Annotated in this window: 63 protein-coding genes and 2 pseudogenes (1 of these 65 cut by a window edge); 9 read left to right on the top strand and 56 right to left on the bottom strand. The window is 37.1% G+C overall.

Annotated features, from left to right (window positions below):
• Positions 1-166: 166 nt before the first annotated feature.
• From AC3EBE_RS17845 to AC3EBE_RS17835, 3 genes are all read right to left on the bottom strand, one after another.
• The gene (locus tag AC3EBE_RS17845) at positions 167-667 is read right to left on the bottom strand and encodes a QcrA and Rieske domain-containing protein (protein WP_488596378.1); all 501 of its coding nucleotides are present in this window, start codon (positions 665-667) and stop codon (positions 167-169) included.
• Between the two features lie 164 nt (positions 668-831).
• The gene (locus AC3EBE_RS17840; RefSeq protein ID WP_488596377.1) at positions 832-1,092 is read right to left on the bottom strand and encodes a metal-sensing transcriptional repressor; all 261 of its coding nucleotides are present in this window, start codon (positions 1,090-1,092) and stop codon (positions 832-834) included.
• Between the two features lie 232 nt (positions 1,093-1,324).
• On the bottom strand, positions 1,325-1,576 hold the full coding sequence (locus AC3EBE_RS17835) for an SHOCT domain-containing protein (protein WP_488596376.1): 252 nt from the start codon (positions 1,574-1,576) through the stop codon (positions 1,325-1,327).
• A gap of 209 nt (positions 1,577-1,785) precedes the next feature.
• Between AC3EBE_RS17835 and AC3EBE_RS17830 the strand changes: the two are divergent.
• Positions 1,786-2,248: pseudogene (locus AC3EBE_RS17830) on the top strand (multicopper oxidase domain-containing protein); the annotation flags it as partial.
• 159 nt (positions 2,249-2,407) lie between these two features.
• Here the strand turns inward: AC3EBE_RS17830 and AC3EBE_RS17825 are convergent.
• The 5 genes from AC3EBE_RS17825 to AC3EBE_RS17805 form a co-directional block, all read right to left on the bottom strand.
• Positions 2,408-2,692, bottom strand: a complete 285-nt coding sequence (locus AC3EBE_RS17825; RefSeq protein ID WP_488596375.1) for an SHOCT domain-containing protein — start codon at positions 2,690-2,692, stop codon at positions 2,408-2,410.
• Between the two features lie 25 nt (positions 2,693-2,717).
• Positions 2,718-2,903 (bottom strand): SHOCT domain-containing protein, encoded by a 186-nt coding sequence (locus tag AC3EBE_RS17820; RefSeq protein WP_488596374.1) that lies wholly within the window; start codon positions 2,901-2,903, stop codon positions 2,718-2,720.
• A 54-nt stretch (positions 2,904-2,957) separates the two neighbouring features.
• Positions 2,958-3,392 carry a hypothetical protein gene (locus tag AC3EBE_RS17815; RefSeq protein WP_488596373.1) on the bottom strand — a complete coding sequence of 145 codons (435 nt, stop codon included), beginning with the start codon at positions 3,390-3,392 and terminating at the stop codon, positions 2,958-2,960.
• A 28-nt stretch (positions 3,393-3,420) separates the two neighbouring features.
• Positions 3,421-3,663: an SHOCT domain-containing protein gene (locus AC3EBE_RS17810; RefSeq protein ID WP_488596372.1), complete on the bottom strand. Its 243-nt coding sequence runs from the start codon at positions 3,661-3,663 to the stop codon at positions 3,421-3,423.
• Between the two features lie 75 nt (positions 3,664-3,738).
• Positions 3,739-3,966, bottom strand: coding sequence for an SHOCT domain-containing protein (locus AC3EBE_RS17805; RefSeq protein ID WP_488596371.1), 228 nt, complete (start codon positions 3,964-3,966; stop codon positions 3,739-3,741).
• A 249-nt stretch (positions 3,967-4,215) separates the two neighbouring features.
• Between AC3EBE_RS17805 and AC3EBE_RS17800 the strand changes: the two genes are divergently transcribed.
• Complete coding sequence (locus tag AC3EBE_RS17800) at positions 4,216-5,679, top strand: multicopper oxidase family protein (protein WP_488596370.1); 1,464 nt, start codon at positions 4,216-4,218, stop codon at positions 5,677-5,679.
• A gap of 589 nt (positions 5,680-6,268) precedes the next feature.
• On the opposite strand, the gene lgt is transcribed toward AC3EBE_RS17800, so the two are convergent.
• A complete protein-coding gene (gene lgt, locus AC3EBE_RS17795; RefSeq protein ID WP_488596369.1) occupies positions 6,269-7,090 on the bottom strand; it encodes a prolipoprotein diacylglyceryl transferase in 822 nt (273 codons plus the stop codon).
• Positions 7,091-7,483: 393 nt separating this feature from the next.
• Here lgt and AC3EBE_RS17790 point away from each other — a divergent pair, with 393 nt between their 5' ends.
• Positions 7,484-7,765: an AbrB/MazE/SpoVT family DNA-binding domain-containing protein gene (locus AC3EBE_RS17790; protein WP_214705861.1), complete on the top strand. Its 282-nt coding sequence runs from the start codon at positions 7,484-7,486 to the stop codon at positions 7,763-7,765.
• 255 nt (positions 7,766-8,020) lie between these two features.
• Here the strand turns inward: AC3EBE_RS17790 and AC3EBE_RS17785 are convergent, their stop codons facing one another.
• A complete protein-coding gene (locus tag AC3EBE_RS17785) occupies positions 8,021-8,650 on the bottom strand; it encodes a class I SAM-dependent methyltransferase (RefSeq protein ID WP_488596368.1) in 630 nt (209 codons plus the stop codon).
• 118 nt (positions 8,651-8,768) lie between these two features.
• Here AC3EBE_RS17785 and AC3EBE_RS17780 point away from each other — a divergent pair, with 118 nt between their 5' ends.
• A complete protein-coding gene (locus AC3EBE_RS17780; protein WP_488596367.1) occupies positions 8,769-9,134 on the top strand; it encodes a hypothetical protein in 366 nt (121 codons plus the stop codon).
• A 51-nt stretch (positions 9,135-9,185) separates the two neighbouring features.
• Here AC3EBE_RS17780 and AC3EBE_RS17775 read toward each other — a convergent pair whose 3' ends face one another.
• The 20 genes from AC3EBE_RS17775 to AC3EBE_RS17680 all read right to left on the bottom strand — a co-directional run bounded on the left by AC3EBE_RS17775 (position 9,186) and on the right by AC3EBE_RS17680 (position 25,677).
• A complete protein-coding gene (locus AC3EBE_RS17775; RefSeq protein ID WP_488596366.1) occupies positions 9,186-9,419 on the bottom strand; it encodes an SHOCT domain-containing protein in 234 nt (77 codons plus the stop codon).
• Positions 9,420-9,433: 14 nt separating this feature from the next.
• Positions 9,434-9,718 (bottom strand): SHOCT domain-containing protein, encoded by a 285-nt coding sequence (locus AC3EBE_RS17770; protein ID WP_488596365.1) that lies wholly within the window; start codon positions 9,716-9,718, stop codon positions 9,434-9,436.
• Positions 9,719-9,737: 19 nt separating this feature from the next.
• Complete coding sequence (locus tag AC3EBE_RS17765; protein WP_214705856.1) at positions 9,738-9,923, bottom strand: SHOCT domain-containing protein; 186 nt, start codon at positions 9,921-9,923, stop codon at positions 9,738-9,740.
• Between the two features lie 59 nt (positions 9,924-9,982).
• Complete coding sequence (locus AC3EBE_RS17760; protein ID WP_488596364.1) at positions 9,983-10,417, bottom strand: hypothetical protein; 435 nt, start codon at positions 10,415-10,417, stop codon at positions 9,983-9,985.
• 46 nt (positions 10,418-10,463) lie between these two features.
• Positions 10,464-10,712, bottom strand: coding sequence for an SHOCT domain-containing protein (locus tag AC3EBE_RS17755; protein WP_488596363.1), 249 nt, complete (start codon positions 10,710-10,712; stop codon positions 10,464-10,466).
• A gap of 75 nt (positions 10,713-10,787) precedes the next feature.
• Positions 10,788-11,012, bottom strand: coding sequence for an SHOCT domain-containing protein (locus AC3EBE_RS17750; RefSeq protein ID WP_214705853.1), 225 nt, complete (start codon positions 11,010-11,012; stop codon positions 10,788-10,790).
• Positions 11,013-11,580: 568 nt separating this feature from the next.
• Complete coding sequence (locus AC3EBE_RS17745) at positions 11,581-11,808, bottom strand: hypothetical protein (protein ID WP_488596362.1); 228 nt, start codon at positions 11,806-11,808, stop codon at positions 11,581-11,583.
• A gap of 153 nt (positions 11,809-11,961) precedes the next feature.
• Positions 11,962-12,966 carry an ABC transporter ATP-binding protein gene (locus AC3EBE_RS17740; RefSeq protein ID WP_488596361.1) on the bottom strand — a complete coding sequence of 335 codons (1,005 nt, stop codon included), beginning with the start codon at positions 12,964-12,966 and terminating at the stop codon, positions 11,962-11,964.
• A gap of 29 nt (positions 12,967-12,995) precedes the next feature.
• Complete coding sequence (locus AC3EBE_RS17735; RefSeq protein ID WP_488596400.1) at positions 12,996-13,913, bottom strand: ABC transporter permease; 918 nt, start codon at positions 13,911-13,913, stop codon at positions 12,996-12,998.
• 3 nt (positions 13,914-13,916) lie between these two features.
• Positions 13,917-14,846, bottom strand: a complete 930-nt coding sequence (locus AC3EBE_RS17730) for an ABC transporter permease (protein WP_214738076.1) — start codon at positions 14,844-14,846, stop codon at positions 13,917-13,919.
• A gap of 98 nt (positions 14,847-14,944) precedes the next feature.
• A complete protein-coding gene (locus tag AC3EBE_RS17725) occupies positions 14,945-16,600 on the bottom strand; it encodes a peptide ABC transporter substrate-binding protein (protein ID WP_488596360.1) in 1,656 nt (551 codons plus the stop codon).
• A 243-nt stretch (positions 16,601-16,843) separates the two neighbouring features.
• Positions 16,844-18,208 (bottom strand): MATE family efflux transporter, encoded by a 1,365-nt coding sequence (locus AC3EBE_RS17720; RefSeq protein ID WP_488596359.1) that lies wholly within the window; start codon positions 18,206-18,208, stop codon positions 16,844-16,846.
• Between the two features lie 29 nt (positions 18,209-18,237).
• Positions 18,238-18,576 (bottom strand): metal-sensitive transcriptional regulator, encoded by a 339-nt coding sequence (locus AC3EBE_RS17715; RefSeq protein ID WP_192472109.1) that lies wholly within the window; start codon positions 18,574-18,576, stop codon positions 18,238-18,240.
• Positions 18,577-18,588: 12 nt separating this feature from the next.
• A complete protein-coding gene (locus tag AC3EBE_RS17710) occupies positions 18,589-19,221 on the bottom strand; it encodes a nitrite reductase (RefSeq protein WP_488596358.1) in 633 nt (210 codons plus the stop codon).
• A 16-nt stretch (positions 19,222-19,237) separates the two neighbouring features.
• Positions 19,238-20,242, bottom strand: coding sequence for an ABC transporter ATP-binding protein (locus tag AC3EBE_RS17705; RefSeq protein WP_488596357.1), 1,005 nt, complete (start codon positions 20,240-20,242; stop codon positions 19,238-19,240).
• A complete protein-coding gene (locus tag AC3EBE_RS17700; RefSeq protein WP_488596356.1) occupies positions 20,235-21,203 on the bottom strand; it encodes an ABC transporter ATP-binding protein in 969 nt (322 codons plus the stop codon). The genes AC3EBE_RS17705 and AC3EBE_RS17700 overlap by 8 nt, the downstream gene beginning before the upstream one ends.
• 3 nt (positions 21,204-21,206) lie before the next feature.
• A complete protein-coding gene (locus tag AC3EBE_RS17695) occupies positions 21,207-22,064 on the bottom strand; it encodes an ABC transporter permease (RefSeq protein ID WP_214738066.1) in 858 nt (285 codons plus the stop codon).
• Positions 22,057-23,034: an ABC transporter permease gene (locus AC3EBE_RS17690; RefSeq protein WP_214705842.1), complete on the bottom strand. Its 978-nt coding sequence runs from the start codon at positions 23,032-23,034 to the stop codon at positions 22,057-22,059. The genes AC3EBE_RS17695 and AC3EBE_RS17690 overlap by 8 nt, the downstream gene beginning before the upstream one ends.
• A 69-nt stretch (positions 23,035-23,103) precedes the next feature.
• Positions 23,104-24,900 (bottom strand): ABC transporter substrate-binding protein, encoded by a 1,797-nt coding sequence (locus AC3EBE_RS17685; RefSeq protein ID WP_488596355.1) that lies wholly within the window; start codon positions 24,898-24,900, stop codon positions 23,104-23,106.
• A gap of 24 nt (positions 24,901-24,924) precedes the next feature.
• Positions 24,925-25,677, bottom strand: coding sequence for a PIG-L deacetylase family protein (locus tag AC3EBE_RS17680; RefSeq protein ID WP_488596354.1), 753 nt, complete (start codon positions 25,675-25,677; stop codon positions 24,925-24,927).
• Positions 25,678-25,879: 202 nt separating this feature from the next.
• Between AC3EBE_RS17680 and AC3EBE_RS17675 the strand changes: the two genes are divergently transcribed.
• On the top strand, positions 25,880-26,821 hold the full coding sequence (locus tag AC3EBE_RS17675; RefSeq protein WP_286182730.1) for a plastocyanin/azurin family copper-binding protein: 942 nt from the start codon (positions 25,880-25,882) through the stop codon (positions 26,819-26,821).
• 237 nt (positions 26,822-27,058) lie between these two features.
• On the opposite strand, the gene AC3EBE_RS17670 is transcribed toward AC3EBE_RS17675, so the two are convergent.
• From AC3EBE_RS17670 to AC3EBE_RS17610, 13 genes and pseudogenes are all read right to left on the bottom strand, one after another.
• The gene (locus AC3EBE_RS17670; protein ID WP_214904561.1) at positions 27,059-27,301 is read right to left on the bottom strand and encodes a hypothetical protein; all 243 of its coding nucleotides are present in this window, start codon (positions 27,299-27,301) and stop codon (positions 27,059-27,061) included.
• Positions 27,302-27,313: 12 nt separating this feature from the next.
• Positions 27,314-27,988 (bottom strand): response regulator transcription factor, encoded by a 675-nt coding sequence (locus AC3EBE_RS17665; protein WP_311070422.1) that lies wholly within the window; start codon positions 27,986-27,988, stop codon positions 27,314-27,316.
• Entirely contained in the window at positions 27,985-29,367 is a 1,383-nt protein-coding gene (locus tag AC3EBE_RS17660) for a sensor histidine kinase (protein WP_311070421.1), read from the bottom strand. The genes AC3EBE_RS17665 and AC3EBE_RS17660 overlap by 4 nt, the downstream gene beginning before the upstream one ends.
• A 463-nt stretch (positions 29,368-29,830) precedes the next feature.
• A complete protein-coding gene (locus AC3EBE_RS17655; protein ID WP_214904554.1) occupies positions 29,831-30,445 on the bottom strand; it encodes a YdhK family protein in 615 nt (204 codons plus the stop codon).
• A 249-nt stretch (positions 30,446-30,694) separates the two neighbouring features.
• Positions 30,695-33,124, bottom strand: a complete 2,430-nt coding sequence (locus AC3EBE_RS17650; protein ID WP_488596353.1) for a heavy metal translocating P-type ATPase — start codon at positions 33,122-33,124, stop codon at positions 30,695-30,697.
• Positions 33,125-33,251: 127 nt separating this feature from the next.
• Complete coding sequence (gene copZ / locus AC3EBE_RS17645) at positions 33,252-33,458, bottom strand: copper chaperone CopZ (protein WP_192472096.1); 207 nt, start codon at positions 33,456-33,458, stop codon at positions 33,252-33,254.
• A 14-nt stretch (positions 33,459-33,472) separates the two neighbouring features.
• Positions 33,473-33,814, bottom strand: a complete 342-nt coding sequence (locus tag AC3EBE_RS17640; RefSeq protein ID WP_488596352.1) for a metal-sensitive transcriptional regulator — start codon at positions 33,812-33,814, stop codon at positions 33,473-33,475.
• 425 nt (positions 33,815-34,239) lie between these two features.
• Positions 34,240-35,184, bottom strand: a complete 945-nt coding sequence (locus tag AC3EBE_RS17635) for a F510_1955 family glycosylhydrolase (RefSeq protein WP_488596351.1) — start codon at positions 35,182-35,184, stop codon at positions 34,240-34,242.
• 243 nt (positions 35,185-35,427) lie between these two features.
• A pseudogene (gene spoIIP / locus AC3EBE_RS17630) lies at positions 35,428-35,935 on the bottom strand (stage II sporulation protein P).
• A 55-nt stretch (positions 35,936-35,990) separates the two neighbouring features.
• Entirely contained in the window at positions 35,991-36,578 is a 588-nt protein-coding gene (locus tag AC3EBE_RS17625) for a hypothetical protein (protein WP_488596350.1), read from the bottom strand.
• A 169-nt stretch (positions 36,579-36,747) separates the two neighbouring features.
• On the bottom strand, positions 36,748-37,074 hold the full coding sequence (locus AC3EBE_RS17620; RefSeq protein ID WP_214738044.1) for a four-helix bundle copper-binding protein: 327 nt from the start codon (positions 37,072-37,074) through the stop codon (positions 36,748-36,750).
• A gap of 172 nt (positions 37,075-37,246) precedes the next feature.
• Positions 37,247-37,897 (bottom strand): ferric reductase-like transmembrane domain-containing protein, encoded by a 651-nt coding sequence (locus tag AC3EBE_RS17615; RefSeq protein ID WP_488596349.1) that lies wholly within the window; start codon positions 37,895-37,897, stop codon positions 37,247-37,249.
• A gap of 406 nt (positions 37,898-38,303) precedes the next feature.
• Positions 38,304-38,807 (bottom strand): QcrA and Rieske domain-containing protein, encoded by a 504-nt coding sequence (locus tag AC3EBE_RS17610; protein WP_488596348.1) that lies wholly within the window; start codon positions 38,805-38,807, stop codon positions 38,304-38,306.
• 209 nt (positions 38,808-39,016) lie between these two features.
• On the opposite strand from AC3EBE_RS17610, the gene AC3EBE_RS17605 reads away from it, so the two are divergent.
• Positions 39,017-40,633: a multicopper oxidase family protein gene (locus AC3EBE_RS17605; RefSeq protein WP_488596347.1), complete on the top strand. Its 1,617-nt coding sequence runs from the start codon at positions 39,017-39,019 to the stop codon at positions 40,631-40,633.
• Between the two features lie 501 nt (positions 40,634-41,134).
• Here the strand turns inward: AC3EBE_RS17605 and AC3EBE_RS17600 are convergent.
• The 12 genes from AC3EBE_RS17600 to AC3EBE_RS17545 form a co-directional block, all read right to left on the bottom strand.
• Complete coding sequence (locus tag AC3EBE_RS17600; protein WP_488596346.1) at positions 41,135-42,133, bottom strand: YVTN family beta-propeller repeat protein; 999 nt, start codon at positions 42,131-42,133, stop codon at positions 41,135-41,137.
• Complete coding sequence (locus AC3EBE_RS17595) at positions 42,130-42,666, bottom strand: hypothetical protein (RefSeq protein ID WP_488596345.1); 537 nt, start codon at positions 42,664-42,666, stop codon at positions 42,130-42,132. Before AC3EBE_RS17595 ends, AC3EBE_RS17600 begins: the two co-directional genes overlap by 4 nt.
• Positions 42,653-42,856 (bottom strand): hypothetical protein, encoded by a 204-nt coding sequence (locus AC3EBE_RS17590; protein ID WP_488596344.1) that lies wholly within the window; start codon positions 42,854-42,856, stop codon positions 42,653-42,655. The genes AC3EBE_RS17595 and AC3EBE_RS17590 overlap by 14 nt, the downstream gene beginning before the upstream one ends.
• A 152-nt stretch (positions 42,857-43,008) precedes the next feature.
• Positions 43,009-44,121, bottom strand: coding sequence for a YncE family protein (locus tag AC3EBE_RS17585; RefSeq protein ID WP_488596343.1), 1,113 nt, complete (start codon positions 44,119-44,121; stop codon positions 43,009-43,011).
• A 313-nt stretch (positions 44,122-44,434) separates the two neighbouring features.
• Entirely contained in the window at positions 44,435-44,716 is a 282-nt protein-coding gene (locus AC3EBE_RS17580) for a YokU family protein (protein ID WP_488596342.1), read from the bottom strand.
• A 3-nt stretch (positions 44,717-44,719) separates the two neighbouring features.
• The gene (gene kamA / locus AC3EBE_RS17575; RefSeq protein ID WP_488596341.1) at positions 44,720-46,147 is read right to left on the bottom strand and encodes a lysine 2,3-aminomutase; all 1,428 of its coding nucleotides are present in this window, start codon (positions 46,145-46,147) and stop codon (positions 44,720-44,722) included.
• Positions 46,148-46,749: 602 nt separating this feature from the next.
• Positions 46,750-48,270 (bottom strand): restriction endonuclease, encoded by a 1,521-nt coding sequence (locus tag AC3EBE_RS17570; protein ID WP_488596340.1) that lies wholly within the window; start codon positions 48,268-48,270, stop codon positions 46,750-46,752.
• 583 nt (positions 48,271-48,853) lie between these two features.
• Positions 48,854-49,000, bottom strand: a complete 147-nt coding sequence (locus AC3EBE_RS17565) for a hypothetical protein (RefSeq protein WP_158651563.1) — start codon at positions 48,998-49,000, stop codon at positions 48,854-48,856.
• Between the two features lie 210 nt (positions 49,001-49,210).
• Positions 49,211-49,519, bottom strand: a complete 309-nt coding sequence (locus AC3EBE_RS17560; RefSeq protein WP_488596339.1) for a hypothetical protein — start codon at positions 49,517-49,519, stop codon at positions 49,211-49,213.
• Positions 49,488-49,913, bottom strand: coding sequence for a hypothetical protein (locus AC3EBE_RS17555; RefSeq protein WP_488596338.1), 426 nt, complete (start codon positions 49,911-49,913; stop codon positions 49,488-49,490). Before AC3EBE_RS17555 ends, AC3EBE_RS17560 begins: the two co-directional genes overlap by 32 nt.
• Positions 49,914-50,419: 506 nt before the next feature.
• Positions 50,420-50,545 (bottom strand): hypothetical protein, encoded by a 126-nt coding sequence (locus AC3EBE_RS17550; RefSeq protein ID WP_488596337.1) that lies wholly within the window; start codon positions 50,543-50,545, stop codon positions 50,420-50,422.
• A gap of 60 nt (positions 50,546-50,605) precedes the next feature.
• Entirely contained in the window at positions 50,606-51,451 is an 846-nt protein-coding gene (locus AC3EBE_RS17545; protein ID WP_488596336.1) for a hypothetical protein, read from the bottom strand.
• 470 nt (positions 51,452-51,921) lie between these two features.
• Between AC3EBE_RS17545 and AC3EBE_RS17540 the strand changes: the two genes are divergently transcribed.
• From AC3EBE_RS17540 to AC3EBE_RS17530, 3 genes are read left to right on the top strand one after another with little or no spacing between them, the layout of a single operon-like run.
• Entirely contained in the window at positions 51,922-53,070 is a 1,149-nt protein-coding gene (locus AC3EBE_RS17540) for a tyrosine-type recombinase/integrase (protein ID WP_488596335.1), read from the top strand.
• A 10-nt stretch (positions 53,071-53,080) separates the two neighbouring features.
• The gene (locus AC3EBE_RS17535; protein ID WP_488596334.1) at positions 53,081-54,160 is read left to right on the top strand and encodes a tyrosine-type recombinase/integrase; all 1,080 of its coding nucleotides are present in this window, start codon (positions 53,081-53,083) and stop codon (positions 54,158-54,160) included.
• Positions 54,153-55,121, top strand: a complete 969-nt coding sequence (locus tag AC3EBE_RS17530) for a tyrosine-type recombinase/integrase (protein WP_488596333.1) — start codon at positions 54,153-54,155, stop codon at positions 55,119-55,121. Before AC3EBE_RS17535 ends, AC3EBE_RS17530 begins: the two co-directional genes overlap by 8 nt.
• A 258-nt stretch (positions 55,122-55,379) precedes the next feature.
• Here the strand turns inward: AC3EBE_RS17530 and AC3EBE_RS17525 are convergent, their stop codons facing one another.
• On the bottom strand, positions 55,380-56,931 hold the 3' portion of the coding sequence (locus tag AC3EBE_RS17525; protein WP_488596332.1) for a recombinase family protein. 17 nt of this gene lie beyond the right edge of the window; 1,552 of the gene's 1,569 nt are visible here — the last part of the coding sequence; its start codon lies off the right edge, out of view; the stop codon is at positions 55,380-55,382.

Genomic DNA, 56,931 nt, shown 5'->3' with positions numbered 1-56,931 from the left:
AATGAGAAATGACCTGTGAATTGATGTGTGGTTTTTAAATAAAATTACAATAAACATTGATATAACAAGAAAAACCGCACGGTGAATTCCAATGTGAAAATCCGTGCGATTTGCCATGTGTTTTACTTGTTTGCACCTATGAAGTATACCCGTTAATAAAAAAATTTTATTTTGTTCTTTTAGTCGGACTTAATATTGGAATATAAACTTCGTTATCCTTAACAAATCCTTCAAAAACGTCCAACGGCCTTGGCGGTGGTCCTCCAATATTAATTCCATTTTCGTCGTATTCTCCTCCATGACAAGGACAATAGAATTCAATTCCTTCCGTTACTTTACTTTCTTCCGCTTCACCTGCGATGCAACCTAGATGAGTACATACTGGAGACATAATTAAAAATTCATTTTCCTTCGTTTTGTTCAAATAAACAAAACCCTCCAGATTTTGTTCTGTCCACCCATCCTGGACTGTTACTTTATAAGAAACTTTCTTTGGAAAGGGTCCTTTCTCCAATTCATTTAAAGGACCAATACTTGCCATAGAACTGGTGTCAATATTGCTTTCCTCTTTACTGCAAGCACTTAAACCTGCTGGCATGAAGGAAAGGGCCAAAATCCCTGCTGTCCCTTTTAGAGACTTCCCCAAAAACTTCCGGCGATTCAACATGTATCTCCACCTCCATGTTTTTGATCAAACAATACCAAATAATTTCGCAAAAATTATGAATGAGAAATTTGTACTAATGTAGTCTTTATCTAAGCAGAATGCACCCCTGAGAAAAGGAGTGTAAGTCTATCATTTCACTGATTGATTTCCAATTGTGCAGAAATCTATGAACTTTTTACTAACATATTTACAGCCTCATCTACTGCACTATAGTCTTCTTTTATGGAGTTTTTGTCATTTGTGAGAGAATTTTGGAGATCGTTTGCGACAATATAGGCTATTGCTCTACCTGTGGAACTTCGAATAGAGGACAATTGGTTCACAACATCAGCACATGCTTTTTCTGCTTCCATCATTTTACTAATCCCCCTGATTTGGCCCTCAATTCTCTTAAGTCGATTTACTATTTCCTTGTTATACAACATGCCGTCCCCTCCAACTGTAAATTAAATATCATTATAAATAAAAGGTATGGAGATTTTGTTGAGACTGAGGAATTTTCCACTGATGAGTATTGGTAAAGATTAAAAATAAAAAAAGCGGCTCGTGCCGCTTAAGACAGTATATTTCCGTACTTGGTGCTTCTCGTTCAGAGGGTAGCCCCCAGGTGTGAGACGGTGAGGAGAGGATCCTAAGACGCACCATCCAAGAAATTTGTTACTGCTCTAATTTTTGTTTTAAACGATTGTACTCCTCTTCTAAAATTTCTCCTCTCGCAAGTCTTTCTTTCAATGTCCCCAGTGAGTTATTGCCGTCAGTGTTGGCTGTATTATGATTTGACTTGTTCTTAAAAAGCACCATGGCCACAGCAATAACCGCAATGACTATAATAACCAGCAGTATTCCCATTATTCCTGGACCAAAAAATCCTGTTCCCATCCCATTACCGGGTCCGCCACCATTCATCATAAACTACACTACACTCCTTTCCTGATCTACTCTAACTATTCCCGTATGGGTATTAAGTTAATCGTAGAATTGAAAGGTGAATTACTTAATTCGTTATTAAGTAGTGTTTTAAGACGATGCCATCAACCACTTTTTCTATGTCATAAATCACTAACCATTGTAGTTTTAGTTTCGTTACTAAATCAGACCAGCAGGAAATCTTCCGGTGTTACGGAACCGAAGCAAAAAGCAAGTTCACACTACCAGAAGTACGACATTGAGTACACCATGGATTTGAACACTGAGATGAACAATGAGGGAATGGTTTTTACCCTCAACGGCAAAACATTCCCTATTACTGACAACATCAACGTAAAAAAGGCGATAAAGTACTGGTTAAACTAGTCAACAACTCAATGATGGATGACCATCAATGCACCTGCACGACAACTTTATCCAGTTATTAACAAAAATGGTATAACAGTGGAGGGTTCGCCGATTATCAAGGAGACAATCAATCTTAAACCGGGTGATGAATATGTAGTTGCATTTGAAGCCGATAATCCCGGGAACTGGCTGTTCCACTGCCACGACCTTCACCATGCTTCTGCAGGAATGATCAATCTTTTAAAATATGAAGGATTCAATCCATCCTTTACACCGGATGGCAGCGCAAGAAAGAAGCCAGAATAAAACTCACCATACAAAAAAACGGTTGAGATTTGAACCGTTTTTTATTTTGAAAGACTATTTATCAGGAGAATCCATTTTTTCTGACAATCATTCTACCTCTTAAAATATAACAAGTATTATGGCCATTAATACAAGGTTTATCGCTTCATATCGTCTCTATCAGGATCGGATGGTTCTAAATATTTGCTGGAATTCCTCAAAGGTGATTTCCCCTCTGGCGTATCTCAGCTTTGCCATTTCATCCGCTTCAATTGCCTGGGTATTCCCCGGATTTGGATTGGTGGCTGTCCGGTCTTTGAAAAAAAGGTAGACTCCAACTGCAATCAGCGCAAGGAAGATCAGTGTTGTGAAGTTGAAATATGGCATCACTCCAAACTGACTGTAGCCGGAATGACCATTGAACCCATAACCATTTACAAAAGAACCCATATGTCCGCCCATCATGTTCATCTACTCCTTCCTACTATTATTAAATTAGGTTTTTCAGTTTAGCATACTCTTCTTCAGAAATTTTTCCGGCAGCATACCTTAGATCAATAATCTTTCTTGCTTGATTATCTCCTGTATACTGCGAATCCGATTTTCCAAAGAATTTTTGCAAACCGCCTGTCTTGTACAGGTAAAAACCGATTGCCAGGATCAATAGCGCAAACATCGTTCTTCCTCCCTCAAATTTTTAATTGGAGGCCGGATCAGACCGCCTGTATGTTTATAGTCCTGTAGTTCCCATGCCCTGGAAGTTCCGGCTATTGGCCGCTCCTCCTGTCCCATGCATGCCTTTATACATTTCCTCGATATCCTGATTGCTCAAATCCGGGTGCATTTCCTGCATATATGGCCTCATCTGCCCAAAGTTGATATTCTGCTCATCCATGAATTTTTGCATATCCACAAAATCCCCAGATGCCATCATCTGGTTCATTTCGTCAAGATCGACACCCTGTTCTCCCATGAACTTCTGCATGTCTTCAAAGTTGCCTTCACCCATGATGCTGGACATATTGCTAAAATTAATTCCTTGCTGCTTCATATAATCGAAAGGCCCTGCAGGGTTTTCCTTCGCTGATGCCATATAAAGCCCCGTGCCTCCCGTCGCGATCAGGGCAGCTGCCAATGCTCCGGTAATGATTGTCTTTTTCATCATTGTAAAAACACTCCTTATTTAACGTTTTTTATAGTAAGTTTGTTTTAATTTGTTCGAATTCCTCGACAGTGATTTCACCCCGGGCCAATCTGCCCTTGGCGAGCTCAAGTGCTTCAATGCTCCTCGACTGACGGCTATGCGTTTGGCTGTTTCCTCTGTTCTGGTTGAATGCAAGATATAACAGATAACCGATTGCCAGGAATACAACTAGCATCATCAGTGATCCACCTCCCATCCCAAAGCCTCCAAAGTAACCTGGTCCCATCATCATTTCCTTCTCTCCTTTCCATTTCTTTATACTTTCATTCTCAATCAGAAAGATGTAGAAAGTATGGAGGTAAAGCAATTATTTTAAGAGTGTTTCCTTCATTTTCTGGTACTCTTCTAGGGTGATTTCCCCTTGTGCAAGCCTCATTTTCAATTGTTCCATCGCTTCACTGGAATCAGAACGAATTGGCTGATCCGGTCCCTTCTTGTTTTTCAACAGCAAGTAGCTCAAGAAACCGGCCAGCAGCAAACCCATAAACCAGCCAATCGGTCCGCAGCCAGCAGATGCAAAACCCGGTCCCCACATCGGAATCCCTCCTCTTCATGATGAGTTGTTTATTTCTATGCCTTAAATATAAAAGCAAATCATGTAGAAAATATGTAGAAAACAAAAAAGCAGTTCACCCCATTAACCCTGCGAAAAACCGGAGTGATCAATTATCAGAATACATAGTAATTAACTCTACATACTTTTTGCATATATTCATATTAAAATACAAAAATACCCCCCACCGATTTTAAGTTCAGTGGAATTTGATAAGGAGGTACAGCTTTAATGGATAAATACAATAGAAGAAAATTTCTCTCTTATTCCTTAAAGGGAGCCGCAGGATTAGCAGCTATTTCTCTTGTTCCTGTTGGAGTAAATAAAATTTTTAATAACAATGAAATGATGAATGGGAATGATAGTAGTGGAGTTCCATTCAGCGGCGGCACTCCTTTACCTGTTCCTCCGCTCCTTAAAAATATGAGTTCGATCCCAAGTAAAGCCGAGTTTCAGCTTTCAGCTCAAATAGCTAAAACAGAATTTATCGAGGGGAAAGAAACAGACACTTATGGTTACAATGGAAATTATCTCGGCCCTGTCATTAGAGTCAGAAAGGGTGATGAGGTTTCGATAAAAGTCAAAAACAACCTCAATGAAGAGACAACAGTCCACTGGCACGGGCTTGAAGTAGACGGGGAAAACGATGGTGGTCCTCACTCACGGATTAGGCCAGGTGAAACCTGGAATCCAAAGTTTACCGTCACACAGCCTGCTTCAACATTATGGTTTCATCCGCACTTGCTCCATAAAACTGGAGAGCAAGTTTATAAAGGACTCGCTGGTTTGTTTTATGTAGATGATGATGTTTCAGATAATCTGAACCTCCCAAATGAGTATGGCGTCAACGACATTCCGCTTGTGATCCAGGATAAGAAGCTGGACGCAAATGGAAGGTTTGAATATAGACTGGGCATGCATGACGTTATGATGGGCCTTCAGGGAGGAACCATTCTTGTTAACGGAGCTGTTAACCCTTATCTTGAGGTACCAAGAGGCAAAATGCGCTTTCGTTTGCTGAACGGATCAAATGCCAGGATTTATGAATTGCTTTTTAGCAATAACCAAAACTTCTATCAAGTAGCTAGCGATGGGGGGTTGCTTGAACAGCCTGTTGAGATGACAAAACTAGTGCTCAGCCCAGGGGAAAGAGCTGAAATCATAGTGGATTTCTCAATGTTTAAAGATGGCGATACGGTCGAACTAACAAATCAAGGTACTGAATTCATGAAATTTATGGTAACTGGTAAAAAACAAAAAGACTTTAATATACCAAACCAACTTGCAATAATTGAAAGAATAGATTCATCAAAGGTAGTAAAAACTAGAAAATTTATTTTCCAAGGAATGGGAAGCAATGTCAATATAAATGGCAAACAAATGGATATGGACCGGATGGATGAATATTTAACCTTAAATACTACAGAAATCTGGGAAATCTCCAATGAAAGTACTGGGATGATGGGGGGAATGGCCCATCCATTCCATGCTCATGGAGTACAATTCCAAATTCTTGACCGAGACGGCAAACAGCCTCCAGCAAATGAATCCGGCTGGAAGGACACTATCCTAGTGTATCCAGGGGAGAAGGTCAGGGCGATTGCTACTTTCAAGTATCCTGGAATCTTCATGTACCACTGTCATATCCTTGAACATGAAGATGCAGGTATGATGGGCCAATTTAAAGTGGAATAAAATTCGGTCTTGAATAAGGCGCAGTTAATCTCAAGGGTTACTGTGCCTTTTTCAGATGTTGTGTAAAGAGATCATTCTCCCGCTAACCTAAAATCGAGGGTAGGAAAATCGTAAGCTTCCCAAAATTAACAAGGTAAGCAATATAAATGAAACCGATGAATTAATCATTAAAAGTTTTTATGGCTGTTCATTATTGCCAACTGAGTTGGAATGGATTCCCTTAATTAAAAACTGTGGGTTTGAGCAGCTAGAAATTATAAAAAGTCGTTCAATTCATGAGGAATTGGAGATTATGCTAAATGATGAATTTCTTTTGGAGGATAGTTGGAGAAGTGCCCAAATAGAGGATGAGACCCTGGATTATCATAATAAATTGATGGTTAAGTTCGCGGAACAACTAGGATATCGAGTAATCAAAGCTAAAAAAGTAATGTTAGTGAATTGAATTCAGCTAATTTGAAATGATATCGAACGGAAGTCTACATTCCCTTGGTAAATTACCTTTTAATAGGCTGACAGTATAAAAAGAATAAATAACAATATACAAAACCTCGGATCTTCTTAGAAGGTCCGAGGTTAAATGGGAAAGTTATTTGTCATTCATACCTTCTTTGTAAAACCGGTTTGCCAATCGCTTTTGCCTTCGATACCAGATGAGGAAAAAAGAAAGGCCAATTAAAGCCAGGGACATGACCTGTGCAATTCTTAGTTCATCAGTTGCCATTAGACTGTCCGTCCTCAATCCCTCCACAAAAAACCTGCCCACTGAATACCAAATGAGATAAGAAAGGAAAACTTCTCCCCGTTTGACTCCCAACTTTCTGATGGCAAGGAGTACTAAAAAACCTGAAAGATTCCATAATGATTCATACAAAAATGTTGGGTGGTAATACGCTCCATCTATATACATCTGGTTAATAATCCAGTCTGGAAGCATTAAATCTTCAAGGAAGGTCCTTGTCACCTCTGTTCCATGCGCTTCCTGGTTCATGAAGTTTCCCCATCGACCAATGGCCTGCCCGAGAATAATGCTAGGAGCAGCTATGTCGGCAAGTTGCCAGAAGGAAATTTCTTTTTTTCGCGCATACACTATCGATGTTGCTACCGCACCGATCAATCCTCCATGTATGGCTATGCCGCCTTCCCAGATTGCTAGAATCTGTCCTGGATTCTCCAAATAGTAATCTAGTTTGAACAAAACATAATATAACCTAGCACTAAGGAGAGAAATGGGGATCGCCCAAAGAAGCAAATCTGAAAAGACATCCTGGTGCAACCCTCTTCTTTTTGCTTCTTTTGTAGCGAGTAACCATCCTAAGAAAATCCCAAAGCCGATAATTATGCCGTACCAATAAATAGTGATAGGGCCTAATTCCAATGCTATTCGATTAATTGGTTCAAAGTTTCCCATCTATTTCACCTCTTCTATGTCATTCTCTGTCATCATACCTTGTATTTATGGATTTTGTATGGAGGGGTACAAAGAACATTGTTTTTCCCTTAATCGGCATTAGCTGGAAATATAGAATATTGCTAGCTGATTATAAATGAAGAAACGGCTGTATGCGGACCGTTTCTTCGAGGGGGTTAAGAAGTAACCACCTACATGTTAGAGGATCTTTGTGCAATAACTATGGATATTTAATCATTCTTCTCAACTTTGAATAAACTTTCCTTAATAAATACCGGAATTTTTTATATGCATCAACTTCCTGCATACTTTCTTCTCATTTATTCGATACCATAGGTTAATAAAACTTTGTGAAAATCACAGAGTGGAAATCCTTAATTGGAGTGAGAAGTTATGCTAATCAGGAAACTTTATAATAATGGCCAAATCATCATACCGAAGAAAGTGACACAAGAACTCGGAATTGAAGATGGTCACGTGCTTTATATTTATAACGAAAAAGACACTATCGTGATTGAGAAAGACCACGAAGATAAATACTTAAATCAGGCAACACTATATAATGGTAACTTAACGATACCCTGTGAACTACGTAAACTGCTAAACTGGGAAGGAGAAAATCTCCTGGAAATGGAAGTGAACTCCAACAACAAAATCCGCCTTAAGAAAATTTGATTGTAGGTCCACGCTGAAACACTAACGTATATTAAAAGGAATAATACTTCAGATTCAACCTCGACAGACACAGAAATGACAATTCTACTGTCATGTTCTATACTATGCTTACCTTTTAGCAGGAATGGCATATCCTATTTATTGGTGAATTTCGCTTTCCTAACACAAATATTCAATTGAGAATAAGTCGAAAAAAATTAGAAACACCAAACAAAAAAACGGTTCTGTTCTTGAACCGTTTTTTGTTACATAGATCTATTTATTTGGAGAAAGCAACAGTCTTCTCATTATTGACCCCATTAGTCTTTCTTCGCCAACAACTGACAATCCTGCTGATTTAATGTTTGCCATTGTCTCCCGGTTTATATTTGCTCCCCACATTCGCACTGTTACTGGATTCAGTAAATCCATTACAAGTCCTGCCGCCTTGTTTTCGCTTCTCATATGCTCAAGCATGAGAATCTGTCCGTCCGGTTTGCAAACTCTTCTCAGTTCTCCTAGACCCACAACCGGGTCTGGTACAGAGCAAAACACACAGGTAGATACTACCGTATCAAAGCTGTTGTCCGGAAAGGGCAGTTCCTGGATGTCTCCCTCTATTAGTTCCATTTTATAAGGGGCATTAAGCTGAGAAGCTTTCTGTCTTGCATACTTTAACATATCGCTGCTGAAATCCACTCCAATCAAGGATTGAATACTACTCGGATAATAAGATAGATTCGCCCCAGTCCCTACCCCTGCTTCCAGTACATCACCATAAGCGCCAGCCAGTAGGTCCCTCCTCCAATCTTCACGAATCATCTTATCCATTGTGTCATAGATTTTTGAAACTCGGTTGTATCTTTTTTTAATTTTCTCATTTAATTCCTGATTCAATGAAACCATCCTCTCTGATTACGGATTAGTGACCATTATACTGGCAAACTGTGCACAAAGAATGAATAAAGATATTTCTAGTTCCTTTTTTGAACCTTTATAATATAATTTTAGTGAGGTGAAAAAAATGTGTGTTTCTCATCATAATATCGACCAAATATCATACCATATCGCGGAACAAATCGTTCAGTTCACAATATATCGCCCGTTGCATATTGAATTGATCGGGGAAGGCAGATTTGCCATTGAAGCAGGCCAACCCTTTCCAGCTGAGAACCACGGAGTGATTTCAAAAATCGTACTGGCTGATAAGGGTGGTACCCTGTACCGAATTGAGCCAGATGAAATCGGACTCAAGTTTGCTAGCGGGGAGATCGATTACAAAGAATATTTAAATCAACAGAAAAAGGGAAACCGACAACTAATTGGCCTGACACTAGGACTCATCACTCTGTTTGCAACAGCAGGTTGGGGATTTGTTTCGCTTTTCTAAACACAGTCATTAAAACTGATGAAAAGAAAGCTGCCGTTTGGCAGCTTTCTTTTAGAATAGGTTTTTAGAAATCATTTCATATTCACTTTGAGAAATCTCGCCTTTGACATAACGAAGTTTCAGGGTTTCAGCAGGAGATTCCTTTTGTATTGAATCTTGCTTCTGCTTTTTGAAAGAGTACATAAGGTCAACAATCAGCTTCCTTGTCATCTTGATCAGTCTGAACAGATCTCCAGTCCTCAATAAATAATAGAAGACTATGGCTGCTAATATAAGAGTAATCACTTCATTCACCTCTATTACGATTTAATCCTTAACAAAATTTGCTGGAATTCTTCTAAGGTGATCTCTCCTCTTGCGTATCTTAACTTTGCCATTTCTTCGGCTTCTATTGATTTGATACTCCCAGAATTCGCCTTGGATAAAGACTGGTTTTTCATCAGAAAATATACTCCAATTGCAATTAGAACAAGGAAAATTAAAGTAGACGAGTTAAAATATGGCATCATTCCAAACTGGGTGAAGCCGGATGGACCGCTATATCCATATCCATTTATAAAAGAACCCATGTGACCGTTCATCATTTGTCATTACTCCTTTATATTAAATGAGATTTTTCAGTTTAACGTATTCTTCTTCGGTAATCTTGCCTGCAGCATACCTCAAATCAATGATTTGTCTGGCTGAGTTATGATCTGGAACGTGAGTACCCATCTTCCTAAAGAATTTTTGTAAATCGCCTGTTTTGTAAAGGTAAAAACCTATTGCCAAGATCAACAGCGTAAACATTGTTCCATTCCTCCTGAATTTTGGTATTAAGGGCCGAAAAACCGGCCCTCGGTAAGATTTTATAAGCCCATGTTCCCCATACCCTGGAAATTCCGGCTGTTAGATGCGCCACCCGTGCCATGCATCCCTTTATACATATCCTCAAGATCTTTAGTGCTCAAATCAGGATGCATTTCCTGCATATATGGCTTCATTTGTCCAAAGTTGATATTCTGCTCATCCATGAATTTTTGCATATCATCAAAATCTCCTGATTCCATCATTTGATTCATCTCATCGATATTTACACCCTGTTCACCCATGAACTCCTGCATATTTTCAAAGTTGCCCTCACCTATGATGTTAGCCATATTTTTGAAATCAATTCCCTGCTCCTTCATAAAATCAGCAGGATTAACTGCATTTTCCTTCGCGGATGCCATATACAATCCTGTACCTCCTGTTGCGATAAGGGCTGCTGCTAATGCGCCAGTAATAATTGTCTTTTTCATCATAGTAAACACTCCTATTTTTTATTTTTATAAGGTTTTTTAAAACTTTTTATACAAGGTTTGCTTTCATTTTTTCGAATTCTTCGACAGTGATTTCTCCTCTTGCCAACCTGCCCTTGGCAAGATCAATTGCTTGATTGTTCACTGCCTGGAGTGGAAGCGTTTGTTCACTCCTTCCATTCTGGTTGAAAGCCAGATACAGCAGATAGCCGACTGCCAGGAAAACTATTATCATCATCAAGGATCCACCTCCCATCCCGAAGCCTCCAAAGTTACCATACCCAGGTCCCATCATCATTTCCTTCTCTCCTTTCCATTTCTTTATACTTTCATTCTCCTTTAAAAATTTGTAGAAAGTATGAAGCGAAAACTGTTATTTTGAAACAATGTCTTTCATCTTTTGGTACTCTTCCGGGGTGATGTCCCCTTGTGCCAGCCGCATCTTCAATTGTTCCATTGCTTTACTAGAATCAGGCAGATTCGACCCATCTGATTTCTTCCTGTTCTTCAACAAGTAGATCAGGAGACCAATCAACAGCAAACCAATAAGTAAGCCAATCGGTCCGCAGCCAGCTGCCGCAAAGCCAGGTCCCATCATGCTAGCCCCTCCTTTCTGGTGATGATGTTTGTTTCTGTGCTTTAAATATAAAAGCGAATCATGGAGAAAGTATGTAGAGTGAAAAAATTATAAAGAACATCAAATATAGGAGAATGAATGTATTGTATTTATTGTCCTCACTATTCAGGCTGTTCTCGGAATAACTGAATAACTTAATTTTTATAATAAAAAGATGACCGCTACTGGGACTTAATCAACCTCACTGTTTGCCGTCACTTTATCTTTCTATGCACATTTGTATCCATCCAAGGATTATCATCTGTATGAGTATTTCGTGGAAGGGGTGTATAATACTTGCAATTGATTTAGTAGAATATATCCTATTTTTCTAAATGATTTGTTTGAACTTCTTTCTCGATAACCGGGAGCTTTGAAAGAAAAGCCCAATATATAATAGGCTGGTCGAGTTTTGACAAATCACATTAATGGCTAGAATACAAGCCTGTTATCACCTTGAGCTTATAAATCTACATTAACCATTTTTCTTTCCTGCTGCTTGAAATCAAAAAAAGCGAGACCACTTAAAAAACAGTCCCGCCTTCATTGCTTACTTTTCTGCCATGATAATTTCCTTGAAATCTACTTGTTCTAGTACTTTATAGCATTTATAGGAACCATTATTCTCAAATACAACGATTGCCGGATCTTTCCCAAATGGCTCCCATAAAAAGACTCCAGCTCCCTCACTCCAGCTCCCACATTCACCGTCTAGGAACATTTCCCCTGCTAACAGCCCAAAAACCATTTCGCCGCTTTTCTCCAGTTTTATAAACATATCATCAACCCTCTCATTTTCAATCTACTTTGATATTAATGTTTAATTATGTAGAAAAAATGGAGTTTCTGTACCCTCCTCGTGGAAGCCAGACGGTTATTGGAACTAAGGCTGAATGTCCGAATATTCTGGTAATATTTATCGTAGATAAACTCACTGAAATTGAATTTCATCTACTTTTGGCGCTCTTTGGTCCATCAACCAACATTCAGAATGATGTGTACCTGATAGGATGGTTTTATTAGGTTGATATAAATCACATACCTCCATTGCAAACGGACATCGCGAAGTAAAAGCGCAACCTTTTGGAGGATCATGCAAGTCTGGTGGAGTCCCTTCAATCACGTTTAATTGTTGGTTTTTTTCTAAATCAAGATGAGGAACTGATTCTAGCAATCCAATCGTATAGGGGTGTTTTGGATTATAAAAAATTTCGTTTTTCGTTCCACTTTCGACTATTTTACCGGCATACATGATATTCACTCTATCTGAAAACCTTGCAACCACCCCTAAATCATGCGTAATCAGAATGATCGCCATACCCATTTTCTCCTGCAGGTCTTTTAATAAATCCAAAATCTGTGCCTGGATAGTAACGTCAAGAGCTGTTGTTGGCTCGTCAGCAATTAACAGATCAGGTTCGCAAATCAAAGCCATTGCAATGGCAACTCGCTGCCTCATTCCTCCACTTAGCTGATGAGGATAGGTTGTACAACAATATATAGGATCCGGGATTCCAACTAGACTAATGATTTCAATTGCCTTTTCTTGAGCTAACTTTTTACTATAGCCTTTATGAACGATTAGCCCCTCCGCAATTTGGTCACCCACCTTCATTGTCGGGTTTAAGGAAGTCATGGGATCCTGGAATACCATACCGATCTTTGCCCCACGGATTTTGGAAAGCTGTTTTTTCTTCATTGTGATGATTTCATCCCCGTTAAATAAAATGGACCCCTCGGGGATGGAACATGTTTTCTCAGGAAGCAGTTTCATAATACTTTTAGCAGTAACTGATTTCCCAGACCCGGATTCTCCGACAATTGCGAGGACTTCCCCCTTGTTCACATGAAAGGAAACCCCACGAACAGCGTAGATATTCTGTTTTTTTGAATGAAAATGAACCTGCAGGTCATTAACTTCTAGTAATCTTTTCACATTTATCACCCTTTCATTGAGTAAAAGAGTTATTTTCTGAATTTCGGATCCAGCGCATCCCTCAGACCATCACCCAATACATTAAATGAAAACATCGTTAATGAAATAAATAATGCGGGAAAAAACAGCCTCCATATTTCACCTGTCAATAAGGTGACGAGACCTTCTGATGTCATCGTTCCCCAGCTCGCAAGCGGTACAGGAACACCTAGTCCAAGAAAGCTTAAAGTGGCTTCCGCAAAAATTGCACCAGGAACAGATAATGTCATGCTCACTATTATAGGGCCCATAGCATTTGGAATAAGGTGCTTAAACAAGACCCGAAAAAAACTCCCTCCTAATACTTGGGATGCCATTACAAATTCAGATTCTTTCAATCTCAGTATTTCACCGCGAACTAGACGCGCCATTCCAATCCATCCCGTTGCAGCCATTGCAATTATAATAGTGAGTAATCCAGGCTTTAATACGACCATCAATAAAATTGTCACCAGCAAATGAGGCAGTCCATAAAGTATATCTACGATTCTCATCATCACTTCATCAGTTTTTCCGCCTTTATATGCTGCGATTCCTCCCCATATAATTCCGATTATCAAATCCAAAACTACTGCTGTTATACCAATAAAAAGGGAAATTCTTGCTCCTACCCAGGTCCTGGAAAATAAATCTCTACCTAAATCATCCGTTCCAAACCAATAATCAAATGATGGAGGGAGATTGGAATTTAACAGATTTTGATCTGAATACGAATAGGGAACCAGCATTGGACCTATAATTGCCATTACGATCAAACCAATATTAATGGCAAGTCCAGTCATAGCAAGCTTGTTTTGCCCCAGTATGCTTATCGCATCTATCCAAAACGATTCACTAGGTTTACTATCGGCCTTTTCTTCTTTGTTTTTTTTCCTTAGAACAAAAAGATCGTCTGGCACTTGCTGCATCATCTATCCCCTCCTTTTGATAAGTTTTATTCTTGGATCGATCAGAACGTATGCAAGGTCGACTAATATAATAAAGAATATTAATATAGCACTATAAAAAACAGTCGTTCCCAAAATTAATGGATAATCTCTATCAGTGATGCCCTCAACAAAATATTTCCCCAAGCCTGGAATACCGAAGATTTGTTCTATGACAAAGCTTCCAGTCAATACTGTAGCTGTAATGGGACCAAGTATCGTTACAACTGGAATCATTGCATTACGAAGTACATGCTTAAAAATAAATCTGAAACCAGTCACTCCTTTAGCCATGGCAGTTTGAATATAATCCATCGAAAGTACTTCTAAAATACTTGATCTAGTAAGTCGTGCAATATAAGCCATCGGTGTAACAGCAAGAGCAATGCTTGGCAAAACGGAGTGTTTCCATGTACCCCATGTTGCGACAGGGAACCATTGCAGCTTTATAGCAAAAAAATTGATTAATATTGTAGCAAAAATGAAGCTAGGGACGGAAAGGCCAAGTATGGCAATAATCATCGAAAAATAGTCAATTGCACTATTGTGACGAAAAGCTGCGAGAATACCTAAAACGATACCAAAGAATGCAGCTATAAGAATGGCTTGAATACCTATCATGGCCGAAACAGGAAATCCGTTAGCAATTAATTGGTTAACTGTCTGGTTATCCCATTTGATTGAAGGACCAAAGTCCATCAATAATGCTCCCTTTAGATATTTAAAATATTGTATAAACAAGGGATCATTAAGTCCATAATGCTCTTTTAAGTTTTCAACTACCTGCTCTGGAATGCGATTTTCACTTGTAAAAGGATCACCGGGTATTGCGTACATCAATAAAAAGGTAAGCGAAATAATGACAAATAAAGTTAAGATAACACTAATAATTCTCCTGGTAATAAATTGCCGCATATTCCCCCTCCTTTATGATTTTAGGCAAAACAACTGAAAAAGTGTACTCATTGTACACTCTTTCAGCATTCTAGCCGCTTAGCGTGCCACCATTTTTACTACTTAACAATTGCCTCCCGGAAATCAATTGCCTGAATTGTATACTGATAGACTCCTTCGATATAGTCCTTTTGCAAGTAAACTTTTGTACGGTAATAAAGTGGGGAAATTGCCATTTGGTCTATTAGAACCTTTTCAGCTTCGACCAAATACCCCGCTCGCTTCTCCAGGTTCAATTCCGCTTCTGCTTTTTCCATTAATTGATCGTAATCAGGAATAGAAATGTTGCTATAGTTATAGACATCCCCACTCATGAATTGTCCCATTAAATTGCTTGCATCATCATAGTCTGCGCCAGTACTGTACAAAGCTAATTGGTACTCACCGGCTTGAACATTTTGAACAAATACCTTACGTTCCATCGTTTGGAGCTCTGTATCAATTCCTAAGTTTTTCTTCCACATTTCCTGCATTGCTTGAGAAAGTTTATTGTAAGTATCGTCTGTATAAAAAAGCAGATTAATTTTAGGCAATGTAGAAAGCCCCAGTTCTTCGAGTCCTTCTTTCAGAAGTTGTTTTGCTGTGTCTAAATCATTATCCTTAAACAAGGAGTCTCCAGCTAATTCCCTGAATTCTCCTGCACCACTGCTCAATCCTAATGGTATTAAACCAAGAGCGGGAACTTCTCCTCCCTGTGTCACTTTTTCGACCAAAAGTTTTCTATCAAGGGCAAGCCCTAATGCTTTACGGATTTTTTCATTTTTAAAAATTCGATCCTCATGATTAAATCTTATATAAGCTAAACTTGCGCTTGGCGCTGTTTTTGCTTCACCTGAAGCGATTAATTTACTTCTTATTGAATTTGGGATATTGGCAGAAAAATCGAGCTCGTTCGATTGGTACATAGCATATTCAGTATTTTGTTCATTCACCATTACCCACTTTAACTTTTCAAGCTTAACCACATCCTTGCCCCAATAATTTTCATTTGGAACCATAATTAATTCTTGGCCGTGTTTCCAACTCTCAATTTTAAAAGGTCCGTTAGAAACAAAGGTTTCAGCTTCAGAAGCCCACTCTGGATTTGCTTTATCCGTTTTTTCATGGACAGGTAATAATGTAAAGAAAGCAGTTAAACCTAAGAAAAAGGAAGTAGGTTTTTCTAAAGTAACCTCCAGTGTATATTCATCAACAGCCTTTACCCCTAGCTGGGATGAATCCTTCAATGATCCTTCATTGTATGCTGCTCCATTTTTAATAAAGAACAAGTTACTGCCAAGAGGTGAAGCTACTTCTGGACGTAAAACCTTCTCCCACGAATAGACAAAATCCTTAGCAGTCACAAGGTCACCATTTGACCACTTAGCATTCTTATTAAAATAGAAAGTATAAACAGTTCCGTCATCAGAAATGTCCCACTTTTCTGCAACACCAGGAACTATGTTTCCTTCTTTGTCCAATCGGATCAAACCCTCGAATAATTGATTTGAAATATCCCCTGCAGTCTGGTTATCAATCAGTGCTGGTTCAAGACTAGGCGGTTCACTTAACGCATTGACTGTAATAACTTGCTCTTTATTAGAACTGCTTGTTTTTTCTTCATTCTTTTCTTTATTAGCAGGAGTATTGACTTGACTATTATTACAGGCACTAAATACTAATATCAGTACACAAAGTAAGCTGAAAAATGATAAGCGTTTCCCAAAATTAAGCATTGTGTTTCCCCCTATTATGTTTTAGACCCGAAACCTCATCATTCCAAGTAAACCTCTTGAAATCTATAAGCAAAACCTCCTACTGTTCTCAATATACATTACCCCTCTATAGTATATGTGAGTGCAGAATTAAAATAACTTTTAATAGCCATTAATGGATGGTCAAGAAATTATAAATAGAATTTTCAAAATTAGAAATGTAGATTAATACATACAGCGATAAATAAACTTATAAAAATTGATTCAGTTAACCCCTAAGTTTTTTTCTTCTATTTTTTTAAAGTGTTTTTTAAATTGATAAAACAAAAAAGCTGCCCTTGCATATAAATCAATCGCAATTGAAATCCATATTCCCGCTATCCCCATGCCGAAATGTATCCCAAGGATATAAACTCCGATTATCCTAATCACCCACATACCAAGTGCGGTGCTGTACATCGGACTTTTAGTGTCTCCGGCACCCTGAAGTGCACCTGCTAAAACTAAACCCACAGCCAATGCAGGCTGTGCAAAAGCATCAATTTTCAGCGCGGTTACAACCATGCCTCTAGCATGTAGGTCCGTAGTAAACCAGGAAGCAAACCATGGAGATAAAAAGAACAACACCAAGCCAATTAATGACATAAATCCAATTGCTAATCCCGTAGTTAAAAAACCAAATTCATATGCGTCCCTATACTGTCTAGCACCGATCCTTTGGCCAACAAGGGTGGTGGCTGCTATTGCAAGACCGTAACCCGGCATATATGAAAATGTTTCAATATTCCCTGCAATTGTGTGGGCAGCATACGTTTCTGCCCCTATTTTCACGATCAGGCCAAAATAAACCACCTGGCCAAGACGCATAATTAATCTCTCAATTGCTGCAGGGGCAGATAATGTTAAGATAGCAAATGAATCTCCTTTGGAAGATTCGCCAGAGAAAGAAAAAGAAACCGGAGATTTTTTTATATGATGATACAACGCAGCTGACCCCAAAAGCCTTACAATGACAGTTGCCCAAGCTGCTCCAGCTACACCAAATCCATCCAACTTAAATAAGCCAAAAATCAGGACATAATCTAGACCAATATGAATTAAATTGATCCACCAGCTTACTTTCATAGGTGTTTTTGTATCCCCAGCAGCCCTTAGTATGCTGCCAAAATTGAACATCAATGAAATAAAGACGGACGGAATTCCAACAATCTGTAAATATATGGACCCATCTCTTAAAACATCTGATTCTGCTCCCATCATTTTAAGCAACGGTTCACTAAAAAAAACGGAAATGATACCGAATATCATTCCCGCCAAAATAGAAATAAAAGTGGATTGCCTGGCAATCGATTTTGCTTTTTCGATGTCGCCTGATCCGATGCTCCTGGCAATTAGCGAAGAAGTTCCCACCCCTATTGCCATAAAAATTGCAATATAAACGGCTAAAACCGCATTCGCTATCCCAACAGCTGTCACTTCGTTTAAACCGAGTCTGGCAACAAACAGGGTATCCACAAAACCGACCACCATTTGCAAGGTATTCTCAACCATAGCTGGAATAGCTAAAGCTAAGATGATACTAATCTTTTGTTTCGTACTTTGTTTACCAGCGGTCTCTGGTTGAGCCACCGAAAATCCCTCCCGGTTTTCTTTCTCTATTACTTTTTCAGCAACCTCTGGAAGGTAACTAGGACCTCATCAATGACTTCAGTATCTCCTTCATTGATCCTTTCTAGGACGCAGCTTTTTAAATGTCCTTCAAGAAGAAGACTTGCCACGCTGTTTAAAGCAGATTGGATGGCGGATAATTGAGTTATCACATCGTCACAGTAGGTATCATTTTCAATTAATCTTTTAACTCCACGGATTTGTCCTTCAATCCGATTTAGCCTTGAATCAAGGTTCTTTTTTATTTTTTCTGAATGATGGCTCTTTCGATGATTTGTAGAGCAACCAGTTGGTGGTAATACTTGTTCATTAGCCGCCTCTACACCCATGTCCATTCCCCCTTATACCTGACTTATATTTTCAATGAGTTCTTCTTTTCCGAATCTCTTTAAAAATTTATGGAAAGGCTCTCGTTTCTTCCCTTTTTCCCCATATACCCTAATAATTTCTTCGACTGTAGTATAAAGTTCTTCAGGATTTAGATTTTCCTTAAATAAGCTTCCTGCCTCGGCATCCTCTCCTTTTGTTTTCCCGCCAATATAAAGATTATATTGATTCCCATTTATTTTCATAACTCCAATATCATTAACCAAAGGCTCTCCACAGCCAACAGGACAGCCGGTGTATGCTGGTTTTAGGGTAAACGGAACAGGTTTTCCGGCAATTCTCTTATTAAGTTCGGTTGCGACAGGCATTCCCTCTTCCTCTGCACCTTTACAAAAGTTGCAGGTTCTAAGGCTCTTTACAAAATTGCCGACCGGGTAGCAGTGTAACCCGACTGACTCAAAATCCGTAATAATTTCATCCTTTTTACTTTCAGGAATGTCAATATAAAGCTGCTGGAAGGTTGTAAGCTCAAGCTCCTGGTCGTCTTCCATATATTTTGCAAGTATTCGAAGCTGATTAGCAGTCAGTTTGGACCCGAAATCAATGCCGCCATTAACAGCGACTTTTATTTTCTTTTCGTTGTTCAATTTAAAACTCCCTTTCCTAAGAAGTTTTTTCAAGTAGATTACTATGGCAGTGACAAGATACTGCATGGCCCGCTCCTAGAGATTCCTGTTTCGGCATTTCACTGTTACAAATATCCTCCTGGTATGGACATCTTTTTACAAATGGGCATCCTGCTGTCTCTTCGGTTGCATCTACTTCACCATCTAGAATTAACTTTTCTCGATTTTGGATAAAGTAATTGAGATCTTTTACTACCGAAACTAGTGCCTTTGTGTATGGATGTGAAGGAGACTGGATGATTTTCTTGGTTGGCCCGACCTCGATAATTTTACCCTGGTACATGACAGCAATTCGGTCACACATATAACTTGCTGTCGATAGGTCATGTGTAATCAGCATCATGGTTAGGCCCATTTTCTTCTTAAGTTCGAGAAGGAGGTTTAAAATACCTGCTCGGACAGAAACATCAAGCATAGAAGTAGGTTCATCAGCTGCAATAAATAGTGGTTCCAGAATCACAGCTCTTGCTATAGCAATCCTTTGCCTCTGCCCGCCACTCAGCTGGTGTGGAAACCTCTCCATATAGTCTTCAGCGGGCCTCAGCTCAATTGATTCAATCGCCTCTTTCACCCTTCGAACTTTCTCATCATGTGGGAGGTGTTTTTCGTGGGCATTGATTGGTTCCATTAAAATGTCCATTATTGTCATCCCAGGATTGAGAGTATCATATGGATCCTGAAAGATCATTTGCATTTTACTTCTCAACCTGTTTGTCTCTGAATCACTTAATTTGCATAAATCTCTTCCTTCAAAAAGGATTTCCCCGCTGGTTTCCTTCATCAGCCGCATCACCATTCGCGCTGTTGTAGTTTTTCCACAGCCACTTTCCCCGATGATCCCTAGAATTTCCCCTTTTTTAATCTCAAAGCTAACATTATGGACGGCGTAAACATTTTGCAGTTTCCGGTTTAAAATCGATCCAGTTTTTTTTACAAAAGTTTTCTTCAAATCTCTTACTTTCAGTAAAATTGAATTATCCATTTTCCTCCTCCTCAAGAAAGCATGCGGAAAAGTGGCCGGTCTTTACTTCCCTGAACTCAGGTGTTTCTTTTCTGCAGCGGTCAAAGGCAAACGCACATCGAGTATGAAACCTGCAACATTGTGGAATGTTTACTAGATTAGGAACACTGCCTGGTATCGAAATCACTTCCCGATCAGGATCGGACAGGTCAGGAGTCGCTTGTAATAAAGCCTTTGAATAAGGATGTCTTGTATCATTCAATATATCCTCTGTTGAGGCAAGCTCAACAATTTTCCCTGCATACATGATTGCAATTTTGTCGCAAATAGCAGTGACCATCGGCAAATCATGTGAAATTAGGATTACTGATAAATCCATCTTTCTCTGAAGGTTTTTAATTAATGCTATAACCTGTGCCTGGGTTAATACATCTAGTCCTGTCGTTGATTCATCGGAAATTACCAGTTTGGGAGAACAAGCAAGGGACATGGCAATGGCCACGCGCTGCTTCATCCCTCCGCTGAATTCGTGGGGATAGCTTTTCCATCGGTCACCATCGATTCCGACAAGCTCAAGTAGGGTCATCGTCCGTGCCAGTGCTTCTCTTTTGCTTACTCTTTCATGGAGCAAAATGGCTTCCATAATTTGATCGCCTATTGTATAAACGGGATTTAGTGCATTCATCGCACTTTGTGGTATGACAGAAAGATCCTTCCATCTTAAAGAATTTAGTTCAGAATCGGAGGCTTTAAGCAAATCCCTGCCATTTAAATGAACACTTCCAGCCACCACTTTTCCGGGAAACTCTATTAATCTTAGAATCGATTGGGCAACGGTCGTTTTCCCGCATCCCGACTCTCCAATCAGTCCAAGCATTTCTCCCTCTTCAACAGAGAATGAAACGTTTTCTACAGCACGGGCAATTCCCTTTTCGGTTTTAAAGAAAGTCGAGAGATTCTCTACAGTTAATACAGCAGTCATATGCTAACGCCCCCTTCTCAGTCGCGGATTCATAACTTCTTCCAATGAATAGCCAGTAAAAGCAAATCCTATTACCAGTGTGGTGATGAGTAAGCCAGGAGGAAGTATCCACCAGATCCATGCATCCGTCAAGAACGCTCCCCTTGCCTGGGCATAATATAAAATCGTTCCCCAGCTCTTAGTAAAAGGGTCTCCTAGACCCAAAAAGCTTAGAGAGGCTTCAATTAAAATAGAATGACTTGCTGCTAATACAAATTGGGAAAGTGCAATTGGGATAACACCAGGCAAAATATGCCGGCCTAATATGACCTTAATATTTGTGCCGATTGATTTGGCGGCTTCGACATACCCTTTTGTTTTTAGCGTTAATACCTGTGATCTTATAACCCTTGCTGGGCTCGCCCAAGAAATTAAGCTTATAACCAAAATGATATTCCAAAAACTTGGACCTATAAAGGCTGCCAATAAAATCATAAGAGGCAAAAACGGGATAACAAGAACAAGGTCTACTAATCTCATTAAAAGAGCATCTACTTTTCCGCCGTAATACCCTGATATTACACCGATAAGGCATCCAAGAAGAATTGAAATAAAGGCAGCAAGGACACCAATTAATAATGAAATTCTAGTCCCATACAGCAATTCACTTAAAATATCCTGTCCTACGTCATTGGTACCCAGGAGAAATTGACTGTTAGGTTTCGTAAATGGTGTTCCCACACGTTCAGTCGGGTCAAATGGTGCAAGTAAAGGAGCGAAAACAGCTATCGCCAAAAATATAATTAAAAGTCCTAATCCGACTATACCGATATTATTAGATGTAAGTACATGCCAATACTTTCTCCATTTTTTATTACCCATTTCGGCTTCCCACCTTCGGATCAAGTAAAGGATAAAGTAAATCCGCCAAGAAATTGGCAATGACAACACTGAAGGTAATAATCAGGAATGTCGCCTGAATCAGTGGGTAATCTCTGCTTAGGACTGATTCAAACATTAATCGTCCTACACCCGGGTATGCAAAGACCGTTTCTATTACAGTTGCCCCGCCCAAGGTAAACCCTAAACTAAGCATAAATACAGTAGCCACCGGAAGCAAAGCGTTTCTCATGGCATGCTTATACTTAATAACTTTTTCTTTTACGCCCTTTGCTTTGGCCATCATAATATAGTCTTCCCCAAGAACATTTAGCATCGAATATCTCATAATCATGAAGGTGCTTGTTACTGAGATTAATATAAGAGTTGTTAATGGTAATATAAGGTGTTTACTAATATCAATGAATCTATCCATACCCGAATAGTTCGACCAGGCACTTTCAGCTCCGAAAACAGGGAGCCATCCTAATTGAGCTGAAAAAATAGAAACTAAAATCATACCGACCCAGAAGGAAGGCATTGCACTTAGAAACATAAAAACTGTCAATAAATTCGCATCAGTTTTAGTCCCTCTGCGCCAGGCTGAAATGGCTCCAAACATTACTCCTAGAATGGTTGAGAGGACAAGACCGAGCCCTGTTAGAAGCATTGTCCAAGGTAAGCGCTCCATAATAATCTCTGAAATCGGTCTTTTTTGCTGATAGGAGAAACCGAATTCTCCTGTCAGAATATTTTTTATATAAGTTACGTATTGTTCAAATATGGAATCATTAAGTCCATGCTTTTCCAAGATTGCTTCTTTCTCAGCGCTGGACATTAATCCAACATCCTCACCTGCCAAAAATACGAGGGGATTGCCTGGCATAAGCCTAGGCAGAAGAAAGTTCAATGTCAGCATTAGGAAGATAACAATTGTGTATTGCAAAAGCTTGCCTGCCATAAATTTCCCCATTATTCTGCACCTCCTGCTAGTTTAGGAAAAAATCCCGTAAAAATTTTTACGGGATAGATCCTTTATTCCTTAAAAATCAAAATCATCCTTATCGTTCGTCTTCTTTTTCCTTTTTAATAAGAAGAAAACTATAGCTGCTATTACGATAAGTACGCCAAAAATTAAAATCCCGTTATTATTTTCTTTTACTGAATTGCTGTCATTAGAAGTTTTTTCATCAGAAGATTTACTTTCCCCACCGGAATTACTGTTATTCCCAGCAGCATCTTCACTTCTTTCCCCAGAGACAAATGACAACTTATTGATTATCCCTTTTCCTGTTTGGAAAACAAAACCATCATATTTTTCAGGGTTATAAGCATTGACGATTTCCTGATAATAGAGAGTAATAATTGGTGCTTCATCTGCTACCATTAATTGCAGATCATTAATAAGCTCTTGTCGTTCCGTCTCATCAAATGTCGCTCTTAGTTGGTCCGACAGAGCATCAAATTCTTTGTTTTTATAACCACCGATATTTACAGCACCAATTGCAGGATCTGAATAAAACAACTCGACTATCCGATCAGGGAAAAGCTGCATCGTGTTTGACCAGCCGAATACTCCCATATCAAAGTTTCTTCCCTTGCTAACATCGTAGTCAGGCCACATTAAACTAATAATGGTTGTGTCTTCCATGGCTTTTACAGAATTTTTGATACCTATCTCATTTATAGCTTCAGAAATCAGTTCTGCAACACGGATTCTAATTGGATTGTTAGAGTGGACTAGTGTTGTGAAATTTATTTCTTCTCCTTTTTGGTCTTCCCTGAAACCGTCCCCATTTGTATCCTTGAAACCAGCATCATCAAGGATTTTCTTTGCTTTTTCGGGATCGTAAGAAGTTTTTACTTCACTATTGTATGAAGGTGATGATGGATGAATAAAACCTGGGCTGCCGACTTCTGCAAATCCTAAAAGCACGATATCAACCAAACTTTTTTTATCTATTGCAAGATCAATTGCCTGTCTGAAAGGCTTTTCTGTCATAGGATATTTTTCAGAATTCAGCTGGAATAATGTTGTGCTGAATCCTGCTCCACGTGAAATCTTTAATGAGGGATTAGACTCGAATTGGCTAACAAGCTCCGGAGATATATTTGATGAAATCGCATCAATTTCCCCAGATTTCAATGCATTGTAAAGTGCTGTAGTATCTTTGATGATTGGAAATATGATTTCTTGAATAGGCGGAGCTTCTTTAAAATAGTCCTTGTTAGCGGTCATTTTATAATATTGATCAGCTTTATGTTCACTTAAAATGTATGGCCCACTTCCTATTGCATTGGTTTCACTATCAGGCGCTGAGATTTTAGACCAAATATGCTCTGGTAAAATTGGTACATCTGCAAGAGGTTGAATCAAGAAGTTTGGATCGGGTTTTGAAAGAATCATTGTAAAGTCTGTTTCATTTTCAACAGTTAATGAGGCAACGTTTTTAAGAGGGTTGGTAAATCTTGATTTAGGATGTTTAATAAAATAATCTACAGTAAACTTAACATCATCAGACGTAAGCATTTCTCCATCATGCCATTTTATATTATCGTTCAATTTAAAACTGTACTCCAGCCCGTCATCACTGACGTTATACTCTTTTACAAGCCACGGCACTGGTTTGTTATCCTTGTCTAGTTGCAATAGAGTGTCATACAGCAGGCTAACCAAGTCAAGACCTGGATAACCGGTTTGATAAGTATAAGGGTTTAACGTGCTTTCATCACTAAGAATTCCAATTTTTAGTGATTCTACTTCTGATTTAGCCAGACTGTTTCCTGCAGAAGAAAAAACAAAAAGAGCAATAATAATAAGTGATATTAACTTCCTCATTTTTTCCAACCCCCTTATATTTTGTTAAACCATTAATTCTTGCAAGTGGAAATTCCCTTCTCTACGATAGGCTTCCGCAAGAGCGAAATGACCATGGGTGGCAAGGCCATGATAAACATGAACAGCCTTATCTAGAACTTGATGTATTGCTCTTCCCTTTTCCTGAAAGTTGGTTAATTTTGAGAATCCTGGATACAGAATTTCAGCTGCTTTCTGATCAAGCATTTCATCAAAATGCATGCCACTGAATTCCAATTGACTTTCAAGCATATCCATTGCGCGTTCTTTATTCTCCCATACTTCTGTAATGTCAACGACAGTATTAGGATGGTGCGGTGTCATGTAGTAAATAGTTGGAATCGGATGAGGTTCTAATCCTGGAAGTTCATCTAAAGCAAAATCTCTGCTAGAAAGGGCGATGGACTCGAGAAGCAAAGTCATTGCCGGACGACGGTCGGGGTCCAAATCGTGAAAGGAATGTTCGGGATCTTGGGTAATAATGATGTCAGGTTTAACCTCTCTAATAATTTTTATAATTTTTTTCTTGGATTCAACGCTTAAATCAACGGTGCCATACTGGAAATTCAGAAATGTAATATCCTTTACTCCAAGTATTTCTGCTGCATTCCTAACCTGTGGTTGGCTAGTTTCCCGGCACAGCATGATGGATGCAAATGATTCTCCACCATTTAGAACGTTCTTAGCCAATGCACCTCCGCACTCTACAACTTCCATTCCATAGACCCCAAGAAACAATATTTTCTGTCCTTTTGCCATTCTATTCCCTCCTCAAATGTACTTTACCCCGCTACGGTATATTCATGGAGTAATTAAAAATAATCTTACTACCATACTAACCTTTTGTAAATACTAAATATTTAGAATTTTTTAATAATTATTCTTAAATAGAATTCTTTTTTTAAGAATGGCTTGTCTAGGAGTGACATATGATGTACCAAATAAAGGAGGTCGAAGATGAATGAACGAATTTCACTATTTTGTTTTAGGGACACTATTACTTGTGACTCTAATTTCCATCATACTTTCATACCAATATAGAACAAAGATGAAGAGTATGGCATCCATGGTTATATCTATGGCTATATCAATGAATATTGGTATAACCTCAGGGATTCTTTTTGGGTTTTTAAATCAAGGAGATTTATTCCTTTCTTCCCTTATTTCCGTATTGATTGGAATTTCGGTAGGTATTGCTGCAGGATTTGCATTTGGGATACTCCCGGTTATTGAGGGATCTATGGCTGGAATGATGGGGGGAATGATGGGTGCAATGCTTGGTGAAATGATTTCAAGACTCCAAGCAGTTTCTCTTCTAAATATATTTTTGACTATTACTGTCTCTACCTTATTCCTGTATTTGATTCTTTCCCAACAAAAAGCAACCAAAGATACTAGAGTTTTTACCAGTTGGCTTTTAAAGCCAATCTTTACATTCATTGTTTTAGTAGGATACTTTTATTTTGGCAACCAATTAAATAAAGAGTCGGTTATTTCAAAAGAATCACCAATACATGAGAACCATTCCCAAATTACTACTGATGACAAGGATGAGCAATTAAACCGAATAACTATTCAAGTTAACCCATCAAAATTTTCCTATTCTCCAAGTAAAATCAATTTGTCAAAAAACAAAAAAGTCTTACTTACCTTTACTAATCACGACTCCATAGAGCATGATATCGTGATAGTAAAAATGCCGACATTGCCTAATACCGACCAGGAAAACATCACATCACATGGTTCACATGATTCACATGGAGATGGACTACATTTACATGCTAGTCCACATGAGGAGGGAAACATTTCTTTTACTCCTACTGAAACTGGTTCATATGAGTTTTATTGTTCCCTGCCAGGGCATAGAGAGAACGGAATGGTCGGAATTATCGTAGTTGAGTAAGTAAGTTAATTCATTTTCAATTATGAATATAAGAACTTGAATCCTCACTAAATATTGATGAATACGGTTTGACCCGTTGATGCGATACCAAAATTCTTTGCGTCATCTCCTTAATTGAAATTAATAAATATGTAATTTTCTTATTGGCTGATACACTATAGGTCACTACTGTATAAAATAAAACAGCCTTCCTTGTTCTTGAAGTGAACAAGGAAGGCATAAAAGGGTTATGACTACTTATTTTTTTCGATTAATGCGGTTGAACACCATCCACAGCAACAAACCGATTCCAAGCAATATAAGGAACAGCCAAAAAGCCTGACCGAACCAGAAACGCATATGATGGTACATCATTTGCCTTCCCATCATCATCCCCATGGAAGTTGGCGGGAACCATATCATTCTGACTACGAAAAACAGGAAAAACAACCCTGTTATGGTGGAAAATGTCATTATGATGATCGGCAATAAACGCTTCATTTTTCATCACCACTATTCCATTTTATATCCAATACCCCAAACTGTCTTAACAATAGACTTATCCACTCCAGCTTTCTGCAACTTTTCACGAAGGTTTTTGATATGCGAATCCACAGTCCGGTCCTCACCCATGAATTCAATCCCCCAAATCATATCCACAAGTTGTTCTCGTGATAAGACTTTTCCCCTGTGCTCGATTAGTGCTGCGAGAATGTCGAATTCAGTCTGTGTCAGGATGATACTCAACCCTTCATACATTGCTTCCCTCGCGATGAGGTCAATTACCATCCCTTGATACTTCAAGATGTTCTCTCCAGAATTGGAATGGCCGGTCCTCCTAAGGAGTGCTTTGACCCTTACTAGCAGCTCTGCTTCATCAAAAGGTTTGACAAGGTAATCATCCGCCCCTGTTGATAAGCCAGTAACTTTGTCCTGGACAGCACCCTTAGCAGTAAGCATGATAATCGGCAAGTCAGACATTTTACGCACATGCTGTATTGTCTCCCACCCGTCCATCATAGGCATCATTACATCCAGAATCATCAGGTCGTAGTCATCCTTTCGAAGCATGTCAATTGCCTCCTGTCCGTCCTCTGCTTCCTCCACATGATAGCCTTCTTGAAGCAGATAAAGTTTAACCAGCTTTCTCATTTGTGCCTCGTCGTCAACAATCAATATTTTGTTCATTCCACTCTCTCCTTGGAAGTTTTTAAGTAGATGGTAAAAACAGTACCTTCATTCAGCTTACTGTTAACCTGAATCTGTCCACCATGGGCTTCGATAATTTGCTTCACCACATAGAGTCCAAGACCTGTTCCTCCAGTTTTCCTTCCCCTTGAACGTTCCACCCGGTAAAATCTATCCCAAATTCGGGAAAGTTCAGGCTTAGGTATTCCTTCCCCAGTATCACAGATTTCTACAACAACAAGGTCCTTTTTGGTCGAGGATCGAATGGTAATTTCGCCTTCAGTGCTGTATTTTACCGCGTTTTCAAGCAGGTTGTAGAAAACCTGCTCCATTCTCTCTTTATCTACTTTTGTTTTTGGCAGTCCGTCCTCAAGTTCAAGAGTGATCTTCAGTCCTTTTTTTACCACTTCAGGTCTGAGGTTCGTAGCTGTTTTATTAATTAGCTCATTTAGGTTGACCGGCCTTTTATCCAGTTCGAATTTCCCTACCTGAAGCTTGCTCATTTCAAACAGGTCATTAATCATGATGGATAGCCGCTGTGCCTCTTTATTTATGATTGATAAGTACTCCTCTTTTTCTTCGTCGCTATTTGCCATTCCTTTTTTCAACACATCGCTGTACCCTTTGATGTATGTCAAGGGAGTCCGAAGTTCATGGGATACTGCAGCCAGGAATTCATTCCTGCTATCTTCAAAGTATTGAAGTTGTTCACCCAACTTCTGGATAGATATGCCAAGTTGGGCTACTTCATCCTCGCCTTTGACCGGAATCGTTTGCATATACTTTCCCAATGACATTTTAGAAGTGGCTTCCTTCATTGCAAGCAATGGACTGGTCAGTTTTTTTGACAAAATACCGATAAGCCCGAAAGCCAGGAGGATAATCCCAACACTGGCTATTGTGATAAGGGCATTCATGACAAAGACGATTTCTCGGAGGATGTTTGAAGGATAGTACATGTAAACATACCCTTCTTGATCGCCAATAACAGAGACTGAGATGATATAGCGATGGTCCCTCCAATCATCTTCTAGAATATAACTGCTTTTTTTCCTGTTTTCTCCAAGATGCTTCTTCATGTCATTGTCGGGGTCTTTTGAAGCAGCGATGATATTGTTTTCGGAATCTACAATAAGCACCTCAGTTGTGACTCCTTGTTCCATTTCAACCACATGGCCAATCGTTGCCCGGTCGAAGTTTTCTTCTAAAATACGGGCGTGGTTGTTTCCACGCGTGAGGACATCCTGCTTAATATAATCAATCAAGACATTTGTGAAAACACTATAGAGGACCAAACCAAGCAGTAGAAGGAAGCAGACAAATATCCCACTGAACAAAAGGCCCAATTTAAAAGATATATTCTTCAACCTAGAAGGCATATAAAATTCTCACCCTAACTCAATAACTACTTCATTTTATTTGTATTACTCATTTAATAATAGATTAAAAAAATCAAGAAAATGTGGAGAAATCTGATAATCCTAGATTATCGGACGTCTTTCCTAATTCAAGTTGATTCAAGAATCAACTTAGACAAGTCATAAAGTATTGTTTCTTCAAGACTAAAGTTCAATGGCTAAAGCATTTTAATAATTTAGCAACTGATAACCAATTATTCTTTTTTCCACTCTCTGTTTCCTTTAAAACGATCTAGTGAGGCAGAATTGTAGCAAGAATTGAGGCAGTATTTAGAAGAACTAAAATAGAAGAAAGAACATCTTAATTATCTTATATAATGGCCTTTTATTTACAAAGGGTAACTCGAAAAATAATCACATAAAAAAGGGTGTTCAGAAAGTCTAAAATATGACTTACCTGACACCCTGTTACTTTTAAGTTGTTTTATTCAACCGGTGATAGTTCATCTTCTGTTACCCATTTATGATTTTTCACTTCTTCACCATTCGTAGTCAGTGTGAAATCAACCATGTACACTGTTGTTTGTTCAGCAGAATCAATTTCAGCAGTTACCCCGTCCATTCCCTCCATATGTTCAGCATTTATAGTAACTTCTGCTCCAGGTTTAAGTGCTTCTTCTCTGACTCCCTCTAACTCTTCATGAATCACCCATTTATGATCTTCCACTCTTTCTCCCCCGGTAGTCGGAGTATATGAAACAGTATAAACTGTTGTGTCAAATGCCCCTACAATAGTTGCTTCCGAACCTTTCATACCTGGCATATGATCGGATTCAATAATTGCTTTGCTCCCAACTTTATAAGCTGGTGAAGCCGCCTCTTTTAAACCTTCAGGAACTTCACCCGAACCGGACATATCCATATTGCCATGATCCATATCTTCCATATCTTCATCCATATTATCTTGGTTCTCTTCTGTATTGTTATTCCCCGTACTTTCATTTTTTTCTTCATTTGCATTTGCACATGCCCCTAGTAGTAATAAAAGAGAGGTCAGCAATACAAATAGCATTAATCCTTTTGTATTAATTCTTAACATTCAAGAAACTCCTCCTTTGGCATTTTAGATTATCTTACCCTGAATTAGTAATTCGACACATCAATTCCCTTAATCTTTTATTCCCCATCTGCGAACATTTATCTGAAAGTCAAAATTATTACTTAATAACTGCATAGAAGGCAATCATTTAAAAATTACTAATCTGTATGGTTTTTTCATAGGTAAGGGAAGAAACGAGAATGACTCAGTAAGTCACTCCCATTTCTTGTACTTTTTTCTAGACCTTTTCTAGCGAATAGGTTTCCATTTTCGTAAAAACAGTGTATTGCCAACTACTGAAACAGAACTGAAAGCCATAGCTCCTCCAGCGAGAATTGGGTTTAAAAGGCCGATTGCTGCTACCGGTATCAATATAACATTATACGCAAATGCCCAGAAAAGATTTTGTTTGATTTTTCTCATTGTAGATTTGGATAGGCTAATTGTATCAACTATTCCCATCAAATCACCTCGCATTAAGGTGATATCCGCAGCTTCCATTGCAACATCTGTACCTGTTCCAATGGCTATACCAACATGCGCAGCAGCTAGTGCTGGTGCATCATTGATACCATCCCCGACCATGGCTACAATTTTTCCTTCCTGCTTTAACTTTTCTACCTCGGCTGATTTGTCTTCCGGGAGTACTTCGGCAAGTACCCGATCAACCCCCACCTGCTTGGCAATAGCCTCGGCTGTCAATTTATTATCGCCAGTTATCATAATAACTTCTATGCCCATATTTTTAAGGTGTTTAATTGCTTTCGCTGATGTTTCCTTTACTGTATCAGCAACTGCGATTATACCGGCAAGGTTGTCATTAACTGCTATTAACATAGCAGTTTTGCCTTCTCCTTCAAGTTTTTCCATTCGATTTAATGCAATATCAATACCAATACTATTTTTGTACATTAACTTTTTATTCCCTATAAATACCTTTTGATCATTGATGTCCACTTGAATTCCATGCCCTGGGATGGCATTAAAGTTTTGGGCATCCTGAAGTGGAAGCTCCTTTTCTTTTGCTGCATTAATAATTGCTTCTCCAAGTGGATGCTCTGATCCTTTTTCGGCAGAAGCAGCTAATTGCAATAATTCATTTTCACTGTATTCCCCAAATGTGATGATATCTGTTACATCTGGTTCTCCTTTAGTTATAGTACCGGTCTTATCCAGTACAACGGTAGTTACCCGCTGTGCTGTTTGAAGATGTTCAGCTCCTTTAATAAGGAGGCCATTTTCAGCACCTTTTCCAGTACCAACCATTACTGCAGTTGGTGTAGCCAAGCCTAATGCACAAGGACATGCAATAACCAGCACAGCAATAGTGCTGACAAGGGCAGGCGTAAATCCTGCCAGGAAATAAGTTATAGCAAAAGTACCTAATGCAATTAGTATGACAATCGGGACAAAGATTCCAGATATTTTATCGGCAAGTTTCTGAATAGGGGCTTTTGAGCCCTGAGCTTCTTCGACAAGTTTGATAATTTGAGCTAACGCAGTATCCTTTCCAACTTTGGTCGCTTTAAAGGTAAACGCCCCGTGTTTATTTACAGTTGCTCCAATAACTGTGTCGCCTTTTCCTTTTGTAACAGGCATACTTTCACCGGTAAGCATGGATTCATCTACTGTAGTATTTCCCTCGATTATTTCTCCATCTACTGGAACCTTTTCTCCTGCTCGAACAAAAATCAAGTCACCTGTTTGAACCTCTTCTAGTGGAATATCAAGTTCTTCTCCATTTCGTAGGACCTTTGCTGTTTTTGCTTGAAGTCCCATGAGCGTTTTAATTGCTTCAGATGTTTGCCCTTTTGCCCTTGTTTCAAGCAATTTCCCCAAAACAATTAAGGTCATAACAATGGCAGCTGCTTCATAATACAAAAATTGCCCTGTTCCTAATATCGTGACAATTAAACTGTAAAAATATGCGGCTGAAGTTCCCAGTACAACTAAAACTGCCATGTTTGCACTGCCCCCACGAACCGCATTGAAGGCATCACGGTAATAATGGCCTCCTACATAGAATTGAACTGGAGTAGCAAGAAGGAATTGAACCCATGGACTCATATGAAAAAACATCCCATTTCCATATTCCATCGCAAAATCCGATATCATTTGAATTAAGAAAAACACAGATAGGATTGCCCCTACAGTGAATTTTCTGACCTGCGTTTTGTATTCCTTTTCCCTTGCGCTACGCTCATAATCATCATTACTATCGCCTACTACCCTGGCATCGTAGCCGACTTTTTTTACAGCCGCCATTATTTGCTCGATATTTGTGTTGCCAGGAATATATTCGATAATTGCTTTTTCAGTTGCTAAATTGACAGCTGCGCTAGTAACTCCTTCAACCTTTTTCAAGCCTTTTTCAACACGAGTTGAACATGATGCACATGTCATTCCAATGATATCGAGTTGGACTTTTTCCTCCTGAACTCCATAGCCCGTCTTTTTTATTTTCGCAATGACATCATTAACAGAAGCAACAGCAGGATCATATATAACAGAAGCTTTCTCAGTAGCGAGGTTCACATTAGCCTTTTGTACCCCTGGAACTTTGGCAATGTTTTTCTCGATGCGTGTCGCACACGCAGCACATGTCATTCCAGTGATACTCAATGTAACGTTTTCTTCTGAAAGATCAGTTTGAGTCTTTGCTATTGATTTCTCACCCATTTTTCTTCCTCCTTTTTAGCTGGAAATGAGGATAAATACTATATTATCAAGATTGGTTATATACCCATACAGGGTATACATGTTATTAAAAGAAAGGGTGTCGCATTAAGCACACCCTTCTTCATAATTAATTCACATCATAACCTTGATCATCAATAGTTTCCTTAATCTTATCCAGGGAAACTTCCGTTGGACTGTATTCCACATCGACTTTTCCGCTTTCAAGATAAACTTTAACATTTGAAACTCCAGGTAATTCTCCTACACTACCCTCAATCGCTTTAACACAATGTCCACACGACATACCAAGTACATTTAATGTTACCTTTTCCATTTCTAACAGCTCCTTTACTTTTTTATTAACTTATGAATAGTAACGAGTACTTCATCTAATACATCGAAATCTCCTTGCTCCAGGCGGTCCACTACGCATCCCTTTAAATGTCCTTCTAAAAGAACTTTTGCCACGCTGTTCAAAGCAGATTGGGTTGCTGATATTTGTGTAATGACATCATCACAATAAGTGTCTCTTTCGATTAAACCTTTTATGCCACGTATTTGACCTTCTATCCGGTTTAGTCGAATCAAAAGTGAGTTTTTCACTTTATCCGAGTGATGACTTTTCCTTACGAGCTCGTAACAATTTACTTCATCAGCAATTAAAGTATTCGTTTTTATTTCAGGTTGCATTTAGCTTCCCCCCTTCTATAACCAATATACTATACCCCTGTACCCTATGTAAAGAATAATTAATTTTTTTTGAAAAATATGTAATTAATGTGAACGCGAAACAAGATAAGCATTGTACTTGATTTCAGTTTGCTTAATTGGTATTGCCGTCTACTACCTATGTATCATTTTGTACATAAAAACGGGTCTATCATTTGAGTGTCATTAAGGTTTTCTTCTACAGACCTGCAAAACCGGGTTTATTGTTCTATTCCGGGACATAAACAAAATGAAGGATTGGCACTATTACGGAAAATTTAGGAAAAGCCATCCCTCGATTATTTATACAGGGATGGCTTTTAGGCTGTGCTTCACTCTTTTGACAGTCAACTTCATGCAATTATATTTAATTTCCTATATCTATCAGGTAACATTTCTATTTATGATTACTTTTTTCCTGACTTCCTACTGGTACCTTCTTCAACAATTTCTTCCCATTTTTTGCCACCATTACTACTTGTATATACATTTAGTAGATCGGTTGCAAATGAGAGTTCATTTTTGTTTTCACGGTTTACGGCAATATACGAGATATTTCCTTCAAAGTTTTGGGGCATATTTAAATTACTGAAACTACTATCATTAATATTAATTTTTAAGATTCGCTTGTCTCCATTATTTGTTCCTGCAATTATTGTATCATCATCTGAAAATACAGCAGCACTCACACTTAAATCAGTTACTATCTGTTCAAACGAATCTCCATAGTTCTCAGATAAATAGAGACCCTGATCTGTACCAATAGCGAATGTTCCATTTCTGGAAGGGTGTGCCGACATTACTAAAGGAGAGCCGGATATCCCCTGCATATTCATTAAATTCCAGGTTTCTCCCTGGTTATTTGAGTAGTAAAATCCTTGTTCTTTCATTTTGGAATTAGGTTCAGATGCAAAAACATAGATTTCTTCTGTTTCGTACCCTACAGACAATGCATGGAAATCTGACTCCCCATGCAAATCAACTACATCCACCGTCTGTCCATTATCTTTGCTTTTTACAATTCCTAATGGATTTTTAAGGTTAGAACTTGGTGCTGGGTGTCCACTGCTGTAAAACCCATTTTTAACAGGAGAATACCCCATATAATCATTTTTTGGTCCTTCAGGTATTGACCATGATCCATTAGAGTATACCTTCAAACCATCATGGACTGCTGCAATTAACTTTTCTCCATCTCCTGAATAGCTAAGACCATGCAAGTCAGAAAATGTCATTTTATTTCCTCCGTTATTAGGAAGAAGAATTAAAATTACGAATAACCCTATTACTACTAGAAAGAGCCAGCCTAAGCCAAACTTTTGCTCTTTGTTTTGTTTTTTCTTTTTAGACATCGTTTCCCTCCTGAAATCTATTATCCCTTTACTTTTGTCACTACTATCCCATAAAGCTGTGCATTTTTTATGAAGCACCATATTGATATATGGTTTGACAATAATTAGTGATTTAACAAGAGGGAGATAGGCATACTTCGAAGAAGAAGTGGGTTTCGAACTTGTATTCTGTTATAAAAATAAGAATTTCATGCGTTGATAGAAATAAAGAATCTATTATAAAAATCGCCAAAACTAAAACAATCAATTCCCGTTTACTTCCTCAGCTTCCCAATAATATTCACTGAAAACTTCTGCAAATGCTTTAATAGAATGATCCAATTCAATGCTATTATTCTCTATTCCTCCAAACTCAAGCAGCATCGATTGGCTGGAAAGGTCTTGATTATATACTCCATTCCCATCATCTTTTGTCTTTACAAAAACACCTCTGCTGATTCCTGGGAATTGCTTTTCTAGCATTTTATTCAATTCTTTGGCTAAGGCAAGATTACTTTCATAGTTTTTATTTTCCCTTCCCACTATAAAATAATCTTGCAAATGGCTTTCCGTTGATCATTGTAGTTGTAAGCTTTTTAGGTTGGGAATCCCTGTGAATATCAATAAGATAACCAATAGATGATTCTTGTGCCATTACCTCTTTTACTGTCTCTCTTGAAAGCGTATATGAATCATTGTAATTCCAATTTTTCTTTTTTAATTCCTCTGTAACATTGGACGTGCTGTGGCTTGCTCCAATGCCTTTTTTCATTAATTCGTCTCTTAGCTTTTCCCCACTGCTATTATGTTTTTACTTTCATTTAAACTTACAGCTTCATTTGCGGTCTTCTTCCCAGGCAACGAGGGCAAAAAAGCTTCCCAGCTGTGGGAATGTAAATATATGCCACATCCTTTCCGGTTTTAAGGATAGGCGAAATCCTTTTTTCTTTTGAAACATTTTTTTCGCCTAGCTCCTGTTCTGCCATTTCTTTCTCTTTCAAAAGCACTTCTAACGGGGGAGCAGATTCCATTGGCATTGTGGTAAGATCTGTCCCAATTCCTGCGATAGCAATTTCGGTATTAAAGTTGGAAAAACCCGGAATTTCTCGACCAAGAAATGTTCTAGTGACTTCTGGCCAAATATTTGTAAAAGTGAGAAATACTATTCGGGAGATAGAGGGTGTTTCTTGTTCATTAATAAGTGATCTAAGCGAGCCTATTTCAGTTGCCATTAGTCTTAGGATGATATTAGTATGTACCTTTTCGCTAGTAGCTGTAATAAAGGAAGAATTTATTTTTTCTTTAAAATCAAGAAAATTAATGAAAAATATAATACTAATAATTAAGAAAAAAAGCGCGAAATAAATCTTGTGAACTCTTATTAAAAATATAGTATTTTGATGTCTTTTGTTCATTCGCTCACTCCGTTCTATAACTATCAACTTACACGATTTATATGACCGGAAATAGAATAATAGACTAGATTTCCATGTAGACTTTTAGGGTAAGGGCTTTGCCGGCATGTCGGAATTCAGACATCTTGAAGACAAAAAAACAGACACCAAGTGTCTGTTTTTTGGGTTACTATACCATTTGCCGGCATGCTTCTGCACATTTAAAGCAAGCCTCAGCACATTTTTGACAGTGTTCATGTGAATGCTTCTTGCATTCGTTTCCACAAGCCTCGCAAATATCAGCACATAACTGGCAGATCTGTTTTACAAAGGGACTGTTTGATTGCATAGATTTGGCAGCGAAAGCACAAATGTCTGCGCATTCCCGATCCATTCTTATACATTCTGCCATCATTTTTAAGTCTTCTTCATGGAAACACGCATCATAGCAAACATTACAAGCCTCCATACATTCAAGGCAAGCCTGAATACACTGTTCATAAGTTTGGTTATACATGTAATCTCCCTTTCTGTTTTTTTCCTTTCATTTGATAGGTTACCCATGCATTAAGTAAATAAACTGCATATAAAATGCATATTTTTCAAGATGCTCGCAATAACGCTCTGATTTATAAATAAAGTTTGATCAATCGCAAAGCACGTTATACCCAATTATCCCCAATAGAACTCTATTCTATTTTCCTTCTATTTTTGCTTTGGTAGACGCTTCGAATAAAAACAGCCCATTGCAGCATGAAAATAACTGTTACGGTTACTAAAAAAGGCTTTTGTACCCAATTATAACTACCTAATCTAAAAAAGAAGAGAAAAAATGCAGTGTGCAATACTACTAGAATATAAAGTGTCCCACTTTTCTTTTGAAGGTAGTCCCAACTCCTTCTCCCTAATACTTTTATTGCATAATTATTTGATATTAAAGCAAGCAGAAATAAGTAAGCTAATCCCACAGCACCAACTAGGTTGGCGAGGGTGAAACCCGGATCAAACGAAAGCTGGCCAGTTTCTTGGTTAACGCCAATGATTAGTCTTATCGGTTCCCAGTAAAACCATCCCTGTAATAGTACATAAACGTGTAGTAAAGCCATGATGGAACACCAAATCCCTAACTCCCTTCTCCATGATAAAAAGCGAATAAATAGGTTATTTAATTTACTTAATGGACCGATCAAAATGGTTATGAAGAGAAGGATAAGCGATACATCAGCATAAGCTCTATTCCAAGCATGCATAGAATTCCATTCAGATCGGCTAATTAAGAATAGGTAGACTAGAATACTGCTTGTCAATCCAACAACCATGTGCCTCATAAATAAGTTCATAAAAATTATTCCTTTCTAAATTAACAGTCCTCTATAATGAATTAAATTGAATGAGGATGCGCAAGAAAATATGAGATAAAAACGCCCTCTTTCTATAACCTTAAATTTCAGACAAGCATATACACACTCTGGTACAAGCAACGAAACAAAAGAAAATTAAAAAGCCCATGTATAAAGCAGGGCTTTTAACTTCCAATAAAGATTCCTTTCCGAAAACTTTGTTTTTCTTAAACACAAAACTACTTTCAACTCTAAATCAGCTTTATCTAAATAATATACTCAATAAGCCTACCACTCCCACAATCATGGACCAAATCAAAAATAATAGGACACTGGATATCTTCTTGTTTTCGCTCTTTTTTTTCCTATTAGAACAACATGAAATAAGACTTCACTCCATTATAGATTAATTCCGTTTGGTCGGACTTAAAATAGCTATATAGACAATGCCATCCTGGACAAACGCTTCAAAAATATCCAGTGGCCTGGGAGGGGGTCCTCCAATATTCACACCAAATTCGTCATATTCTCCTCCATGACAAGGACAATAAAACGCTACTCCTTCTTCTTTCATGCCCTGCTCTGCATTCCCGGCAATACATCCTAGGTGTGTACATACAGGCGACATAATTATTAAAGAGTCCTCATTTTTGTTTTTATTGACGTATACAAAGCCTTCCATCTTCTGTTCAACCCATGCATCTTGTACGGTTGTTTTATAAGGTACTTTCTTAGGGAATTCACCCTTTTCCAATTCACTGATAGGCCCAAGGCTGGCCATTGAACTTGTATCTACCCTTGTCTTATTGTTGCATGCTGTTAACCCAAGCGGAAGAATTGAAATGGCCATTACTCCTGCAGTCCCTTTGAGCGTTTTAGCTATAAATGTTCTCCTATTCAAACTATTCATATTCGCCACCTCCTATTTAGGACCAATCTTAACATTACTTTTTGCAGAAATTTCTAATTATTGATTACTAAAAAAATACCTTTTCAAAATTTTCATGGTAAGTCTTGCCCTAATAACCCTTTCAAAAAAAAGAAATGAATTTTTCATCCATAATTTCTGCATTTATTTGTATTATGATTTCCTTAAAAAATTTCTGGAGGTATACAGCTATGAAATTAAAGTTACTTTCAATTCTCATTTTATCCACCCTTTTTATTGCTGCCTGTTCCAGTAGCAGTATGAGTGAAATGGATCATAAAAACATGGAAGAAGAACCTAGCTCTGAAGTAAAAGAAAATATAGAAGGTCTACAAACAGCAAACGTTACTGAAACACTTACTGGCAATGAAATAAATATTATTGCCAAAGAAGCCAAGCACCAGCTAAATGTGGATGTTAGCGTAAAAGCACTTACTTTCAATGGCTCTGTACCCGGCTCCCAAATTCGGGTAAAGCAAGGAGAGAAATTAAAAATCAATCTTAAAAATGAACTGAATGAACCAATCTCTATACACTGGCATGGAATTACAGTGCCAAATGAAATGGATGGCATCCCTGGTGTGACACAAAATGCAGTCCAGCCAGGTGAAAGCTTCACATATGAATTTATCCCTGAAGATCCAGGAACGTATATGTACCATACCCATCAAAATGCTGTTGAACAAATGGATAAAGGGCTTTACGGTTCATTTATTGTAGAACCAAATGATAAGTCTTATGATCGTGATTATACCCTTATGCTTGACGAGTGGATGAGCAACCCTGCAGAAGGTAAGTCCAGCATGGAAGGAATGGACCACGGTAATATGGATTCAGACGAGGACAGTGATAAAGAAACTGATTCTGATGGCATGGATCACGGCGATATGGGGTCAAATGAGAATGAAAACATGGATGGAATGGAAGAAATGGGCCATGATATGAGTGCTTACGATATCTTTACGATAAATGGCAAAAGCGGTAACAGCATTGAACCATTAAAGGTCAAAGAAGGAGAAAAGGTCAGAATTCGTCTTGTCAATGTAGGGTATATGTCTCATAAAATTCACCTGCATGGCCATGACTTTAAAGTCGCAGCAATTGATGGACAAGAACTAAATGAACCAAAAGAAATAAACAATCAAGTGATTGCTATAGCACCAGGTGAGAGATATGACATTGAGTTTACAGCAAATAACCCCGGAGAATGGTTCATAGAGTGCCACGGAGATATGGAAGGTTCAAGTGGAATGAATACAAAAATTCAATATGAAAACTCTACTGATTCAGCTGACAAATCTAACAAGTCAGAAGATTTACCTGAATTTTCCTTTATGAATTATGGCGACTCTGAAAAGGGTGAATTTTCACTGGATCAAAAATATGATATTGAATATAAAATGGATTTAAACACAGCGATGGATGACAACGAAATGGCATATACGATTAACGGCAAAACTTTCCCAGAAACTGATAGCATAAATGTAGAGGAAGGCGATCTTGTTAAAGTAACACTGACCAACAATTCTCTGATGGATGACCATCCTATGCACTTGCATGGTCACTTCTTCCAGGTTCTTAGCAAAAATGGAAAACCTGTTGAAGGTGCTCCAATCATGAAAGATACGATTAATTTAAAACCTGGTGATGAATATGTAGTTGCATTTAAAGCAGATAATCCTGGTAACTGGCTATTCCATTGTCACGATTTGCATCATGCCACTGCAGGAATGGTGAATATGGTTAAATATGATGGGTTTAAAGTAAACTTCACTCCAGATCCTGATGCTAATAATAAACCTGAATAATAACCTCTTCCGTTAGAGCATTAAAATGTAGAATAAGAAAACTGATTTCAAAGAGGAAGCCTACCTGGCTTCCTTTTTTACTTTCAGTCCCTTCTTCAAGCGGTATATATAGCCTTTCCCCAACGTGTTTTTCCGATTTCCTCTCTAGTTGGAACCTAACTAGATTTAGTCCTCACAACTCTTCTAAACTTACCGGAGTCGTTGATATTGGCCACTTTCTATACGAAAAACTGAAGTTTTCCAGCCACTTTCCGGCAGTCGAAGTCAAATTGCATTGGCTATCAGGCTAGCACTTTAATAGCATAACCCTACAACAGAAACTGAGATGAATGCAGTTGTTGTTCCGGTGAGGAAGGGATTCTAAATCCCCTTTATCTTGGCAGGGAATGTTATGATATAAAGACTGTAGTCAAAAGAGATTTTGGTTTATTTCTGCGTAGTGGCCCTTGACATAATAAATAAAAGGATTCAACTCTAGCTAAATTCCTTAGGTTTTTTCTATTACTTTGCAATTGCAAAGCTGATTTCATGCGGAGTCTTACCAAGATTTATTTTTGAAAGAATCTTCATTGTATCAGCATCTACCACCGTTAAATCATTAGAATCCTTGTTAGTCACATAGAGTTTATCTGTTCCTGGCACTAATGAGACATGATTTGCGGTTTTCCCAGTCAGTACTTTCCCCTTAAGTTCATTAGAATCCAAATCAACTTTAATGAGGTCATTTGATATCCGGTTGGATGCAAACAGAAACTTACCATCAGCCGACAGAGCTAAACCGTGTGTTCCTTCTCCTGATTTTATTGTTTCTATTTCTTTCCTGTTTATTAAGTCAATAACAGATACTGTACCATCTGTAACATTAGCTACGTAAAGAAACTTATCATCAGCTGAAGGCTCGACCTCATTAGGTATGGTCCCGACTGGGATTGTAGCGATGATATTAAATGTTTCCGTGCTAATCAATGTAATGTTATTTGAAAGGATATTCGCGACATAAGCCAGGCTTCCATCGCGGCTAAAATCGATATGCGACGGGCTTTTGGATGTAGTAGGGATTTCTGCGACCACTTTATGGCTGTTCGTTGCTACAACAGTTATATAGTTGAATTCTTTTCCTTCCTTAAAGTCCCCGCTCGCCAGGTACAAGTACTTTCCATCCGGAGTCATATCAATGCCATGAAGGTTTTTGCCTGTGTCAATTCTCTTTACTATTTCACCTGTTTTAGAATCAATAACCAATAGCTCTCCCCGACTATAATTCCCAGCATAAATCCATTTACCATCTTTACTAGCCTCGATCCCGTCAGACAGCACATTGTCTACTTTAAGTGTTCTCAAGATCTTATCTTTTTTAGTATCAATAACAGAAATAGTCCCTTCATCGACATTAGGAATATAGGCAACCATTGTGTCACTATTCTTTATTCCTATCATGTAAATAACGGAGAGCAGCAGTAATATAGCTGCCCCCGATACCATTAACCGATTCTTATTCACCGTTCTCCCCCCTTGTCGGACTGGTAAATTCCCTCACTTGTCCAGCTAAACGTTCTCACTGGTACATTATCTATTTGCTCCAATTTAAGGCTCACCTCTTTGAAGTCAACAGTCGCTTGTCCAGCCCAAGTTAATATTCCGCTCATATGATGAGAATCCTCTGACGATGCTTTCCATATGAATTCTTGGCTTTCTTCCCTTTCATCAAAAACGATCTTGGAGGCTTTAGTGATATTGTATTTTGATAGATCGATCGAGTGCGTATTCAACTCTAACTCAAACACCAGTTGTTTGGTATTGCTTTTATCCGGGATAATTGTGGCTTTTACGGCAACAGCTCCTTGGCTATCAGTTCTTGTAAGGCTGTCATCTTTTTCATTCAATCCAGCCACCTCTTTTTTCCCCTTCACCTGTTCAGCGATGGAAGGGGTTACAGACTGTGCATTTTTGTCAAAGGCTGATATCATATAAACTGAACCTCCAAATAACACAACTATTGCTGCCACCAGCACGATTTTTTTATACTTGTTCATTCGTCTTCTCCCCAATTGACCTATCGTAATTTTCTTCCTTGCATCTCGTGACTTCTTGTTTATAATTCATTAATGCCACCCAATCATTTTCTGCGTTTGTGAATTTCATATTAGACAATTCCTCACCAAATGCTTCAATCATCTCCCTGATTATTATACTTGCATCTTCAGTCAGTGTTACTTGGTTCATGGTTTACAAAGCCTCCTTTACTGAGGGGAACCTTTTTTTCATTATGATTCTATAAATCAAATGTGTAGAAACAATCGAGTTTATGTGACGAATAATTGTATTAATTTATGCAAGAAGCCGCCCTCCAAGATAAGAGGCGCGGCATCCATCCATTACTTCATGATCGTAATTCCATTTGGGACTTCTCCAACTTGAATCGTTTGTTTTACTTCTTTCGTTACAAGGTCTATTATGCTTACCGTATTTTCGAACATATTGGTTACGTACGCAGTATTATTGTCCTCACTCAGCACCACACCATGTGCTCCTTTACCGGTTTCAATCGTAGATATAGCTGCTTTTGATTTTAAATCAACAATCGTTATGCTATTAGAAGGATTACTCTCTGTTCCCTGATTGGCCACGTAGGCCAATTGATCATTAGCATCAAGATATACCTGAGCCGGGCCAATACCGACTCCTACCTTCTCTATGTTTCCACTTTCCAGATCAACAATTGCCAGAGCATTTTCAGCATTGAGCGTTGTTACCAATGTCTTCCCATCAGCGCTTATTCCTGTCGTGACCGGAGCGGCACCTACCTGTATATTGCGATCTTCTTTCATTGATTCGAGATTAATGACACTGACGGAATCCTCGCCCATGTTCGCTATATAAGCATGCTTGCTGTCGCTTGATATCCTGAAGCCATGCGGGCCTTTCCCTGTTCCTATTGTATTGACCACAGTGTAGTCTTCAGTATCAATAACGGAAACATTATTATCCTCATTGTTTGTGACAAGGACGTATTTTCCATCCTCTGTATAAACAACATGTGCCGGGTGGCTGCCGACTTCTACTTCTTTCAGTAACTCATCCGTTTCGGTATCGTAAAAAAGTGCAGAACCGTTCATTTTCATTTCATGTCCTCCATCATCATGCTCGTCACCTCCATGAGCCCCCATGCTCGGAACGATTGTAGCAGCAACTGTTTTTCCATCAGGTGACACTTGAATATTATGGACAACCCCATCTGCTTGAATCGTTTTAACAACCTCATTGTTGACAGCATTTACCTTGCTGATTGTTCCGCCTTCATTGGCTGTAAAATAAAACTTGTCTTGCTGAGCATTTTTTGATGCTTGTTCAGATTTTTCTCCGGCTTGCTGATTTTCCTTGGTAGTCTCCTCTGTAACATCTTTGGCAGATTCAGTGCCACACCCGGCAAGAAAGATACCTGCTGCGATCACTAAACTTACTCCTCTAAAATAAGATCTTCGAATCATCTGAATTCCTCCTTAATGAGATTACATCGATAGCATAACCGGGTTCTCCTATCGGAAATGTGATGCTCATCACAAAAAGAAAAATAACAAAAAACATTTTAACAATTTCTTGAAATTCATATTTACTGCAATATTTTAATCTACAATATACAATTCAAAAGTTTAGAGATTTCGTAAGGTGCGGGACTTTTCATTGACACTCAGGGTGCGCAAAAATAACTCGTAACTCGTATGCCACTTCGAGTGTCATCTAAACTTTTTAACCTAAAAACTGAAAGGTGGCACCCACTTATAGGTACCACCTCCAAGTAATTTAAGAAGAAAAATCAAAATAATTTCTCTTCAATAGTCTCGGCAAATCCATAAGCTCCTTAAAACTGATTGTATCTCCAATTATCTTGGTATCTATTAAAAACAATTGATCCTCAATCTCCTTAATTACTTTTTCTTCCTGATATACCATCGTACAACCTTTGCAAATCACAGCCGGTGTCTCCGTGATTTCAATTGCCCTTGACCCATCTGGCAGCTCCCAATAAACCTTACTTATTCCTAAAGTTGCTCTCCCTCCACACCACTCACAAATCATGTTCATGATCTAATCATTCCCCGCTGGCTCTTTTTCTTGGCCAATTATATTTACTGATGTTTGTTGTTGAGCTTTAAATTTCTTTTCTTTTAATTCATCTCGTTTTTCCCGCTTATCCTTTAAAGAAGAATGATGTGGATCTTCCTGATATTTTTGTCTTCTGTCTAGGCGCTGAAGATCTTCTGGGACGAGATTGAATTTTCTATCATTCATCACCGCGGAAATACCAACATTTGATTTATATTTTTCATATTCAGGATAAATACTCTTAAAATAATCTTCTGCAGTCCCTGATACATAATTTTGAGGCTCTGGATAAGATGTGATGACACCTTCAAAGTTACGTAACACTACTTTGTCGGCACTTTGTGAAATTAGGTAATTAGGTTGTAGAGAAATCTTTCCTCCGCCACCTGGACTATCAACAACAAAGGTTGGAACAGCATATCCTGAGGTATGACCCCGCAATCCTTCAATAATTTCAAGCCCCTTTGATACTGGGGCACGGAAGTGGCTAATTCCTTCAGATAAATCACACTGATAAATATAATACGGACGGACCCTTATTTTTACTAGGTCATGCATTAGTTTCTTCATAATTGGAACACTATCATTTATTCCCGCTAGAATAACAGACTGATTGCCAATAGGAACACCTGCATTAGCCAACATCTCACATGCTCTTTTAGAATCCTCTGTGATTTCTATTGAAGTGTTAAAGTGAGTGTTCAACCAAATTGGGTGGTATTTTTTTAAGATTGAACATAAATTTTCTGTAATTCGCTGTGGAAATACCACCGGTGCACGGGTTCCTATTCGAATAATTTCCACATGTTCAATCTCACGAAGTTTTTTTAGAATATACTCTAAAATTTGGTCGTTTATTAATAATCCATCTCCACCAGAAATTAAAACATCCCTTACCTCTTCAGTATTTCTTATATAATCAATTGCTTTATCCAATTGCTTTTTGGGTACTCCCATTCCTATTTGCCCTGAAAATCTTCTTCTCGTACAATATCTACAGTACATTGAACATTGATTTGTTACTAGAAATAAAACGCGATCTGGATATCGATGTGTTAGGCCCGGTGCCGGGGAATCTTCATCCTCGTAGAGTGGATCTTCTAAATCATATTTGGTTTTATAAGTCTCCTTAGATATAGGCACAGACTGTTTGCGAATTGGACAATTTGGATCATCAGGATTCATGAGCGAGGCATAGTAGGGAGTTATATTAAGTGGAATTGTTTTTGTTGATATTCGAACACCCTCCTCCTCTTCAGGTGTCAAATTTATTACTTTTTTCAAATCATCCAATGTTCGTACTGTATTGGTTAATTGCCAAAGCCAATCATTCCACTGTTCTTCATTAATTCCTTTCCAAAGCTCAATTTCCTTCCAATGTCTTTTGGGTTTATATAATGTTTGTTTCATAATTGCCCCTCCTCAATACATTTTCACTCACTATTCAACTTGCAATTTCCGTGCCAACTTGAATTGTTAATTCCTAATGTTGGTTATAACCGGTTTAACTGTTGAAGACACTTATAGGTTTACAAAAATGCAAAAAAAACTGCCAATTAACGGGCAGTTAAATTTCAATATGTTTTTTTATTTGTTGGTGCATAGTTTGCTTAGCACTTAAACTAAGTAATAATTATTTATCGTTAAGCTTATTAAATGGGAAATTAAAAAGCAACCAAATAATTAATGAGCTTTATAATAAATATCACATCTCATCCTTATATTGGCTGCTTTGCTAAGTTCCATAGACGGTGTAAAATCCCAGTATCTCACGTTGTTATTAAAATACAAAGTGCTGATTTCTTGGCATTATCCTGCCCAAAAATTGGCATTAATGACATTATCCCTGTTTATGGATAATTCTAGTTGTCATAAAGTGCTTAGAATATTACTCAAACCTTCCTTACTGTTAAATTCGATAAATAGTCGAATGGGATACCTTCCAAGAACACAACATACTAAACTTTTTTTGCTCCCGAAATTATATGACTATTCATGTGTTAGTTAATTCATTAATTTACATTTTCATTTTTCTTTAATTCAATTTTGACATTGTAGCCATATTCCATAAACATTTGAATCAAATTGGATCCATCCAAAAGAGTCAGCGGCTTTCCTTTAGCGAACTCCCATGAATCGTTTCCATAATAACTTGTAGTTACTAATATTCCTTTTACCGCTCCTTCATCCGCCATTATCCCATTTAACTCACGAACTGCTGATATAGGAACAACTTGGTTGTAACGCTTTGCTTGTATGATAAATTTGCCGCCTCGAATAGGATCAGGGTCAAAAGCAACAGCGTCAATACCTCCATCACGGGTCGCCTTTGTTACTTTTACCTCGGCACCAACAGCGGAGAAATATTTTTCAAAGAGTTCTCTTACTAAATGTTCAAAATCCTCCCATGGCATAGCTGCTAAGTTTGGAATAGAATTGATCTCAGCTAAGATTTTTTTTGATTCTATAAAACGCTGATCCTCACGGTTAAGTTCCATTATTGGTCTTATGGGTGCTAACTGGGATAAATAACCCGCGTTTAATCCCTTTAGATTTCGAAAACAATCTTTCGGTACTACCTTTTCAAGATTTAAGGCTATAAACTCATCCTTCATGGCCTGTAGGCTTACAATACAGGAGTGAAAATCTTGACCAGTTGAAGAATCAACCCCATGTATCCAGCCATTAAATACAATTAGTTCAGTTGTTTTACCATAATCAGCACTATAACACTCGTAAATATTTCGAAGTGTTAATTGGTAAATGATATCCTCGTAGTATTCTTCAAATTCTTTTTTCTTCATCTTTTTAGTAACAATTTCTTTACGAGCTTGTATAAATTTATATTCAATGATGTCTGGAACATTTCCTGGTAGGGGTAAATCAAAATCAATAACCAAAGCTTTTGCTTCAGATAGATATTGGATATCAAAATTTTTATTTATTCCCTCTGGATAAACAGAAGAATCAATTACTGTACCAAAGTATTTCTCCACAAATGGGGTAATTGAATCCTCATATGCAAGTTTAAATTGTTTTACTGATTCGTTAATCTCCCTTTGTTCGTTAATAAATTCATTTTTTTCTCTTTGATATTCAGTGTAGGCATGATGATATTCCTTTTCTGCCTCATTCATTTTTTCAAGCCTCTTCTTCTTTAAAGATGGGAGAAAAAGCTCAAAAAATTTATCCTCTTTTGGAACATTTACCAGCGCAATGAATTTTTCTAAGTTAGGTTCCTCAACTTCGTAAGTTTCCTTACTAAAAAGCTTGTCCCAATTAATAGAATGCTTTCTATTTAATGAGAACTGAAGAAGATTCCGATATTCTTCAATTAGCTCTAGAGATCTTTCGGTATCTGTAATCGCAGAGCACTTTAACTTTTCAATCCTTTTTTGGTTCTTAACTTTCTTTTCTTTATCTTTCCACCGCTGCTTTTGATTTTTAACTTTTTCTTCTAATTCCCAATGGGTCTTAGCTGTTATAACTTTATCTTCTTTTAGATAACGATTGGATATGTGAGTACGAAGCACTGATTAGATAACCTCCGTCATTTTCCAAGTTACTAAAAGTTTAACCATATATTTATAAAATAATAATTATAAAAACGTTACTTATTAAGCAAAAAAACATTAAGTATCCAATCTTTTACTTAAAGTTCATATGCCAAAAATTCTTGTTCGTTCCTTTTATTTATGGAGCTAACTACCAATGGCTATAAATGTAACCTATGCTCCTAATAAGTAAAGGAAAAAGAACAAACAAGATCAAATAATTAGTTTTCAACTTAATTATTTTATTAGTGCTACTTCTAAAACCGACTGTTTAATTAGAAAAGTAAAAAGCTGAAGTTACAAACGGTTATTTCACTGTCCCATAGCGAATCGTTATTTAATTTTAAAAAAGCCCCCCAAAAAGTAGAGAAGATCTTTCCTCTACTTATTTTCATTGATTGGCGAGCTTCAATAATTTATGAATTTTTCAATGATCTTAAGTATAATTCCAGAAACCCTTTTGCCATTAGTTCTAAATTCGGATTATTTCTACATATTCTGGTGCAAGGTGGCTGGTTAGGACTCACATGGTTTGAGGTTTGATTCGCCTTTATCTTTATTTTCATGGTGACTTTTTTTCAGGTTTTATTATCTTTTCTTCCTCGTCTTTATATTTAAATCGTTCCTTTTCTTTTAGTTCCCATTTCTCCAATACTTTTAGAGCATTTAATTTTTTCTGTTCTAATGTTTGTGCTTTTGACTTACGCATCAAAAAACCCCCTATTACTTTAGTAATAAGAGGTTCTCTAGATCCTTGAAATAGTTTACGTGTATCATTAAATCATTATAAATACTTTAAATCTCCTTGCTATATAAGTCTATATTTTAAAACTTATAACTAATTGATTAAATTACTTTTAATTAGAAAAACCTCTTATTACTTCCTAGGATGTAATAAGAGGAATAAATATTTTAGGTATTAGAATGGATAGATTCTTTCTTTTCCAGGACTTTCACTTAAGTCATTTACAAATTCCTCGAGTAGTTCAAGTGAGGTATTTTTATAAATGCCTATAAAAGTTAATTTTGGTACCTTTCTTAGTAACGACTCTTCTTTATACACATATTTTACACTACCCTGAAAAGCATTTAATAATTCCTTTATTTGACCTACTGATGCATATGGTCTTGATTCAAGGAAGATTTCAAATCGGAAGAAATTTACATTTTTATCTACTCTAACATATACATGATTTTTATGGACAAAAGGAATTTCCTTCTCGGTCAACGATAAAACCCTCAATAATTCGACAGATATCTCTTTTCAGTGTCCATGATACAATTTCTGAAAACGATTGCTTATTATCCATTATCAAATAATCGTATTCATCAAAATCTGCAACTACCAATTCACTGGTGTCAAAACCTTTCAAATATCTAATGGGTATATCTAAGACTACAGCAAGTTTCAGGAGGGTTGTCTGCAAGCCCTCTTCTATCATTAATTCATAATTCTTTATATTAATGTAATTACCAGATGTAATTTGCATATTTTCTCTTAGATACGGAACCGATAAGTCTTCAGAATCCAGATAATCCAGATATGCCTTTAGTCTATAAGGAACAGGTAATCTTTCAATTAATTGATGCCAAATAAACGATTGCCTTCTTACAAACACCATGTGTTTCCACTTATGGCCTCTACCAGTTGGATGATACCTTTCATTTAGCGAACTCCCATGAATCGTTTCCATAATATCTTGGAGTTACTTGTTTCCCTCCAAAATGGGTTCTAGAGTATTTCTTGACTTTGCAACTGTTACATTTGAAGCATGAACGACACTTAAAATAACAATTATCAACCAGTTCTATATATTTAAACCTTTACTCCCTTTTAACACCGATCTGTTTTTTAAATACACTTCACAAAGGAAGTCAGTACCCATTACATGACCCCCTTTGTGCATTTGTATACAATAAAAGAAATGCTTTTGCCATAAGTTCTATATTAGGATCATTTTTTCTTATACGGGTGCAAGGCGGCTTCCTGGAATTTTCATCAATTAATATTTCCTTCACCTTTATCACCGCTTTCAAGTTCTTGAGAAAATATATCCAATGTTCACATAAGTTTTGCATGTCCCCCTTTTACTTTTCATACTTTGGACTTCAATATTATCTTGAAATGTTACTTTTGATTTTCATTTTTCTCGTTTTGCTCCTCCTCCTTTTTTAATTCTTCTTCTAACCATTCTTCTAATTTCTGAATTCCTCTTTTCTTCATTAATTCAATTCCCTCATTACTTTTAAGCAAATAAAAACCTCCTTTTAATAGGAGGTTCAGCATTTTCAGCTATTCAAATAGGGTTGCACTTTAAAAAGTGCAGTCCAAACTCTTGAATTCCATTGGTAAACAAATCGGAGAATTATTTTTAAGGTTAATTATAAAAGTGAAATTTTTTTGAGTTGTAATTACAGTATCCATATACCCAAAGGCATAATTATATTTCTGTAATAGTTTTATTAAGGGAACAATCTCACCAATTGTACAATTCGGATTAAATACTTCAATAATTAACCCACCCTTAACCCATTCTATCCGGAGGTATAAGGGATTAGCTACATCTTGATTAATTACTATTCCTCTTACATCATGAATTGATTTTGCGAGAGGAAGATACTCTAATTCATTTTTCAACCAAGCAAGGCTCTTTTTAGAATCATCTAAGTAAATAAAATGCTGGATCGTCCATAATTGCTCGGGACTTTCTTCTTCTACCCAAGAAAAAGGAACCCTAGATAATATTGCAAGGAAAGCAACAACCTCTTTAGCAACATTTGAATACCTGGTTATATCTCGTATTTTAGGTTTATGTTTTTTCCTTACTTTCTTTTTAGTTTTTCCCTGGTATCTTCTAATTGTGTCGTGAGAAATACCATAAAAGGAATACAGTTGCTGCTGAGAAAAACCTATTATTTCATCTTCCATGAGAATCATACGTCTGGAATACAAAGAAAACTTTAGCAGGTAATCTGCGTAATATCCCATATCCATTTTCAGAAAAATTAGTTCTGGCCACTGAAGGATGACCCTTCCTAGTGAGTCCTTTCGTGTTTTTATATAGTCTTCTTCGTCTACCATCCCCCCGAGAAAATCTTTAAGGTTAATGCTGATGTATTTAAATTTGTTAAATATATATTCAGGAATATGTTTTTGCACTTATATCACCAGAACAAATATAACTTAACAAAATTGATACATCACCGTTCCACTTTTAAAAGTGCATTCTTTTATCGACTAAATATCCGGTTATATGATTGTTAGTGTGTCGGAAAAAAGACATGGACTTAAGAACAGGGCGATAACAAAAAGATTTATTAGGAAATCCTTGTTGAATTACTTGAATAAGGTTGATTATTTCCAACACCTCCCTTTCTAAAAATTCAATCATAAAACACTTTAGCACGATAAAGAGAAGTTCGTATTAAAAAAATAATACGAATAAATTTCCTAAAAGTGGAAAATATATTAACAGTACTTTATTGAGCCTTATTTAAATTGGCAGATCATTCATCAAAATCCGTAAAACTCAATAAAGCAGCCACCTTACATGGTTATCTTCTCTTCAATTATAACATTTTACCGCAATAAAGTAATCAGAAAATTTTATACAAATGGAGTGTTAAGCTATGAGTATTCCTGCTAAGAACAACTTAATCTTTCCAGAAAATTCTAAGGGGAAAATTTCATTATCTGAAATCCATCTTTTATTGAATGAGTTTAAAGGTATGAAGAACTTTCATAAAACAAAAGATTTTGATCCTAACGACTATGTGGATCAATTGTTTACCTTTTTAAATGAACATTTAATAAAGGGTCGTTCCTTTCTGAAAAAAAATAGAATTGAGCCACTAACACCATGGCTAGAATCTTTAGGCGATATCGTCCATTCTTTTAATAATTTTTTGGATTCTGAAAAAGGATATGCACCAAGTACCAGAAGAAACACTATTAGAAATTTAAAAAGGTTCAAGGAGTTTTTAGCTGAAGCTGCTGATAAAGAGGGAACGATTGGAGAGGACATTTCAATTTTCAGTTTAAAAGACGTTCTCAACTATGAGAATTACCTTATCAAAAGGCTAAACAACGGGGACATACAGCAGTGTACTGTCTATAAGTATTTATACGTTGTGGAACTTTTTGTCGATTTTTTGAAACTAAATTTCCACTATAATGTTCCCCCATCTCTAAAAGGTCACGGGAATAGAACCAATGCCTATGCTACTACCCCAGACATAATAAATTTAATAGAAACAGCAGAAAAAAATAGTAGCTTTAAACTAAGAGATATAAGTATTTTACTGTTAATTATGGAGTTAGGTTGCAGACCAATTGAGATAACTGGGCTTTCAATAAATGACCTAAGGCTTAGTGAGTGTCTAATAACCCTCTACTCTGTAAAATCTGGGCAAAGAACCTTAAAGATAAGCAAAGATTTGACCAAGCTCATTCAAAAATACATTGATGTAAGAAATAAATTTAACCCCCAACATGAGAGCTTGTTTATTAATATATTCGGTGAACCTTTCTCACGGAATGGAATTTCTACTATGATTTATAATTTCAATAAAAAGGCTTTTGGAGTTGCTAAAATTAACGCTAAGTGTTTGCGACACACATATGCTACTAATGCTCTTGATAATTTAAATGATTTCGATGAAGTTTCCAAAACAATGGGGCATTTACACTGGGTATCAACGGAGTACTATGTTCATAAGAGTGTGAAGAGGTTACTAAAGAATTCTCTGCCATTTAATCCGTTAGATCAACTTTCTTAAGGAGATGAAAATGATGGATCATATTCAATTAAATCCTAATATGGATCCAGAAACGATTTGTAAACAGTATGGAATCGAATTGAAAGACTTTCTAAACCTTTTACAAGGATACAGGAGGTTAGATTCCACAAAGAATGCTAGTGAAATCATAGAGGAATTCAAAGGGAAAATTTCCAAAGACCTTGAAAACAAAAAAAAATCAGAAACTACTTATACCTATTATACCTATTTTCTAAATAGGTTTAAAACTTTCCTAACCAATAAAAATCCGAATTTCTGTCTACTGGATGTAAATGCAGAGTTAATGGATGAATTTTTTAATACTTCATCAAAACAAGAAATTTCACCTGGAACCAAAAACACTTACCAGGCAATCATTAAATCTTTAATTGAATATGCCTATACTAACCAATATATTTCTGAGGATATCCGTTATCGATTCGACATCTATAAATATGAAACGCTCCCTCGCTATATACCTACAGGTATCGTCAGGGAAATGTTAAGTTATTCCTTGAAAACATCTTCTCCTTTCTTTAATTACACCGTAATTTACTTCTTAATAGGAACAGGTTGTAGAATAAGCGAGTTAGTTAACTTAAGAATAGAGGACTTTAAAATTGAGGAAAATGTAATCTTTATAAGAAAAGCTAAGGGAAATAAGCAAAGATATATTCCTATGTACCCAGAAGTTAAAGATGTTGTTATGAAATTCTTATCAAGAACTGGAGTAAGGGAGATAAAAAGGAATGATAATAGGCATTTGTTCTCCAAAAGAATTTATGATAAAAGAAGACCAGTGCTGATAAGGACGATCCAAAAATATGTAGAAACTATGTTATTAGCTTTAGGAATCGAAGAAGATTATTGTGTTCATTCTTTTAGACATTCGTTTGCAGTCCAATCAATCAAACAAGGAATGAGAATAGAGATTCTTCAGCAAGTTTTAGGACACAAAAGTATTGAGACTACTAGAATTTACACTAAGTTGTTTCCTCATGACTTGCAAGAAGAAGTTGTAGGGAAATATCCTTTTCCTTTTGAGAAATTATTAAGTCATATGATTGGATTTGAGGGATTCGATGAGTAACTTTTTACTGAAAATTGACGAGTATAACAAAGTAATAAACTTAGCTAACTCGACGAAAAAAACGTACACCAAAGCTTTATATTCTTTTAGTGAATTTTTAGCAAAAAAATTAAGTTGTAGTATTGAAGAAGTTGACCTAAGAAAAATACATGTAATAAGGCTGAAAAGTGGTGATATCTTTACTCCATTAAATTCTTCTCTATTAGATGAATTTCTACACGAAAATGTAGAAAAGGGCAACTTAGCATTATTATATAGTGCATTAAAAAGTTTCTTTAAATATCTTTATAAAAATGAAAATTTCCCTGATATAGTCAGCAATATGAAGTTTGATATGAAAAAATATAAGAAAGAGAAAAAACCCACACGAATCTTAAGCAGACATGAAATTTTAAGACTCTTTCATAATATAGTTTCACATAGCGAAAATCTAGTTAGGGACGTATTACTTTTTAGCCTTTTATTTTCAACAGGAATGAGGATTTCTGAACTTCTGAATATAAAAATTAACGATATAGATTTTGAATCAGAGATGATTTCACTAACGAAAACAAAAACAAAGACCGCTAGGATAGTTTCTCTTAGAAATGGATTTGGCAAAGTTATAAAGCATTATATTTCTGTTAACAATCTATCTGAACCGGACTATCTTTTTACAGAAGGTGGAGATAAACTTACCCCTGGTAAAGTAAGAAGCATGTTGACAAAATATCTTGAGTCTGCAAATTTACCATTTGTTAAAGTCCATAGCATTCGCCACTCTTTTGCAACTCATATGCTGGATGCAGGTAGTAACGTATTTATGATACAACAATTACTAGGACATGAATACATTTCATCTACCAAAATTTATATAGATCCTAATTACACAAGGAATAAGAATATTGTTATTAATGAGCAAGAAGCTGTTTACAGGGCTTTAAGTACGAAGATCGGAGCGTTATTGAAAGAAGAGATTTAAAAAAGATTTGTAAAGTCGCACTAACAAAGCCCCTCTAGAAGTATGTCTCCTAGAGAGGCTTTAATTCATACAGTGAAACAATAACTTCAACATTAATTCATTTACAAATAATTTATATAGATTAAAGATCTTTATTACATTTGCACGGATTCTATAACTTTATTTTTTACATACATCCAAAAACCTTCTTTATCATGTATATTGTTTTCCTGAAGGATCTTACATAAAGATTTATTAAAGCCTATCTTAGATGAAACTTTATTTCTTATACTCAATTTCTAATTTAAATGGATAATATCTCCTCTCATCATTACGTGTTGATTTCTTCAGCAATTCTTCCGGCAAAACTCGTGTGTAATATATCTTGTTAATAAAAGTCTTCAGTGTTTGGTTTACTTCTTCCGTATTCATTAACTGTAAATTTTCAATGCTCACTATCATTCTGTTCATTTGTTCAGCTATACTTTCATTTGATGGATTGTTTAAATCCGCAATTATTTTATTTTTGTCAACCTCTAAATTTTGTTTTAATAATAATAACTTTTGCTTTTTCACCCTGATTTCCTCTATAGAAAAAACTCCCTCAACTGCTAAATCGATTAACCGTTTCTCTTGGCTTAAAACTTCCTCTAACTTTTTATTTATTTGACTAAGCTTATTTTTTAACTGTTGTTCTATATTGGAAGAATCATTTCTCTGAAGCAGTTTAACACTATCTAATAATGTTTCTTTGAATTCTTGGATTTCTTCAATAATTTCTTTTTCTACAAACTCTAATTTTATACCGCTATTTTTGCATTTAACACCTTCTTTTAATAAGTACTCACATCTCTTTATGGTATAAAATTTACTGTTCTTGTTATCTTTTCTAATGGTCATTTTTCTTCCACAAACCCCACAGTAAATCAGATCCTTCAGCATAGTTATCCCTGTTTTAATAGCTGGTTTTTCTCTAATCACGGCTGCATTAGTTGCCCTTGCTAATCGATCTTGGTTCACACTTTCCCACAATTCAGGGGATATTATCCAGGGATGTGCTTTATCTACTACAATTGTATCTACAATTTCATATGTAAATTTTCCTTTTTTCTTAATTCTTTTTCTATCATTAAATACAATCGTTCCTTTATAAGCTGGGTTTTGTATAATTCTTTTTATTGTCGGTAATTGAAAAGGATTATTTCTTGATGTTTTGTACCCTTCGTTATTTAAAATGTCGCGGATCTTAAAGCTACCCAATCCACTGGAATGTAATTCAAATATATATCTTACTACTTTAGCTTCCTCTTCCTTAATTTCTAGCCTTTTAGTTATATTATTTCGGATATAACCAAAAGGAACATTTCCGCTAACATGTAATCCTGCTTTTGACATTTGTATCTTATTAAGTTTACTTCGTTTTCCAATAACACCGTGTTCATGACTGGCAATTAAACTTCCTAAATCAAACATCAATCGATCATTTTCATTATTAGCTAGATCATATTCATGGTAAGGTGTTAGAATTGACTTTCCATAGTCGATAGAATATTGTTTTACCGTTTGTGAAATGAGCCCATTCCTAGATAACCTTGATAATTCAAAACAAAGGATTGCATCATACTTTTCTATATTGCTTAGGAGCCGCTGTAATTCCTTTCTATCTTCGAGTTCAGATTTTCCTCCGCTGATTATCTCTCCATAGATGTCATAGGTGCAGTTTATTGACTGTGCATAGTTAATCAGTATTTCTCTATGATTCTTTAGGGTTTCTTCATTTTCATTTTTCTTTTCTTGGCTTATTCTTAAATAGATGGCTATATGGTGATAC

The organism is Mesobacillus sp., from assembly GCF_057785455.1.
This window is presented reverse-complemented; position numbering and strand designations above follow the sequence as displayed.

Excerpts from the sequence above, each read along its gene's own strand:
- AC3EBE_RS17655 (WP_214904554.1), bottom strand. The coding sequence starts at position 30,445 with ATGTTAAGAATTAATACAAAAGGATTAATGCTATTTGTATTGCTGACC.
- AC3EBE_RS17730 (WP_214738076.1), bottom strand. The coding sequence starts at position 14,846 with ATGCGGCAATTTATTACCAGGAGAATTATTAGTGTTATCTTAACTTTA.
- lgt (WP_488596369.1), bottom strand. The coding sequence starts at position 7,090 with ATGGGAAACTTTGAACCAATTAATCGAATAGCATTGGAATTAGGCCCT.
- AC3EBE_RS17590 (WP_488596344.1), bottom strand. The coding sequence starts at position 42,856 with ATGAACCAAGTAACACTGACTGAAGATGCAAGTATAATAATCAGGGAG.
- AC3EBE_RS17715 (WP_192472109.1), bottom strand. The coding sequence starts at position 18,576 with ATGGGTGTAGAGGCGGCTAATGAACAAGTATTACCACCAACTGGTTGC.
- AC3EBE_RS17840 (WP_488596377.1), bottom strand. The coding sequence starts at position 1,092 with ATGTTGTATAACAAGGAAATAGTAAATCGACTTAAGAGAATTGAGGGC.
- AC3EBE_RS17675 (WP_286182730.1), top strand. The coding sequence starts at position 25,880 with ATGAACGAATTTCACTATTTTGTTTTAGGGACACTATTACTTGTGACT.
- AC3EBE_RS17685 (WP_488596355.1), bottom strand. The coding sequence starts at position 24,900 with ATGAGGAAGTTAATATCACTTATTATTATTGCTCTTTTTGTTTTTTCT.
- AC3EBE_RS17760 (WP_488596364.1), bottom strand. The coding sequence starts at position 10,417 with ATGATGAAAAAGACAATTATTACTGGCGCATTAGCAGCAGCCCTTATC.
- copZ (WP_192472096.1), bottom strand. The coding sequence starts at position 33,458 with ATGGAAAAGGTAACATTAAATGTACTTGGTATGTCGTGTGGACATTGT.
- AC3EBE_RS17555 (WP_488596338.1), bottom strand. The coding sequence starts at position 49,913 with ATGGTGTTTGTAAGAAGGCAATCGTTTATTTGGCATCAATTAATTGAA.
- AC3EBE_RS17530 (WP_488596333.1), top strand. The coding sequence starts at position 54,153 with ATGAGTAACTTTTTACTGAAAATTGACGAGTATAACAAAGTAATAAAC.
- AC3EBE_RS17580 (WP_488596342.1), bottom strand. The coding sequence starts at position 44,716 with ATGAACATGATTTGTGAGTGGTGTGGAGGGAGAGCAACTTTAGGAATA.
- AC3EBE_RS17755 (WP_488596363.1), bottom strand. The coding sequence starts at position 10,712 with ATGATGATGGGACCTGGGTATGGTAACTTTGGAGGCTTCGGGATGGGA.
- AC3EBE_RS17565 (WP_158651563.1), bottom strand. The coding sequence starts at position 49,000 with ATGCGTAAGTCAAAAGCACAAACATTAGAACAGAAAAAATTAAATGCT.
- AC3EBE_RS17835 (WP_488596376.1), bottom strand. The coding sequence starts at position 1,576 with ATGATGAATGGTGGCGGACCCGGTAATGGGATGGGAACAGGATTTTTT.
- AC3EBE_RS17535 (WP_488596334.1), top strand. The coding sequence starts at position 53,081 with ATGATGGATCATATTCAATTAAATCCTAATATGGATCCAGAAACGATT.
- AC3EBE_RS17665 (WP_311070422.1), bottom strand. The coding sequence starts at position 27,988 with ATGAACAAAATATTGATTGTTGACGACGAGGCACAAATGAGAAAGCTG.
- AC3EBE_RS17610 (WP_488596348.1), bottom strand. The coding sequence starts at position 38,807 with ATGAATAGTTTGAATAGGAGAACATTTATAGCTAAAACGCTCAAAGGG.
- AC3EBE_RS17770 (WP_488596365.1), bottom strand. The coding sequence starts at position 9,718 with ATGATGAACGGTCACATGGGTTCTTTTATAAATGGATATGGATATAGC.
- AC3EBE_RS17595 (WP_488596345.1), bottom strand. The coding sequence starts at position 42,666 with ATGAACAAGTATAAAAAAATCGTGCTGGTGGCAGCAATAGTTGTGTTA.
- AC3EBE_RS17540 (WP_488596335.1), top strand. The coding sequence starts at position 51,922 with ATGAGTATTCCTGCTAAGAACAACTTAATCTTTCCAGAAAATTCTAAG.
- AC3EBE_RS17805 (WP_488596371.1), bottom strand. The coding sequence starts at position 3,966 with ATGTGGGGACCGGGTTTTGCATCTGCTGGCTGCGGACCGATTGGCTGG.
- AC3EBE_RS17690 (WP_214705842.1), bottom strand. The coding sequence starts at position 23,034 with ATGGGGAAATTTATGGCAGGCAAGCTTTTGCAATACACAATTGTTATC.
- AC3EBE_RS17615 (WP_488596349.1), bottom strand. The coding sequence starts at position 37,897 with ATGAACTTATTTATGAGGCACATGGTTGTTGGATTGACAAGCAGTATT.
- AC3EBE_RS17680 (WP_488596354.1), bottom strand. The coding sequence starts at position 25,677 with ATGGCAAAAGGACAGAAAATATTGTTTCTTGGGGTCTATGGAATGGAA.
- AC3EBE_RS17815 (WP_488596373.1), bottom strand. The coding sequence starts at position 3,392 with ATGATGAAAAAGACAATCATTACCGGAGCATTGGCAGCTGCCCTGATC.
- AC3EBE_RS17785 (WP_488596368.1), bottom strand. The coding sequence starts at position 8,650 with ATGGTTTCATTGAATCAGGAATTAAATGAGAAAATTAAAAAAAGATAC.
- AC3EBE_RS17765 (WP_214705856.1), bottom strand. The coding sequence starts at position 9,923 with ATGTTTACGCTGTTGATCTTGGCAATAGGTTTTTACCTTTACAAAACA.
- AC3EBE_RS17695 (WP_214738066.1), bottom strand. The coding sequence starts at position 22,064 with ATGGGTAATAAAAAATGGAGAAAGTATTGGCATGTACTTACATCTAAT.
- AC3EBE_RS17650 (WP_488596353.1), bottom strand. The coding sequence starts at position 33,124 with ATGGGTGAGAAATCAATAGCAAAGACTCAAACTGATCTTTCAGAAGAA.
- AC3EBE_RS17800 (WP_488596370.1), top strand. The coding sequence starts at position 4,216 with ATGGATAAATACAATAGAAGAAAATTTCTCTCTTATTCCTTAAAGGGA.
- AC3EBE_RS17845 (WP_488596378.1), bottom strand. The coding sequence starts at position 667 with ATGTTGAATCGCCGGAAGTTTTTGGGGAAGTCTCTAAAAGGGACAGCA.
- AC3EBE_RS17790 (WP_214705861.1), top strand. The coding sequence starts at position 7,484 with ATGCTAATCAGGAAACTTTATAATAATGGCCAAATCATCATACCGAAG.
- AC3EBE_RS17745 (WP_488596362.1), bottom strand. The coding sequence starts at position 11,808 with ATGTTTATAAAACTGGAGAAAAGCGGCGAAATGGTTTTTGGGCTGTTA.
- AC3EBE_RS17780 (WP_488596367.1), top strand. The coding sequence starts at position 8,769 with ATGTGTGTTTCTCATCATAATATCGACCAAATATCATACCATATCGCG.
- AC3EBE_RS17735 (WP_488596400.1), bottom strand. The coding sequence starts at position 13,913 with ATGCAGCAAGTGCCAGACGATCTTTTTGTTCTAAGGAAAAAAAACAAA.
- AC3EBE_RS17585 (WP_488596343.1), bottom strand. The coding sequence starts at position 44,121 with ATGATTCGAAGATCTTATTTTAGAGGAGTAAGTTTAGTGATCGCAGCA.
- AC3EBE_RS17825 (WP_488596375.1), bottom strand. The coding sequence starts at position 2,692 with ATGATGGGCGGACATATGGGTTCTTTTGTAAATGGTTATGGGTTCAAT.
- AC3EBE_RS17640 (WP_488596352.1), bottom strand. The coding sequence starts at position 33,814 with ATGCAACCTGAAATAAAAACGAATACTTTAATTGCTGATGAAGTAAAT.
- AC3EBE_RS17810 (WP_488596372.1), bottom strand. The coding sequence starts at position 3,663 with ATGATGATGGGACCAGGTTACTTTGGAGGCTTTGGGATGGGAGGTGGA.
- kamA (WP_488596341.1), bottom strand. The coding sequence starts at position 46,147 with ATGAAACAAACATTATATAAACCCAAAAGACATTGGAAGGAAATTGAG.
- AC3EBE_RS17670 (WP_214904561.1), bottom strand. The coding sequence starts at position 27,301 with ATGAAGCGTTTATTGCCGATCATCATAATGACATTTTCCACCATAACA.
- AC3EBE_RS17635 (WP_488596351.1), bottom strand. The coding sequence starts at position 35,184 with ATGTCTAAAAAGAAAAAACAAAACAAAGAGCAAAAGTTTGGCTTAGGC.
- AC3EBE_RS17750 (WP_214705853.1), bottom strand. The coding sequence starts at position 11,012 with ATGATGGGACCTGGCTTTGCGGCAGCTGGCTGCGGACCGATTGGCTTA.
- AC3EBE_RS17620 (WP_214738044.1), bottom strand. The coding sequence starts at position 37,074 with ATGTATAACCAAACTTATGAACAGTGTATTCAGGCTTGCCTTGAATGT.
- AC3EBE_RS17605 (WP_488596347.1), top strand. The coding sequence starts at position 39,017 with ATGAAATTAAAGTTACTTTCAATTCTCATTTTATCCACCCTTTTTATT.
- AC3EBE_RS17700 (WP_488596356.1), bottom strand. The coding sequence starts at position 21,203 with ATGACTGCTGTATTAACTGTAGAGAATCTCTCGACTTTCTTTAAAACC.
- AC3EBE_RS17660 (WP_311070421.1), bottom strand. The coding sequence starts at position 29,367 with ATGCCTTCTAGGTTGAAGAATATATCTTTTAAATTGGGCCTTTTGTTC.
- AC3EBE_RS17625 (WP_488596350.1), bottom strand. The coding sequence starts at position 36,578 with ATGAACAAAAGACATCAAAATACTATATTTTTAATAAGAGTTCACAAG.
- AC3EBE_RS17725 (WP_488596360.1), bottom strand. The coding sequence starts at position 16,600 with ATGCTTAATTTTGGGAAACGCTTATCATTTTTCAGCTTACTTTGTGTA.
- AC3EBE_RS17705 (WP_488596357.1), bottom strand. The coding sequence starts at position 20,242 with ATGGATAATTCAATTTTACTGAAAGTAAGAGATTTGAAGAAAACTTTT.
- AC3EBE_RS17820 (WP_488596374.1), bottom strand. The coding sequence starts at position 2,903 with ATGTTTGCGCTATTGATCCTGGCAATCGGTTTTTACCTGTACAAGACA.